This window comes from Virgibacillus tibetensis, from assembly GCF_036026595.1.
Taxonomy (GTDB): Bacteria; Bacillota; Bacilli; order Bacillales; family Amphibacillaceae; genus Virgibacillus_P; species Virgibacillus_P tibetensis.
This window is the reverse complement of the sequence record NZ_JARZFX010000014.1, coordinates 1-57,671: the sequence shown is the minus strand read 5'-3', so window position 1 is coordinate 57,671 and position 57,671 is coordinate 1. Positions and strand designations below refer to the sequence as shown.

The following is a 57,671-nucleotide window of genomic DNA, read 5'->3' as shown; positions in this document are numbered from 1 at the left end:
AATAAGAGACAGTCGTTTTACAACGATGAAAATACTACGGCCTTTCGCCTTTTTAATGGGGAAGGCGATGGAATTGGCGGACTGACAGTTGATTATTATGATGGCTACTATTTAATCAATTGGTACAGCGAAGGTATATATACATTTAAAGATCATGTCATTCGGCTGTTGGAAGAGATGGGCGAGTACAAGGCGATCTACGAGAAGAAGCGATTTGACACAAAAGGAAAATACATCGATGATGATGACTTTGTGAAAGGTGAGCGTGGCGAATTTCCGATTATTGTGAAGGAAAATGGAATGAACTATGCCGTATACCTGAATGATGGAGCGATGGTTGGGATTTTCCTCGATCAGCGAAATGTAAGAAAAGCAATTCGGGACAAGTATGCAGAAGGTAAGAATGTGCTGAATACTTTCTCTTATACGGGAGCCTTTTCAGTAGCTGCTGCACTAGGTGGTGCTGAAAAGACTACAAATGTGGATCTTGCTAAGCGTAGTAAAAGTAAGACCATTGAGCAATTCAGTGTCAATAGCATTGACTTTGAACAGCAAGATATTATGGTGATGGATGTCTTTGACTATTTTAAATATGCCAATCGAAAGAATTTGAAATTTGATTTGGTCATTCTTGATCCGCCTAGTTTTGCCCGCTCAAAAAAGCGTACATTCAGTACTTCCAAAGATTATCCGGATTTAATCAAGGATACCATTTCGATAACTGAGGATAATGGCGTAATTATTGCTTCAACAAATAATGCGACATTTGGAATGGATAAATTCAAAGGGTTCGTGGAAAAAGCGTTTAAAGAGGTAAATGGAACATATAAAATTTTAGAAGAATCTTCATTACCCGCAGATTTCCAAGTCAATAAAAACTTCCCTCGAGGTAATTATTTAAAAGTACTGGTTATACAGAAAATAAGAAAATAAATTGAAAAAATCCGCTTTGATTGAAAATAATCAAAGCGGATTTTTATTATTTGTGCTTATTCTGAAGGACGAGTAGTTTGAAAAGATAAAGTATCCCAGAAGGAAACATCCTTACTTTCAATAGAACCATCGGCAATCGCGCTTACTGTTGCATCAAGCGTATTCACTGTTTGTTTGATAAGATAACCATTACTCTTTTGCCCCAGCACATAAGACTCATAGAAATGGTCGGACATACCACGCATTTCAAATAAAAGAGTAGAAATGCCATATTCAACGGCGATTCCGTTACGACTAATTGTTTCAGCTGAACCTCCATTGTACTTGCCTAAATGTCCCCAGCCCTTTGAGTCAATTTCATCGAAAACCACAGCTCCCAATTGCTTTGATTTATAAGCAACTTCTGGATCAACATTTTCTGTAGTTGGATAAAGGATGGAGCCAGATACAAGGTCACCATCACGTTCGCTTTGTGTACCTTGGTGATGTAGGTCAATCATGTAATCAATATCATACGCACCTAACACATTATCATGTAAAGCTTTTGTTTCCGGTTGAATCCGATCAATGTGATCACGATTTAAATCAACTTCAAGAGCATTATAACGTGTCATATTACGATCGCCGCTTGCAGTATAGTCTTCCAATGAAAAGTCAACATCACCCATTGCACCATCTGCATTAAGCATAGGGACAATCAACACATTAACATTGTCAAGTACACCCTTTGTCTTACCAGTTCCGAGGTGTTTGATGAACTCAAGTGACCCTTCTGTAGTTAATGCTTCGTTTCCATGCTGCTGAGTAAGAAATAGAATTGTAGGGTTTTCTGGATTTTTCATATATTTTACCAGATGTAAATCCCGTCCTTTTACTGTTTGGCCAATTATTTCTAGTTCCATATCATTTTGTTTGGCTTCCTGCTTTTCTAAAAAATTAACCATTTCATCATGTGTGCGCAAGATGGAGGTGTTTACTGTTTCATTTCCACCGTAATTAGGACCATTTCCCGCTGCATTAATAGTAGGTGAAACTATAGATGTGCCTCCTAAGACCAGGGCCCCCGTAATTGTAAGTGTTACTAGTTTCTTCTTCATGAAATCCATCCCTCCACTTTTAATTTTGATCCTGTGTATATCTTTCTATTAAAAAATCATATCTCCTGCTTGAAATCTAAAAATGAGGAATAGTGCTTATATTTAGGGGTTAGGCGACTTTTTAAGGAGATAGTCCTATTGAGAGGTAGAGAAAAGTCGGAGTAACATTAAAAGCTGCGGGATTATCTCCGCAGCTTGTTCTATTTTATATGAACTTGTCTAACCTGACTGCCCTCTTGATCGATGGTTAATGCACTAACCTGATAATCGGTGAGAATACGCTGCATATGGTTAGCTATACCGCTTCCTTCTCCTTTAGGTGCAAAGGAGATCATCGTTGGCCCTGCACCACTAATTACGGTTCCATATGCCCCGTTATTTTTAGCTTCCAGCTTAATATCATGATAGCCTGGAATCAGTTCAGCTCTATATGGCTCGTGAAACAAATCCTTTTCCATCATTTTGCCGGCAAGTTTGTAATCTCCAGATAAGAGTGCTGCTACCACGAGATTACTTATCGCACTTGCCGCAGTAGACTGTTCTCTGGAAAGGTTTTCTGGAAGTACTTCTCTAGCCTGTTCTGTCTTAAGTTCAAAATCAGGAATATATACAATGACATCCACGTTTAGATCATCTAAATGAATCCAATTGATTTGATTATCAGCTGTTAATGCTGTAATGACAACACCACCGAGTAAGGCCGCAGCTATATTATCCGGATGGCCTTCAATGTCTGTACCGTATTGTATTTTCTCTTCTTGAGACAGGGAAAGACCGCAGACCTGATTAGCCAGTTCAATACCTGCAATAACTGCTGAAGCACTACTGCCGAGACCGCGCGCTAATGGAATGTCAGTGGTAACAACTACTTTACATGGCGGTAATTGCTTGTGATGGCGTTCAGCTGTTTGTTTGGCTATTTGATAAATAAAATGATCTTCGCATGGTGTCTTGGCAGGCAGTAAAGGAGATTTGTGTTCAATATCCCATTTATCAGCTGCGGTTACATGCAAGGTCAAATATAGGTTTAAGGCTAAACCTAATGAATCGAAACCCGGTCCCAGATTAGCGGAACTTGCTGGAATTGATATGCTGAAATCATTCATAGTTTCAGCCTGGATTCTATATAATCCTTTACAGTATCTTCGTCATTTGGTAGAGATACAGGATCTGTATTAAGTTGGTCAATCGCTGTTTGTGGATCTTTTAACCCGTTACCAGTTAGTACAGCTACTACGTTACTTCCCTTCTTAATAGTCCCGTTTTCACATTGCTGAATAAGTCCTGCAATGGATGCACAAGAACCTGGCTCAGCAAAGATTCCTTCTTTACTTGCCAATAGCTGAAAAGCATTAGTAATTTCTTCATCTGTTACAGAATTAATTGCTCCATTTGACTCATCTCTTGCAGCGACAGCAAGATCCCAACTAGCCGGATTTCCAATTCGAATTGCGGTTGCAATGGTTTCTGGCTGAGGTATTATTTTGTTTTGTACAATAGCTGCAGCACCTTCTGCCTCAAAGCCAAACATCCTTGGAAGTCCTGTTTGTTTTAATTCATGGTATTCTTTAAATCCTTTCCAATAGGCACTGATATTTCCTGCATTACCTACTGGGATCGCAAGAATATCAGGAGCAGACCCAAGCTGATCGCAAACCTCAAATGCTGCTGTTTTTTGTCCTTCCAATCGATAAGGATTCACTGAATTTACAAGCGTAACTGGTGCCTTTTTGCTTAATTCTCTGACCATCTTCAATGCTTCATCAAAGTTTCCATCAATCTCGACAATTTCTGCTCCGTACATTACTGCTTGAGCCAGCTTGCCGAGTGCTACTTTCCCTTTTGGAATGACGATGATTGCTCTAATTCCTGCTCTTGCTGCATATGCTGCAGCAGAAGCAGATGTATTTCCGGTGGAAGCACAAATAACAGCATTACTGCCTTCCTCAACAGCCTTTGCTACTGCCATTACCATTCCTCTGTCTTTAAAAGAACCAGTAGGATTGGCACCTTCCACTTTTCCGTACAGATTTATCCCTAATTGTTCCGATAAGCTAGAGAGGTGGATCAGTGGCGTATTCCCTTCGTGAAGGGAGAGCTCAGGTGTCTCTGCTGTGATGGGAAGTAAAGATTTATAATGTTTTATTAACCCCGGCCACATCATTTTCTACATCTCCTTCAACTTTATAATAACTCTTAACATCCAGTACTACATTTAGATCGCGAAGAAGTTTTAACGCCTTCGTGAAATTTTCAAAGGACGTTTTATGTGTGATAAAAATAATCTCAGCTAGCTCATATTTCTTAATCGGTGTTTGTAATATTTGTTTGAAACTAATGTTATTGTCGTGAAATAAGGAAGAAATGGTTGAAAAAGCTCCTACTTCATCCTTAACATGCAGTCTCAGGTAATATTTACCAAACTGCTGATCTGGTGTTTTTAATTCTTTCTTAAAGCGAGGTGCAAGTGACTGACGCCCATTTATACCTAATCTGATATTCTTAATTACTGTAATAACATCAGACATTACCGCAGAAGCAGTTGGCATGCTTCCCGCTCCTGGTCCATAAAACATCGTTTCACCTACAGCTTCACCATAAACATAGACAGCATTATATTCATTTTTTACATCTGCAAGCGGATGGCTTTTAGCTAGAAAAGTTGGTTGTACATTTACTTCCACTTGCTGGTCATGGCAGTTGGCAAAGCCAATTAACTTCATTGTGTAACCGAGCGTATCTCCATATTGCAGATCTTCCAGGTCTATGTTCTTAATTCCGTTGATTTCCACATCTTCTAAAGCGACATCTGTAGAAAAAGCAAGTCGGCTTAATATTACCATCTTTCTTGCTGCATCAAGGCCTTCTACATCAGCTGTTGGATCAGCCTCAGCGAAACCAAGCTCTTTAGCTTTTTGAAGAGCAGCTTCATACGTTGATCCTTCGGTATTCATTTTTGTCAGGATGTAATTCGTTGTACCATTTACAATTCCCATTACTTGTTGAATACGGTCGGAAGAGAGTCCATCGGTAATCCCCCTTAAGATGGGAATCCCACCGGCGACACTTGCTTCATAGTAAAAATCACATTTATTTCTGCTCGCTGCCTCTTGAAGTTCAGGTCCATGAAGAGCTACTAAGTCCTTATTAGCAGTTACAACATGTTTTTTTGCGGAAAAAGCTTTTAAGATATGTTGAAAGGCTTCATCGATGCCACCCATTACCTCTATTATAACATCAATTTCAGGATCATTTAAAATATCATCAGGGTTAGTGGTGAGAAACGTTTGATCCAGCTGCACATTACGCGCTTTATCTGTATCACGAATCAATACACTTTTCACATTAACGCCGCAGCCAAGTTGATGTACAAGCTCTTCTTGATGATTTTCTATTAGTTTAATCACTCCGGAACCAACTACTCCCAAACCAAGTAGTCCAATTGATACATTGTTTCCCACATTATCACCTCATAATTGTCCTTGTGGATAAGAACATAATTTTTTATATTACTGAACATTTAAACATGAATATGGAAGTATGGCAATAGCGAATCTTTAGAATTATTAATGAAATCGCTTACATTAAAGGAGATTGTTTGAACTTTCATGTTAAAGGCCTTGAATCTGAAACTATGAAAGAGAATTTTTTAACTTATAGAGTAATGAACAAAAACAGTTACATATAAATAGACTATTAGAAATAGGTTAATGACGGGGGTAGGAGCGGGTGAATTATGCAGGTGTGGGATTTGCTTTTGTGACATGTTTGTTTTTGGGGGCGGGAATCGGCATGATCTTTAATAATCTTGAGTTGGGTGGGGCCTTAGGATTAGGTGCTGGTTTTTTGATACTTGCACTATTTCGGAAAAAGGGATAGCGGCGATGGAACATTATTCTTTTTTGCTATGTATTAAATAGTACATGAAAGATAATCAGGATATAACTCAAGTAGGGTGAAAGGAATGAATTATGAAAGGGTAGGCTTGTCCATTGTTGGTTAATTTTCCATTTTAATTGTGTACATCATGTGGAAGATTAGTTTCATAAAATAATTTATAGAAATGTATGTATCTTATCTAAACATTCATCAATAATTTCAACAGGAGCCTGCCTATCCATATAGAAAAGATTCTATATGGATGGATAACATTAGCGAAATTGACTAAGTTGCTTTGATGATCCTTTCATTTTCATTATGAAATGTGACATTGAGCCAAAATGGCCTGCATAAACGTTGAAACAACTGATTGATATTGGGAAAGTATTTATAGGTACGGTTTTTGATTTTCTTTCTGAAGGAAATGAATTAGAAATAGTCCAGATAGAAACAGACTTCGGATGATGATTATCAATCAAAGCCTGTTTTTTTGTTACTTACCTATTAATAAATAAAGGGAAATTGTTATAATATATTCATAGGTATTTATAGAAATATAATTAATTGGAGGTAAGTATCGTTATCATGACTACTAAAGTAAAACTTAATGACATTGTAGAAGGAATGGAAATCCAATTAGATGAAAGTAGTACACTAGTGAACATTAAAACCGGTGAAGTGATATACGTGTCCGACGCAAATTTGAGGAATGCGGAAGATGGAGATTCCTTTGAAGGTTTACGGGACTGGCAGCAAGAAGAATTGGAAGTTGCATATGATGTAATTGAGAATGAAGAAAACTACATAGAACTACCAACAGAGTATGATATTCATGAATATAGTATGATAGAGAATTTCTGTTTAACTGTTAAAGATCCTAAGGCACAAGGTCTTTTACTCCGGGCTATACGCGGAAAAGGTGCTTTCGGGAGATTTAAAGACCAAGCGTTCGATTTAGGTTTAGAGCAGGATTGGTATACGTATCGTGATGAGCGGTACAAGCAAATTGCGATAGAATTTTGTAAAAATGTAAAAAACATAATCTGGAATATGTTGAATGAAGTGAGGGTGTAGGTTGAGTAAGAAGAAAATTGAACAAAGAGTCCGCCGTCATGCATCGGAGTTAGTACAAGAGAAGGGATATGTCAGCCCAGTTGACCTGCTGGTTAAAATGGAACGGCTAACACCAAAACAAGTAGAGGATTGGCGATTCAAAAGAATCTCCTATCTGGAAAGAGTAGCAGTTGGGAACCTTTCAAAACTAAATCACTCCCTGAAGTTCTTAAGGGATTTTGCAAAAGAGCAAAATCTTAAACCATCCAGTACCACGTATAAATCCTGGGGGAAAGGGCCGAAAAAGATCTTGCGGTTCTCGAAGTCTGGCAATCCTTATATGGAAGAAATATATTCTACTCACTATGTACGGGCGAAAAGTAAAACTTAATAAACCTAATGTATTTCCAAAAGGAGTTGTAGAGAGTGGCAAAGGTTACTAAACTAAAAATTCCAGAATTAAAAAACAACTAAGAGACTATGACCAAAAAGCACTCATCAGTTTAATTACCGATTTATATAAATTAAATGACGATGTGCATCATTACTTGTCTGTAAAATATTTGGGTGAGGAAACCATTCAAGACTTATTTGTAAATGCACAAAAAGAAATAAAAGATGAATTCTTCCCCGATAAAGGATTTGGAAAAATGCGTTTGGCAAAAGCAAAAGGAGCAATAACCAATTTTAAGAAGCTATCAAACGATCACTTTAGAACAGTCGACTTGATGCTATTCTATGTAGAAGTCGGGACAGAATTTACAAATACTTATGGGGATATAGATGGAAAGTTCTATGACAGTATGAACTCTATGTACGATAAGGTAATAGTGGAATGTGAAAAAGACGAAACATTATTTAAGGAAATCAAAGATCGATTATATGCAGTTGTTGCTGAATCAGATGGCATTGGATGGGGGTATCATGATGTCTTAGAGGAGAGTTATTATTCGATTAGTTGGTTGGAAGAATAAAGCTTTTACTATCTAATAATATGATAAAATCGAATTGAATGATGATTATGCCAAATATCAGACCAATTTCAAATTTTGGGTTCAGTAATAATTATTCGGAGCCTGTTTATATTACTAAAAATGGTAAGGGAGATCTAGCAAGTATATGAAAAGCCTATTGGGAAATTTGAACTTATCAAACTTCTTAAGAAGGGACAGAAGCAATAAGTAAAAAATCAGTTCGACGGATGGGAAGTCGATAGCTCCAACGACAAGGAAGTTAAACTGATGATCCAACCTCCCCTTACTTGATTTTGAGAGATCAGCCGAATCCATCAAAAAGGAAGTAATCAAAAAGACACAAGTTGACACGTGTCTTTTTGAAAAGGTAAGAAGGTATAAAGTTTTTGGCTGTAATTAATTCTTACACTTAAACAGCCACGTCCAGCGCAAGCTCCCATCACCTAGTACCCTTCCGGTCTCTTCTTACGATAAGTCACCATCAATTCGTTACACTCATTGTGTTTCCTTTATCTCATACGATTCCGTCCAGCGCATACGGTGATAAACGGGCGCTTGCGCTTTTGTTCTGCCTATTAAGGAATTTGTTATTGCTTCGTTTTATAAAAGTGAAATGTATCCATTGCTAGTGTCACGCCTTGAGCAAAAGCAGCGCCACCACCTAATGCTGCACTTACACCTATAGTTTCCATGAATTCTTCTTCAGATGCTCCGTGCTCAACTGCACCCTTTGTATGATATATAATACAATACTCATCCTGGGCGTAAATACTTATTCCAAGCGCTATTAATTGCTTCGCTTTTTTGTCAATTGCTCCTTTTTCAAAGCATTCATCTGTAAATTGGAAAAAACTTTTGGTTAACTTTGGATAGCGTTCTTCAAAATAACTGGTACCTTCTTTAAAATCTAGTATAGATTGATCAAAATAATTTTCCATTTCCTCTGAATTATGCTCCATGTATGTCACTCCTTTTTCCCGATAATTTCAACTACATAGTATAGCCTTTTATAATAGGGGAGAATATATGTCTGTTATAAATTGGAAAATGTAAATAGACACGAGTGAACACTCGTGTCTATTGGATAGCGCTGAAATATGATTGCGATACGCTGATACATGGTTATGAACCGCTGATATGCAACAGCACGATTATTCGACAGGATTCGACAAAAAGCGGGAAGTGACCACTTATACGACTGCTCTGCTGTGGGCTTTTGCCATGGCGAATACTGCTGTTCCCAGGGCGATGATAACAAATACTCCGCCAACGGTTGCGTTGTATTCAATGGATGCTTGTTCTATGACCATTCCGCCTATAAGTGAGCCGAATGCGATGCCGAAGTGCAATGCAGAGTTGTTTAAGCTTTGCTGTGTGTCAGCGGTCTCTGGTGATGTTTCAATCAAAAAGCTTTGCATTGCCGGAGTAATTGCCCAGCTCATCATACTCCATACAATCATAACGATTAAGAATATCGGGAATGCAAAAGTAGTGTATGGAATGGCAAAAATCGACAAACCAAATACGATAATTACAGAAATAATAGTTGGTCTTGTTCCGAATTTGTCAGATAATGTACCGCCAACACCTCCACCAATTACTGCAGCAACACCGAAGATCAAGTACACGATACTTACCCATGTTCCACCTAATCCCATTGTAGATTTTAAGAATGGTGTTAAGTAGGCATACAACGTTAAATGTCCTGCCAGAAACAGAAATGTAGTTAGTTGAGCAAATAGTATTTTGCGGTTCTTTAATGTTGCTAACTGTTTTCCAAGTGAAATTTGAGGTCTTGGAGCAATTTTGCTCATAAAGAAATAGACGCCAATCATTGATAATAATGTTAGGACAGTGATCATAAGAAAAGGAGCTCTCCAGCCAAAAGCATTTCCTAACATCAATCCGATTGGAACACCTAATACGAGTGAGCCACTAACACCCATAAAGACAATGCCAATGGCTCGCCCGCGATATTTCGGATCCACGATGTTGGATGCCATGGTTACACATAATACGATCAGCAACGATCCACTTGCCGCAGATATAATACGGGCAATAAAAAGAATTGCATAGCTAGGGCTGATAACTGCTATCAGATTACCTAGTAAGAATACGCTCAAAGCTAATAGCGTTAATCGTTTCCGTTCTATTTTTGATGTTGCAACTAACAGAATGGGAGCTGCTATTGCAAACACTAATGAAAATACAGTGATTAATAGTCCTGCTTGCCCGAGGGTTACACCTAAATCTACCGCGACTAAATCTAATATTCCACCTATAATTAATTCGACCATCCCAACAACAAATGAAACAATCGTTAATAAATATACACGTTTATCCATAATTTTAATTTCCCTTCAATAAAGTTACCACTATAATAGTAACTTTATTTATCTAAAAAAACAAGATGAACTTTCGTGTACTACAAAACGACTGTTTTATGCTATGATACTATTTATAAAGATGCCGTTTTAAGGAGCTATACTACTTATGTTGATGCAATTTGGATTCACCCAATATGAGAGCCAGGTTTACCATGCTTTAATTACTACAGATCAGCCCTTGGATGCGACTGCCATTGTAAGGCGGTCTGGAGTGCCGCGATCTAAAGTTTATGAAGTACTGCATCGCATGGGGGAAAAAGGTGTAATACTGGAATCCACTATGGAAAAGAAACGACTGTATACTGCTCTATCTTTAGACTCAATGATTGAGAAACTAGAAACCGATTTTGAAAAAAATGTGCAAAAATTAAAAGATACAAAAATTAAAGAAACACCAATGGATGACCGGGTCTGGACATTGAAAGAGGATAAATCTATTCAGGCTTTAGTAAAGCGTTTAGTGAAAAGAGCAGAAAGATCTGTTTCAATATCCGGATGGGCAGATGATATTGTCATATTACTGCCGTTATTGGAAGATAAGTACAAAGCTGGGCTGAACGTTACCATTCATGTTATTGGAGAATTAAAAACCATAATACCTACTGTATCGACCTTAATTCCAGATATACAGCACGCTAATCTGGAGAGAAGCAGAATTCTGATTGTGGATGAATCAGAAATGATATTTGCGGGAATCGAGAATTCGGAGTGGCAGGCAATTCGTACGCATTCTCGTCCACTTGTAAAATTTTTTACTGAATTTTTCTACCATGACGTCGCCTTAACTGAAATTACAAGGAAGTACAAGGATACAATTATGCAGGACAAAGATATACGGGATATCTTATTGAAATTGAGATATTAAGTATGATAAGCGTGCTGGAAATACGGTTAGTGGCAGACGCTGTCTAACACTGGTATACTTAGACTGCCTCAACTATTTTTGAAGGAGGAATCTTCATTGAGTAAAGATGCTTCAATACAAAAAGATGCGATGCGCGTGCTAAAGCTCACGAGCAGAACTTTTTACATACCTATCACGTTATTAAAGCCAAAATTAAAAAGGACAGTAGCTTCAGCGTATTTATGTATGCGGGCAATTGATGAAATTGAAGATCACGAACAAATGGATTCAGAAACGAAGCAATATTTATTGCGTTCAACTAGTACTCTCTTGAAAACCACATTCGATGATGAAAAATACCAACAATTAATAAAACCCCATAAATCTATATTGCCAGAAGTTACTTTGCGCTTAGGAGACTGGATTTCAGTTTGTCCGGATGAAATTGTTGATAAGATTAAAGAATCAACGAGTATCATGGCAGAAGGAATGGCTGATTGGGTAGAGAAAGACTGGGATGTTAAAACAGAGGAAGATCTCGATGACTATACGTATTACGTAGCAGGGTTAGTAGGATTAATGCTTTCAGATATATGGAAATGGCATGATAATACTGAAACAGACCGTGATCTTGCTATTTCATATGGAAGAGGATTACAGGCTGTAAATATACTACGTAACCAAGACGAAGATGCAGAACGTGGCGTGCGGTTTATTCCCGAGGGGTGGGACAGAGACGACATGTTTGCATACGCAACTACTAATTTGCATAAAGCGGATGAGTACATAAAAGATATCAAGACACGCAATATTCTGTTGTTTTGTAAAATACCATTAGCATTAGCACATCGCACCCTTAATGCTTTGAAAAGTGGACAAGAGAAAATGTCCCGGTACGATGTAGAAACAACAGTCGATGAAATTATTAATGAATAATTGAATCCAAATACGATTAGGAAATCTAATCGTATTTTTTTTATAAGTTTTTAACTGTTTTAGCTTATAATCAAATGAATATATTGATATAGGTGCGGTGATAATAAGTGGAAAGAAACAAGCATTCTGCTTAAGTAGTCAAAAGATGACAGGGCAGGTAGAGATCGCCATAGTAAAACCGTGAAAGCCTATCCCAGGCAAGACAATCATTCAATCCCGTGCGCTAATAGTGAAGAGTTTGGAAACTAGGTAAGAAATTTTTGATAATTTGACGTATTACAGAATTATACCTATAATAAAAAACTGTGTTATAAAGTTGAGCAAGCTGGTGGGTATTGTCAATGGTTATTAAAAATAAACTATAAAACAATCGATAATCATATTCCATCCGACGGTCTTAAATGACAAATGGAATAATATATTTGGACACTTGCTCCTAACAAAATTAGGAGGAAAAGCGTGGAATCGAAAAAAAAGATTAAGTTAGATTGGCCTGTATTTATAATAAGTGGTGGCTTTCTAATAGTATTCATCGTATTGTCGTTTATAAATAATGAGATGGTTGGGAATGGAATTTCAACACTCTTCACTTACTCTGCAGATCTCTTTGGTGCCTATTGGCAAGTACTATTATTGGCCAACTTCTTTATTGGACTTGTGCTGGCATTTTCGAAATATGGGAAGGTACGGTTAGGTAATCAGGATAAACCTAAATATAGTAACTTCCGTTGGGTTTCCATGATTTTGGTAACATTACTTGCTAGTGGAGGCGTATTTTGGGCAGCTTCTGAACCAATGTATCATTACATGGATACTCCTCCTTTAATGGGTGGTGGAGAGTTTAACAATATTCAGGGAGCATTTGCGCAATCCTTTATGCACTGGGGATTCACTGCGTGGGCTATCTTGGGGACGCTAGCTACGATTGTAATGATGTATGTACATTATAGTAAAGGACTTCCTTTGCGACCAAGAGGCCTGTTATATCCAATCTTCGGAGAAAAGATTTATCATAGAAGTGTGCTTGGTTCTTCTGCTGATATTTTCTCTATTATCGCAACAGTAGCAGGAACTTTAGGACCGCTTGGATTCCTGGGATTGCAAATAGCTTATGGTCTTAATCACTTATTTGATGTTCCCAATACGATAACAACAAGTATTTTTATTGTAGCAGTACTTTCCTTGCTCGCTGCAATATCAGCTGCGACAGGTGTAGACAGGGGGATTCTTACATTAAGCAGGTATAATGTTGGCTTTACGATTTTTCTAGCACTTATTGTACTTTTCGTTGGACCGACATTGTTTATCATCGATGCATTTGTTGGTGGAACTGGCTATCATTTACAGAACTTCCTTTCCATGAGTTTATATCGAGGAGATGGAGATTGGCTGGGTTGGTGGACTATTTTCTTCTGGGGATGGTTTATCGGATATGCTCCCATGCTAATCGTTTTCATCAGCAGAATTTCCCGAGGAAGAACAATCCGGGAATTAATTATTGCTGTATCAATCGTTGCACCATTAGTTAATAACTTCTGGTTTTCCGTTGTTGGAGGAACAGGCGTGTTTTTTGAAAAAGAAAACCCTGGTTCGATTTCCAACGCTTTAAATGAGGGTGGAATGCCCGCTGCAGTAATGGCAATAACGGACCAATTACCAATGGGCGTTATCCTGGGATTAGGGTTCCTGCTTGCTTCCGTCATTTTTGTGGCAACGACCGTGGATACCATGTCTTATACCGTAGCAGCTACATTAACTGGTAACGATCACCCTAAGCGCTGGTTACGCGTTTTCTGGGCACTAATATTTGGTCTAACTACAATCATGATACTCACAATAGGGGAGGACAGTATTACATCTATTCAGAATTCGATCGTAATAACTGCAGTTCCTGTATCACTCCTATTGCTGCCGCCATTATGGAATGCTCCGAGAATAGCTAGAAAGATGGCATTAGAGCAAGGACTTATATGGGAGAGAGAGATTAGAAAAAAAGTAAACAAATAAGGGAATAAAGAAGGAGTCTCGGTCCACTGTATGGATTGAGACTCCTTATTTTTAGTTTTCATTATCCATATAGGTTAAGGATACTTTTAGATTAGCATTCTTTTCCCGGATCCGGTCAAGTAATTCCTTTTCTTTTGTTGCGTTCTTACTTCGTATGGCGAAGGTATATAAAATCATAGTCCCCAGATTTGTAGTTTCAACCTGACGAAGCTTATGACTTACAGTATACTGAGTAAATATGTCATCCAGTAAATTTTCGTGATTTAGATTTTCAGGAACCGTAACTTTTAGAACCTGCGTGTCTTTTCCTTTTCCATATTCAAATTTATAAAGCAAATAAAATAATAAGCTTGAGAAAAGGGTGAGAACAATAGCTAAATCAAATTGATAGAGACCGCTAGTCATACCAACACATAAACCAAAAAAGATATATGCAATATCTTTTGCATTCGTTACTGCACTTCTGAATCGTATCAAAGAAAAGACGGCAAATAAGCCAAAAGCTACTCCGGCATTTCCACTTACTACATTCATTACAACAGATATGATTACACTCATCATAACAATCGTATGAACAAACGCCTGCGAGTACCGCTCACCTGTAAATGTAATCTGGTAGAGCTTTGTAATAATCAGGCTAAGTACAGCTGCAACTGCCATAGCTAATAAACTCATCATAATAGTTGATTCTGAATCTCCACTTGTACTGAATAATTGAGTAAGAATATCCATGTTATATTCCTCCTGCTACTACATTTTCTTTATAAACTCCATTTGGAAGACTTTCACTTTTAAGCGTCTCCATGCTCGTACAAAATTTAGAAGCGCTTCTTTGTTCACAGTTTAGATTTTGTAGGATGCGCGTTAACCATAATGGCACACTATCGTTTACTTTTACTTCCAACACAACTAGATCATTATCAATAAAATGTATGCCATTGGATCCGTTTTCGAGATGAAGATCGTCGTTCCTGCAACGTAAGTTTAAGTCAAATGTGATCCGTAAATCAGGGTCACTGATACAGTGAAGGGCATGGCGGTCATAACTGACAACCATTTCAGGATATAAATTATAAAATTGACGGAAATAATCAATTTCACGCAGGACCTGTGTATTGGATGTTTCAAAATCTTCAAGTGAGGTATCAGATTTATCAGCTAAATACCGATACGCCTCAGATAAAGGGAGAAGCATTCTGCGCTTGTTTACTAATTTTTTGTGCTTTTGCTTTACTTCGAAAAAGGCAGTACCATTTAAACCAGTATTGTTGTATACCCGTAAACGAAGCTTTTGCCGATATTTCAGCTTATTTTTTGTCTCAAAGTAGATTTTGTGATCTCTGCTTTCAAAATATAAGCTAGTGACCGTATACCTGCCATCATCTCCAAATCGATCGGGCCGCATTTCAGGATTGATTCGGTTAACTAATTCAACATACTGCTCCCGGGTAATCAAATACTTTTGCTCTCTTCGTCTAAAACTTTCTATTGCCATTATTCATCCTCCTTACTAACTGCTATCATAAAGGAGGATGTTTAGAACTTGATGTGAATAAGATTAGAGATGTATTAGAATGGAAGGAGAAGGAATTAATGCTTTAAAAAGAGACCAAATATATGGTCTCTTTTTAAAGCATTAGCTGAAGTTTTTCAAGAGTGCTCTAACTGCTAGATACAGCAGAGCTAAGCCGAATACAATTACTGCGATTGCTCCTACAGCTATAAATAATGTGGCAAGTGCTGCAGAGGTGATGAAAGTAGCTGCGAGACCTGGAACAATAATTAAAGCAAAGCCTGCTAAGATGGCTGCTAGATATAACATAGCTAATTGATTCATCGTATATCCCTCCTTCGATATAGTTTATGAAAGAAGGAAAGCTAGTGTTTGTATGTTAACTACAAAGGAATTGTAATCAGTGTATAAGCTTGTTTTCTCCATCGTGTAAAAACGTACCTCTGTAAAGCATGCGATTAGCTATCACGTTACTATGCATTCTTGACTCCTTGCACTTTCGTTCTATTAATAGCACTGGAATGATTGGATTCTTTCCAGATCTACTCCGTAATAAACCCATCTATTTCCTAGCCATCTAAAACCTGCAATGGAATTTCTACCGACAAAGATCGGGTAAAACCAAAAAGAATCTCGTCTTAGCCAAATATAAGTGAAGCGGTACAAACATCGTTGAATTGCCCCTGGATCTACAGCTAAGATTTGTTGTTGTGGCTGTGTTGGTTGAAATGAAGGCGGCGGGCTTGATGGTGGTCCGGCTGATTGTCCGCCACCAGGAAACTGCCCAGGGAATCCAGGAAATTGCCCACCAGTACCCGGACCGCCAGGGAATCCAGGAAATTGCCCGCCTGTACCGGGTCCACCAGGCTGCCCAGGAAATTGTCCGCCAGTACCCGGACCACCAGGGAATCCAGGAAACTGTCCGCCTGTTCCAGGCCCCCATTGACTTGGTGGATATCCTCCATATCCAAAATATTGACCTAATAAATATCCTGGAAAATTAAATTGTCTTTCATCATCATGTTGTGATGTTTGGTAGTGATTCATAAGTTATTTCCTCCCTTAGAAAAATCGTTCCCTTTAATATATGGGGTATTGGTCTAGAAAGGGATGGAATTACAAAGAATGGGCTGTAATAGTTAAAAAATATTATATGTATGTAAGATTTATCTATTATTTTTGAACGGATGTTTTCTTAAAATGTAATTTTTAAGGTTCCGACTCATTACGACTTTGCTAAGCTAATTTAATAGCACTCAAAGTTTTTGATTGTATGCGGAGTATTCGGAATTGGTTTGTCTGTCTGCTGTTGTGATGGCGTATATTGTTTTATAGTGCAGTACCGAAAGACATGGAAGAACTACTACAGGAAGAATAGTAAGAATACAAATAATGAGAGCAAAATACGCCATCCTACTTGGGTAGCGTTTTGTATGAAATATTAATTAAAACATGTCCGAGGATGAAAAAAAGGATTTGAAACAGAGTTTAATTCGATTTATAAACAATTAGCTGGTATTCGTCATGAATCACCTAATCAGATACAGCTTAGGAAGGCATTAAGAATGGTTCGACTTCATAAACAAAATGGGGAATTATTCACTTGAAGCATTTATAGGACTTGGTCAAATGTATGTTAAAAATTATATAGAACGAGTAAGAGACTCTTACTATCAGGCATTAATTGAAAGTCGTGGAGTTCTTTAACGTCGTAAATGGCTACACATATGTTTGTGTAGCCATTTTTTTAAACGATTAAGTTCTCATTAATACTGTTAAAACAAAGGATTGTATAGTCCAGTTCTTACAACATTTTAAAGGACTTTATATAAATCATATAGAATATAGTATCTAGATGGAGGAGTTAATTGATATGAAAAAGGTTATTACAGTTGTACTTATCACAATTCTTATATTAATGGGTTGTAATGATCACGGTTATGGAGGACTGCTAAATAGAAGCCAAGTGGAAAAATTATATGATGATGCGGATCTTATAGAGTTAGAAGATGGCACAGTTTATATAAATGGTCCCGAATGGATAGAAGAACAGAAGTTAACTAAAGGTGATAAAATCGGAATAGTAGAAGAAGGAATGGCTACTAAGTTACCAGAAGGAGCCATCATTTACGAGTCGAAAGAATCCCAACCTATTTTAATTGTGGAATACCAAGGCGAAACTAAAAGATATTTATTAGCCTCCGGCGAATAAAAATTTGCACTATTTTATAAATGTGGTAATAATTAACAGTGCAGGAAATTAATTAATGAATAAAAGGAGGTTTTCATGAAGTTGAAGAAGTTGAAATGGTTTACTTTAGCAAGTGGGATTATTTTTTTTCCCTATTCTAAATCTTGTATTCTCTAATTGCATATCAATAATCTCTATGGCCCAAAGAACAAGTTCATCATGATCTGAATCCTCTTCCTCAGTCCATATGCAGGCGGGTAATAGTCTGTCTTCAACTTTAATCATCACCTCATCAGGTAAATACATGCGAAAAAATTACTTAGCTATACGGTTTTCAACTTCTATTGGAATCATTTAGATCTCCCGAAGCCAAGACGTTCTCTCATAGAGACTTCTCCACCCACTAGAATCTTATAAGAATTGTGGACAATTCGGTCTTGAGTCGCATCAGCTACTTGTCTTGTGCCTTCCCTAACAGAGCATGCTATCCTTGGGTGAAAAGAACTCCCCACTTACTTAAAGGTTCACTTTATTATCCTTTCTAGATAGAAATGTATGAACAGAAGTACAGCGTTGTTCTTACATGTAAACCGACTAACTTTGGCATAGATCAATAAATGGAAAAATGCCATAGGGAATCCTATCTGGATTCCCTATCGTTCTGTGATTAAATTATAGATTGTTTACTGCCTTTTTTATATCATTTGCCTTTGCAACCGCAGAAATAAAAGATACACCATCAGCTCCAGCATTAAGTACAGAGGCCGCATTTTTGGTGGAAATCCCTCCAATCGCTACTATGGGAAGGTTGGGAAATTGTTCTCTTAAAGAAATAATCCATTCTAAACCAACAACAGCTTTGGAATCTTCCTTTGTCTTTGTAGCAAAAACAGGTCCTGCCCCAACATAATCTACCCAAGAGATGGGGCTGTTAGTCACTTCAAAATTATTTGATACAGAAAGCCCAATTATTTTATTTGGAAATAGCTTGCGTAACTCTTCCACGGATTGATCTTCCTGCCCGACATGCAGTCCATCAGCATCCAGTGCATCTACTAGTTCTATATCATCATTTACAATAAAAGGTATTTTATAATGGCGACAGATGCTCCGCAGCTGTTTTCCCAGTTCGAGTTTCTCGTCTCCTGTCAGTGAACCTACTCCCTTTTCACGAAATTGAAAGGCAGTGATTCCCGCTGAGGCTGCAGACTCCAGTATTTGTACAGGATCGCCGTCACAGTTTTGACTACCCATAATAAAATATTTCCTGAGACTTTGTTTTATTGCTAATGACATGATTTATCTCCTCTCAAGTACATCGGCATCTAATGAAAGTGCATCAATAAACTGAGGTAAGAAAGTGCCAGGTCCAGTTACACCTTTTTGAGATGCAGCGAATTCTGCAGCCATCCCATAAAACTTAACTGCTGATAACGTTTGTTCCTCTATGGGATGATTTGTAGTTAAACAAGCCGTTACAATGGATCCTAGTAAACAGCCAGCCCCCGTGACTTTAGTTAAAAGAATATGGCCGGTTTTATTATGAATAATTGATTTTTCTGTTGAAATTATATCCGTTTCTCCAGTGACAATAGCAGTAGTTTGATAGATCTCTGCTGTTTTGGAAGCTATCTCTTCCACATCTCCTTCACCAATGGATTCGACTCCTTTAGTTTTCCATGGAATTTCAACCAGGTGGGCAAGCTCACCTGCATTTCCTTTGATTACTGTGGGATGTACTTCTTTTAAAATCTGCTTTACAGCATCCGAACGAAAAGGGGTAGCCGCTACCCCTACAGGATCAAGCACGACGGGAATACCTTTTCTATTGGCTGCCTTTCCGGCTTGTATCATGGCCTTGAGTTCCTGTGAGGTCAGAGTGCCAATGTTAATAAGTACCCCATTCGCAATGCTTGCTACTTCATTAGCTTCTTCTTCTGCCTTGGCCATAATTGGAGCGCCACCAAAAGACAATAGACCATTAGCTGTGAAGTTCATAACAACTTGATTTGTTAAATGATGAATCAATGGGGTGTTTTCCCGGACTTCTTTAATAATATCAAAATTCATTGTTTAACTTTCTCCTCCCTAGTTGCCCAATGGTTGGTAGGACCATTTCCAGAGCCAAGTTTATAAGAATGCTGGATTGCGGCAGTAACAAATTGTTTTGCCTGCTTGACTGCTTGTTGTAAGGGTGCCCCGTGACTTAAATAGGCAGTAATAGCAGCAGAATACGTACAGCCCGTTCCATGCGTATTTGTAGTATCTATTCGTTTAGCAGAGAAGGTATGCAGTTCAGACCCATCATATAGAAAATCTACAGCATCACCCTCCATATGTCCTCCTTTGACAAGTGCCGCTCCTGCATTAAACTGTTCTACAATTTGTACAGCTGCCTGCTTCATATCATCAACTGTCTCTATCTTTTCTCCCGTAATAAATTCTGCCTCGGGGATATTCGGGGTGACTAAAGCTGTTAGTGGTAAAAGATTATCCCTCAAAAAATCACGTGCATTTTCTGAAATTAACGGGTCTCCACTCGTTGCCACCATTACTGGATCCATCACATAGGGTACATCCAGGCTCGAAATTTTTTTACTGATTACTTTCATCATATCTGTATTAGCAATCATACCTGTCTTGAATGCATGGACTGGCATATCTGAAAGGACAGATTCCAGCTGCTGTTCGATCATTTCAACGGGTAGATGATGCACCCCTTGAACCCCAGTTGTATTCTGGGCAACAACGGATGTTAGTACTGACATGCCGTAGCTTTTTAATTCTTGAAACGTTTTTAAGTCTGCTTGAATTCCAGCACCACCACTAGGGTCAGTACCAGCTATTGTAAGTGAACATGCAATGCTTTTTCCTGATTGATTTGTAAATGTCATAGAAATAGCCTCCTTATATAGTTTCGGAACTAACAGGAGTGAAAGTAGATTAAATAGAGGGTTTGTTGATGTTTCCTCCGACTACTTTCCTGTGCTGGAATTATCCAGATCAGCTTCCAAGGGACTAAGGATTAACACCTTATCTCAGCAGGGATAGTTCCCCCAGTAGTTTCCTGGTTATATGTTTTGTAATACATTCTTTTGTTTAACGCGGGATACAATGAACCAACCGATAAATGCACCGGTAATACTACTTACAAGAAAAGATGGCATGAAGAATAATGCACCTGCAGAAGTACCCATCAGAATTTTTGCAAAAGGTACTGCAAAGAGAGCCCCAATGATTCCTGATCCAATTGCTTCTCCAGCGACAGCCCATATCTTCTTTTTAAAATGACGATAAAGATATCCAGCTAAGAGAGCACCAACCATACCACCTGGAAATGCCAATAGGGTACCAAGACCAAGCATGTTACGAAGTAAACCAATCATAAATGCAATAATTACAGCAGGCCCTGGACCAAGCATCACGGCCGCCATGACGTTGACTGCATGTTGTACAGGATAAGCCTTGGCAATCCCAGCTGGAAACCAAAGTAGTTGTGCCCCCAGTGTTCCAATTGCTACAAATACGGACATGGTCGTTATTAACTGTGTTCGATTCATCCAATTCCTCCTCTAAAAAAGTGCACCAAAAAAGCCAGATCTCATCACAAGAAGACCTGGCTTAAAATAAGCTGAAATAGATTAGACTTATCGTCTGCTACTTCCCTCCGCTGGTATTATCCAGATCAGGTCCATAAGAGTCGGAAGCTTAAACGCGCTTTCCTCTCAGCCCACGATTTATTGGGCACCCCTAGTAGTAATTTTACTATGAAATTTTGGTACTTAAATCATATCAAAGATAAATATGTTTGTCACGAGTCACGAGCAATAAGTATCCTTGGAGATCAAGAATCATTGTAGTCGGTGGAGGTAGACTCTGAAGATTTTCAATCAAGTCTTCAGTCTGATTGCTTCTTTAATAAGTGCCTGATATTTGGCAGGCTGAATTTCCTCAAGTGAAGTAACTCTGATGTGGCGCATCTTCTTACCCGTTCCCTCAAGTAATTCATCTTTATCCTCTAGGCTTGCACCGAAGTAAAACCCCAGATTAACATGACCTTTGGCAGTTTGGAGGTAACAAACTAATCCATTTTCTATGTAGCAGGGTTTGTTCCATTTCATTTCTTCCACTATATTTTCTGATGTATCAAAGATGAGGTTGCGCAATGTTACTGTGATTTCTCTAATATGCTCAGGTAAGCCATTCAAAAATTCTTCAACTTCTATACTTTTATTTGCGGGCATGCCGCCAACTCCTTTCCTTACTTGAGGTTTAATTCTTCCTTCGCTTATCTTTAGAATTAGCTCATTTCTCAATCCAATTCTGTAATTCAATCGTTAGTCAACAAAGCATAACACAAGTGGAGGAAATACACGGAGACTCCAACGGGGGAGAAGCGTCAAAACCGTCCAATCTCATACGTGCGCGTTACGACCTTTTTGGCATAAATGCTGCCCTGCATTCATTCAGCGATCGCTCCACTTTATCCCGCGTTCACCCCGGTTTGTCCAGCGATCACCCCTTTGGGCGATGTGTATTTCCGTAAGCGGAGTTACGTCAATAACAAGCTACACCGTACTTAATAGATTTTGTGTAAAACAGACAAAATAAAAAGGATAGTAGGCATTGATGTTGTGTCTTACTATCCTTAAATGTATCAATGGAGCATAGCGGGCTCGAACTGCTGACCTCTTGGCTGCCGGCAAACGATAATATTGTTTCATGTTTTATAACATATTCAAGGTGTTTTAATGAATTTAATCAACGGTTTTCAATATGTTTTTTAAATTTAAAAAAGATGACCCAGTAATGAATCATCTTCGTACGATAATTAGTTGGTAAAAATATCGCCTTTAATTCGTCAAGACCGTCGGCGGTTTGCCCCCGAATACGGTAGATTGGATTTTAAAGAAAGTGGATGCCGATGTTAAAATGATTGAGATTAATAAACTGAAAGGTAGCACATCGTCCACATTGCATCACAATTCCATTCAAATAGGGGGGCAAATAAAAGATGTCGTTATTCGTCAATTTGATAACAAGGAATGGCTAATGTAGGAACTAGATCTTGCTCTACATGAAGCGGAAATTCTGCGTTTGGCTTCTCGGGTGGAAGTAGCTACAGCTGAAATAATCGCGTTTGATGAGAGTGGTCGACGTTGCGGGATGCTGGCGGTTTTAATGACGATGCTTGAAGGGTAAGTGGAATTAATCCCTCAACATATGGGGAAATGGCTGAATGGTTTAGCAGAAGCTCTTGAGAAGATACACGAAGTTGATGCAAAGCAAAGGAGTTTTCTTGGACGTATTTTACATATAATGATATTTCGACAGTGGAAGTGCCAACTTGGTCAAGCGTTCCAGGTGCATGGAGAAAAGCAATCGATATTGTAAAAGGCCCGTGCCCTGTCATTCAGAATGTTTTATCCACCGCGATTACCACCCTGCAAATGTTTTATGGAAAAATGATACCGTTAGCGGCATAGTGACTGGATTAATGCGTGCAGAGGAACAGCCGGAATTGATGTCGGGCATTGCCGAATCAATTTGGCGATATTGTACAATGTAGAAACAGCCGACGCCTTTTTAACCGCGTATGAAGATTATGCCGGGAAATCCTCTGTTTATGACTGTTATTGGGATTTCCTCTCATTAATTGATGTACTTTTTGGGTCGCCGGAAGTATATCCCGGATGGGTTGTATTTGGTGTCAGGGGATTAACGGATATAATGATGGGGGAGAGGCTGGATTTGATGTTGAAAGTTTGGTTGAGCTTGTAAAAAGGTACTGAATATCCTCTATTAGATAAAGTGATATTTTGTGATTATTAAATTTGCATTTTTTATTTCGTCATTTTACGTCTACAAAAAAAGCATTATCTATGATTAGTGAGGCTATTCTAATATTTGTTTAATATTTTGAGATTCTAGCGTTGCATAATTAATATGAACTATATAAAAAACTAAGAATGTGTTATTAATAAAACTCTTCATAATTATTTTTAGATCCATTTAGGAATTAATCAGAATCTTAAAAATCCCCTCGTATTTCTTTTAGTGAAAGAAGAAAATTGCACATTATTTCAGTTTACATAGAAAATTATTTACACTGGAATAATGTGCATGTTTGTATTGATGTTTTTATAAGTAATCTGGATGTTCTTCATTTGGTGTGTCGTTATCCCCCTGTGAAAAATATGTTGATTGCGAAGTAAGACCTAACACTAGAACTACTAGAAAAGATAGGAATAATTTTTTCATATATTCAGTTCACCTCCATAAACTCCAACATTATTTTATAGAAATTATTGGATCTCTTATACCTATGCTTTGAGTTGTAATATTCAATCAATAGATTACCAACGGATAGAATAAGCTCCTTGGTTTTTATTGAAATTAAATATGGAAATACTACGTTTTCTGCAAATTCAATGTACTTATCAAAATCTTCGTACTTATATTTGTAAAGCTTGACCATATAAGAATATTTGTACTCCTTCAAGTGTTCATTTTTTTCTATATAATGTAGTGCTTTATTTAACCAAAATATTACCTCTTTATTCCTGTCATCTTCCATTAATGCATTACACAGATAGTAAATACTTAAAATATAGTCTTCATTTTTGGGACTTTTATATTCCAAAGCTTCAACAAAGTAATTTACAGATTGATTGTAATCTTTTACTTTATAATATAAGAAACCCAAATTGTGCAGGGTAATAGCTTTTGTTTTTGGAAGAGTAAATATTTTGGCTTGTTCTAGGATATCAAAGTATATTTTTTCTGCGCTTCTAAAATTTTGGTTTCTTACGAACTTTAGACTAATAATCAATTGACAATCAATACATTTAAGATAGTTCATGTCACTTTCAAAAAGCTTTAAAGCATTCTGTGCATAATGTATGGCCAACGTATCGTTATGAATCTGGCTATATGTCAACCCAAGATGATAAAAGATATTTGCCACGTTTAAATTGTTTTCAAGAGCTATTCTTTCAGCGTCTTTAAAAAACTTTAACCCTTCAACAAAATTACCTTTTATACTAAAGTATACGCCACAAAGATCAATAAAAAGAGCTTCTTGTCTTACGGATTTCCTTTTAAAAAACTCATTAATATAATCAATGGTAGTCCTAGCAGATTCTAAATTACGTTTTGCAAGAAAATACTTTAATTTTGTAATGTGGTAATTACATATACTATTGGGATCTTTAATCTCATTTACTAGATTGTTCAACTCACTGTAGCAATTTTCCGTATCTGTGTAGTTTTTCATATCAATAAACTTAGATAAATTTGATACGTTGTCATTAAAATTCTTGTGTTTTGTATAAAGCTTGTTCTCATCTACATTTAACTTTTGAAATAATAAACTAAGGATTTCGTCACTATACTTAATCTGGTTGTGTTCTAATTTACTTAAATATGATATAGAACAAATTCCTTCAGAAAGTTCTTCCTGTGTCAATCCCCTTTCATTTCTGAGGTTAAAGATAATTTTGCCTACATCCATGGTATCAATATTAATCAGCATATTGAAGAGCCTCCCTTTGAGAAAATCATTATATTTTTTTAGTTTGATTTAGTTTTAATTGGTGCAAAATTCACTAAACTTAATAATATTATAGTTTTAGTGGGTGTTTTTAGCAAATTGTTCCTAGAACTATTTAATCAGTTGCACCTTTTTTGCAAAATTTATCAAGAAGGTTTAATTAAAAATATGATAGGCTTTAAATGAGTTGAAATAAAGGAGGTGCCTTGAAATGACAAAAGAAAAAGTACAAGAAAAAGTACAAGAGAAAGTACAATAATTGTAAAGAAGAAAATGCTCCAAAAGTACTATATATTAGAGGAATCTAATCTACCTGTGCTGAGCGGTATGGCCCTTTGAGGAGGGCCATACAATTTCTTCTACCAGAAGGGTATGACAAAATACGGAATGGTAGATACGAAAGCAAATAAATTGACGTTTTCACCTGGTATTAATATTTATGAAGGTAGGGTTGGTTAATCTTACAAATTAAAGAAGAAAAAAGGTGGATTCATGATTGGAATAGAATCTATTAAAACTTACTATCCTTCTAATGAGATAGAAATTTCAGAACTCAAGGAAAAATTAAATCTTAGTCATTTTCAAATGAAGTTATTTACTAAAATTCATGGTTTAGAGAAAATACGTTTTAATGAAAAAGAAAGTCTAGAGGAATTGTTAAAAATACCTATTCAAGAAATTTTAGGCAGTGTAGATCCTTCGAGTATAAAATATATTATGTATGCTCACACAGTTCAAACAGTTACACCGTATCCAATCAACATTATAGAAGAAATAAAAAGAAAATATGGTTTGCAGCACGCAATATCATTTTCAATAACGCAGCATAATTGCTCCTCTGCTCTTACAGCATTGGATTTATGTCAGTATTTACTAAAAAATGATTTGGATAAAGCGTTAATCATTACTGGTGAAAAGGTTTTTACACCGATAGCCCAAGTAATTCATAATACCACAATTATGGGGGAAGCTTCATCGGGTATCCTTGTTTCAAAAACGAGTAAAGAAAATCAGTTGTTATCCGTTGAGAGAACCATTTTGGGTGAATATTACAGTGGGATAAATATGGATGTTCAACAATCAAGAAAATTTGATAAGGCATATGTGGACACGCTCATTTCTACAATTTATAAAGCTGTAGAAAAGACGGGGCTAACTTTAGACGAGATTAAGCTTATATTACCACATAATGTGAATAGGTCTTCGTGGATTAAGCTGGCTAACACTATGAATTTAAGTAAAGAAAAAATTTATCTAAAAAATATTGCCAAATTGGGACATTGCTTTTGTTCAGATCCTTTTATTAATTACATGGATGCATGTAACGAGGGGTTAATTAAGGAAGGGGATTATTACCTAATGATCAGTGTTGGATTAGGAGCCACTTTTCAGGTAGCCGTTCTTAAACGATAGGGGAATGTATATGTTAGAAAAAATTAATTTTAGTAAAAGGTTAAAAAGATTTTTAGTTGATAATGAAAACGCCCAATTTATATATTTAAATAACTTTGAGGTTGAAGAAAAATGGAATTCTGATAAGGATGTTTTGCAGTTTCCCACGATTACATTAGGCAATTCTAATGTAATCGTTAATAGAATGGAAGAATTAGGTTTACTATTAGTTACATCTAGTGATTTTATCGTTTTAAAGGAAAAACCCGATTCGGACTATTTAATTTACTTAAGGGAAATAGGCTTTAAACTTCCACAAATTATTTCTGTAGAGGATAATCATCCAGAGTTGAATATTACAGAAAATATTCTCCAGTGTGAAGGTACTATAAATAAATTAAAGGAATTAAGAGCACCTAATGTATATTTTATGACTTTTGGGACCTCTGAATTTGAGGAAACTTTGTCTCAGCTTACAGGAATTCCTTTGGCTACGCCAACATCTACAGTTTTTAAAAAAGTTAATAATAAGATGTTTAGTCGAATGCTAAATGAACAAAATGAAATTAAACAAATCCCGGGTTATAACTGTACTACAATAAATGATTTAGTAGAAGGCTTCCGCATGTTAAAGCCACATATAGATCTAGGTGGTAAATTAATTATAAAGGATGCTTTGGGAGTATCTGGAAAGGGATTAGTAATAATTGATTCCGAAAAAAAGTTTAATCAGTATGTAAAGTTAATTACAAGATCTTACAATAAAAATCGAGCTATTAAAACAATAAATATCGTGTTGGAAAAATGGATCAATAAACAATGTGATTTAAATTATCAATTTATGATTTCCCAAAATGGAAATGTTGAATTTAATTTTGTTAAAGAATCCATTGTGCAAAATGGTGTGCATCAGGGTCACATCATCCCTTCGCGACTTAATGTACAACAGCTAGATGAATTGAAATTGGTTGCTGACATTTTAGGGAAAGAACTATATAAAAATGGTTATTTTGGGATTGTAGGTGTAGATGCAATTCTGTCAAAAGAAGGGATGCTATATCTAAACCTGGAAATAAATGCGAGATTTAATATGTCTACATATCAAACGATTATCCAGGAGATGTATATAGATGATAAAAAAGTAGCAATAGCAAAAAAAGCGGACATATCCTTATCTAACTTATTACCGTTTCCGGAATTTAGGGAATTAAACAACGATTTGTTTTTTACCCCTAGTAAAGGGACGGGGTTATTAGTTACTAACTATGCAACTGTAAACGCTGCATCTGTTAAAGGACAAAGGCCTTTTGAGGGTCGGTTATACTATATGATTATAGAAAATACTTTAGAGGATGTATTGGCCCTAGAATCAATCGTTTCAAAAAGGTTGTTGGATATAACAGGAGGAAAAATAAATGAAGCTAAATACAATAGATTTTCAAAAATTAAAAGCTAAATATCCAACTCCGCTTTACTTATATAGCGGGGAAGAACTTGAAGATAATTATATTAATCTTAGAAAAAAAATGGAGGATAATTTGGAGATTTTCTTTTCATTAAAATCAAATCCAAATATATCTATCTATTCCTTTCTTCATAACCTTGGAGCGAAGGCGGAAGTTTCTTCACTTAGTGAGCTCCATACTGTACTTAAGTGTGGCACGAACCCTAAAGATATTATTTTTTTAGGACCTGGAAAGAGTATAAAGGAAATTAACGCTTGTATTTCTAATAATATTTACGCTCTAGTATGTGAATCTATTCAAGAATTGGATATCATTAATAATATCGCTTTTATGTATAATAAGGTGGTTGATGTCGCCATTAGGATAAACCCTTCCGTAAACGTTAAGGGGGCAAAGCTAGTAATGGGGGGGAAACCAAGACAATTTGGTATTGATGAAGAAGAGCTGTTGGAATTAGATGATAGCTTTTTTGAAAAGTTTAGCAATGTAAATATGATAGGTTTCCATACATATATGGGGACTAGAATTTTAGATGAACATGTGATTGTTGAAAATACGAAAATTATATTAAAAAATGCGGAAGTTTTATCTAATAAATTTAATCTAGACTTAAAAATGGTTGATATTGGTGGTGGGTTAGGTGTCCCTTATTTTAATAATGAGGTTGATTTAAATACTGATTCATTATGTAGTAAGTTAAACCCAATGATTAAAGAATTTAAGCATAAATTTCCTAACGCAAGAATGATTATGGAACTCGGAAGGTATTTAACAGCAAAGGCTGGAGTTTTTGTTACGAAGGCATTATATGTTAAAGAATCTAGGGGAGAAAAGTTTGTTATTGTTGACGGAGGGACTAATCATCATATGGCAGCAGTAGGAATTGGATCGGTTATAAAAAGGAACTTTCCTATTGTTTGTTTATCTAACTTAAATAGTAGCCCCGAGTATCGATATAATATTTGCGGACCATTATGTACACCAAATGATACATTAGGGAAAAATGTTGATTTACCACACATTAATAGGGGAGATTTAATCGGAATTCAACATTCAGGTGCGTACGGACCATCTGCTTCACCTACCTTATTTCTAAGTCATGGGTACCCAACAGAAGTGCTGTATTATAAAAATAAAGATTATCTAATTCGTGAAAATGATACGAATGATGATATTTTGGCAAAACAACGATTGCACAATATAAATAATATAATATTAAATAATTGAAGGGAGAAATATATAATGAGTAAGGAAAAATTATTAGAGTTAATTATTATTGCAATAAAGGAAGTGTTAGATATTGATAAGGAAATCAATCAAAACACAAGATTGTTTGAAGAATTGGATATTGATTCTACATCTATAATAGAACTTCTTATGGCATTGGAAGATAATATACCTAGTTTATACATTGATCCAGAGGAATTAAATGCGGATGACTTTGAGAGTATCGGATCTTTGGTGGATTATACACATAATAACATTAAAATAGAGAAGATAGCAATTGATTAAATGAGTAGAAAAGTATATATTAATAAAATTTTTTACAAAAAGTTCTTTGAAAATGGTGAATATATAAAAAACGAATCGTTAATAGAATTTTATCAAGATTTATTAAAACAGTATAGAATGACTGTGAAAGAAGAGATGTTAGAAAAAGGATACCAAAATCCCTTTATTCATATATGTCATTCCATGTTAGAAAATATCAATAGAAGCTATTTGGATGATGTTGATTTAGTTTTATTGGCACACGATACACCAGATATAGACCCATCGTACTCTACTACAAGTTATTTATCGCATAAATTCAACCTTGGATCTAGGTGTATTGCTATTACCAATTTAGGAAAAAATGTAGGGCTAGGTGCAGTGAATTTAGCTAAAGAGTTAATAAAAAAAGGTGACTTTACAAGGATTTTAATACTATTAACTGAACAAAACACATTACCATATACAAATGAAAAAAAGAAATTTATAGATATCGGACTATCCATTTTACTTACTTCGGATTCTCAAGATAAGGAAATTTTTACAATCGATGAATATGATTTTGTTTATTTTGATGATAGGGAAAGACCCAATCTAGAAAAAATACTTTGTAAAATTAATTTTGATCCTGAAAGTGATCTAATCTTTTCCAATATGAAGGTTGAAGACACAGACCAAAGTCATAATAAAAACTACTTCTCCACTAAAGAATCAAGTAGAACGTTGCAATCGCTTATGACCTTTTCCGAATTTGTATCTCAAATAGATATTAAAATATTCTCAAAAATTTTACTTATAGAGCTAGATGAATATAATAAAAAAATTGATTGTTTAAAAGTCAATATCGAGAGATAGGGGATTCTTATGCAAATAGGTATTAGAAAAATAGCTACGCATATACCAGAGGGAAGACAGTCTATTGAGGAATTATTTGAGGAAAATCAACTTTCAGGTACTGAATTAAAATTAATGAAGCGATTTCATGGGCTATCTCATGTTCCAATTGTTGAGTTCGGGAAGAAAATTGAAGATTTACTGGTAGTTCCCTTATCCAAAATATTCCAAGGGAACCCCAGCCATAATATCAAGCTTATTATATACGCACATACTGGTCTTCATGTTCCATATAATTATGATTTGTTATATAAAGTTTTGAGAAAGTTTGATTTACAAGATATTCATTGTTTAGGGTTCTCTCATTTAAATTGTGCTTCATTCTTTACGGCCCTAAAAACAAGCTATTCATTTTTAAAAGAATCTCCTCACGGTACAGAAGTGCTAATATTATGTGGCGACCAAACTAATTTTGTGCCAGAGGGCAGGTATTTACCAAAGTCATCGATTATGGGGGACTCGGCTACCGCCCTAATGTTAAACAATAAAATGGCCTCAAAAAGTATTATGTCCATTGTTACATTTCATGATGTGGAATATTATCAAGGTGTTTATGCAAGCGATAAGGAAATGAAGTTGTTTTACAAGGCCTATGATGAAAATTTAGACCGTTTGATTAATCAAACATTAGAAGAAGCAAATCTTCAGCTTGAACAAATCGATTGGATTTTACCGCATAATGTAAACATTACAACTTGGAAGTCTTTTTCAAGAAGAAATTCCTTTGCTCTTGACAAGATTATGCTAGATCTTATTCCAGATATTGCCCACACATTTAATACGGATGCTCAAATTAATTTCGATTATGGAATAAGGAAGGGGAAAATAAAAAAGGATGATATATGTTTATTAATCGGGATAGGCCTTGGTAGTTTCCTAGGATCTTGCATTATTAAAGTTTAGGAGGCAATTTAATGTGTTTTACAATCATAAAAAATAGGAAAAAGGAAATCATTGATTTTACTAGAAATAATGAAATAGAAGGTTCGATTACTTTTCTTTATAAAAATAATAAAAAAACGGTAAATTGTTTTGTTAACGGATATTGTTTAACTACTAAAAGTGCAATGTCCCATCATAATTTACCTGAGCACAAGGAAGTATATATTCCTATTTTACCATTAAGAAACCTTATTTTGCTAGAAAAAAAGTTGTATATTAACCCTAATCAAGTCGACTTGGCCTTTTCAAAGGATTGGCTTTTTATGCGAATGGGACTCTCCTTAAAGATGTTAGATAGTTGTTTAAACTATTTGGAAAACCGATATTCCGGACGCCAAAAGTTAAATGCATTACAGTTAACAAGGAATGACGTAGCTCTTTTTCTCACTGAATACACAACGATAGATATAGAGTCTAATATGGAGGATATAGATCTAACTACATTACAGAAGTTACATCAAAAATTAAGTGATGCTAAACAATATTTACTTGGCTTGTGTGGAGCAAGTGGTTTTATAAATGATGGAATAATTGAAATGAATTATATATCAAGGTTAATTCAAGATATATATGGAGGCGTAACCGATGGATGATAAGACCATACATTATTTAGAACTTGAAACAAAAGTAATAGCAGCTTCCTTTCGGGAAATTGGATTAGAGATAGATGAAAATCCAAAAAAAATATATGATTATACACACCTAGATGGAGTGAATCTATTATCTAAAGCGCTTGTGCCTGAACGTTTTAACGACAATCCATTAAAGATTAATGGTGAAAAAGTATTTGGTGAAAAGGTTTTAGAAAGAGTTATTGTTTTAGAGCAATTAGCCTATGGCGATGTTGGGGTAACATTAGGCGCCCCAGGTCCTTCACTTTCTGGTCAAGTTATGTTTGATTTAGCTAGCGAAAGGCAGCAGGAGAGATATTATAATCAAATAATTAATGAACACACTTGGACATTTTTTGCCTTAAGTGAACCGCAAAAAGGTTCAGATGGAGCAAACATTGAGACCAAAATAAGTCAACGAGAAGATGTATACTACTTGAATGGAGAAAAAAAATACATTGGAAATGGTGGTAGAGCACAAATAGGAATTGTATTCGTTAAAGTTTCAGAAGGCCCTCTTGGAATCGGATGTCTATTAATAGACCCTAGAAATAAAGGATTCTTTTCAAAAAAAATAGATACGCTTGGAGTAAGAGGTGCAGGGTTAGCTCATTTGTATTTTGATGATTTCGTTATTAATTATCAAGAGGACATTTTAGGAATGCATCTCAGTCCAACAAGACGAGGGCTTTGGGGGGCTATAGGGACATTTAATAAAATGAGACCAAGTGTGGCTGCATTGGCGTTAGGTGTTGCTCAAGCAACGATGGATTATATAAAGAAAAATAAAAGGAATTATACAACACACGAAAAATATATGATTTCAAAATATGAAGAAGAGATCGTTACAGTAAGAAGGCTTATTCGAAATTCTGCACTCCAATTAGATCAAGATGCAACTTTAGGTTATATATCATCCATGGCAAAAGTTAAGGCTGTAAAACTTGTAAATGCAATTTCGGAGTTCGCAATCGATCTATTTCGTCCTTATGGATTAATTGAGCATCCTTTTTTAAATAAATGGTATCGGGATGCAAAAGCTTTTGAATTCATGGAAGGAACAAGTAATATCCAAAAAATGAATATCTATAATCAGTTAGTTAAGAGGGGTAAAACGTATGTATAGCCTTGTCGAGCCTAACTCATTATTTATTAGCAATATAAATGGCGTAATATACCAAACTTCCAATCAAAACAAAGGTGATTTGAATTATTATGTTATGCCGATTTATAAACTAATAAAGTATTATCAACCTGATATATCTAGCGAATATTTTAAAAAACATTTATTAAATGAAGATACTTCCAGTGTGGAACTATCAGTAGAGGCTTTAAAAGAGGTTAAAAAGGAAGAATATGATTTGTTGGTTTATTGCCAAAATCAGGCAGATAATAGGCCGCTCAATTCTCCTTTAGCTTCCATTATTTTCAACTCTTGTGTAAACGCGGAGAATTATATCGGGTTATCCCATCTTGAAAATATTGCTAGTGTGGAAGGTATTAAATTAATGAACTACATTTTAAAAAAGAAGGGATTATTATTAATGACCGAAAAAATGAGTTATAACGCTACCCCTCGTCATTTTGAAATGAATCTAGGTAATTCATCGGTCTGTTTGGAAGTAAGTAAAGAATCTGGACATAAAATTGATTTTATATCAACAAAAGTAACAGAGTCAGATGGTTATATTCATAAGGATCTTTTTCTAGAAGAATTTAAGGGGTACTATACCCAGTTATCAAAACTATTTAATGAGTCTGATACTGTTACAGTAATTCAAAATCGTCTTACATTGAAGGAATTAGAATTTATTCCTAACTTATATAAAAGAACGGAAAATGCATCTGTAGATTACCAATCAGGAGATGTATGGGTCACCGTCAAAGAAATATTAAAATCAAATAATGTATTAAAGAAACAACAGATACTTGTAATGACAACGAATTTCAGGCATAAGATTTCTTGTTGTGCTATTCACATTAACTAGTGGGAGTTGAATGAATGCAAAAATCAATGAATTTTTTAGCAGGGAAGATACCTCATCTAATTATTAAAGTGACTTTACCAATGATTTTAGCATCCCTTGTTACACAGATTGTACAATTAACGAATATTGCATTTATGGGCAATGTTGGTGATGATGAGGCGTATCTACGTTCATTATATATCCCTTTTGCATTTCTTATCATTGCTCTCACGGAAGGGATCCAGATAAGTAATCAAGTTTCAATTGCCAGACTAAAAGGTGAAGGAAAAGACGAAGATATCCGCTTAAATATAAACAGTTTTATAATTCTTGGGATTGGAATATCACTTATAGTTTTATTGCTGGTAGTTCTTTTTGCCCCAATGATCATATCTTATTTTCAAATCCCTAATCATTTAGAAAAACGTTTTATGCATTTTATTTATCTAATGTTTTTATCAAGTATTTTCAGTGTGTTTTTTATGGTCTTAACTTCTAGTTTAAGAGGAATAGGAAAAGTTAACCTATCAACGTTATTAGTTATTTTTTACGCTCTAGTAAATGTTGGGGCGGTTTATTATTGCTCTTTCGTAGTTAAACTTGGGCTATTGTCTATTTTTTATGGAAATATGTTAAGCACATTGATTTTAATTGTTGTTACATTAATGTTCTTAATACGAAATAAATTACTTGTATTTAACAGGAAGTATTTTAAATTCTATCGAAAATCAATTCATTATTTAAAAGAGGTTGGTATACCAATTTCATTGTCTTATATAGTGATTTTTGTAAGTAGTTTCTTCTTTAATTTAATAATAAAACCCTTTGGCCCGGAGGCCATCGCAGGATTTGGAGTAGCCTATTATATCCAAACTTTTTCACTAGTTCCTTCTATAGCAATTGGCACAGCACTTGGTATCATTATGAACCACAATATTGGTGCAGGTAAACAGTATTATCCAAGGGTATACAATACCTTTAAAACTGGTTCAATCTATACATTTCTCTTCTACCTGGTAATATCAACAATTTTAGTTTTTTTTAGGGAAGAAATTGTATCCTTAATGATAAAAAATGAATCATCTATTAGGGAGGCGGTATTGTATTTATTCATAGTGGCACCTTCCCATTTATTTATGGGACTTTCTTTAATGACTATTACCATTTTAGAACAAATAAATAAAGGAGTCATAGCTGTATTATTTAACGCTCTATATTTTATTACGATTATTGGTGTTGGTTGGTTCTTAACATTACATTATGGAGAATCAAATTATTTATACTGGACGATGACATTAACAAATGGGCTTGGAATCATTTTTGTTGTAGCCATGGGCTATATCATAAGAAAAGAATTTATATCCGAGGTAAAGATAAAAAGAGCTGCCAACCTTTCCTAATATAAATGAAGGAGGAAGAGTGAATGAATTATATTGATAGGAAAATTAAAGATAGTAGATTAACTTTGGATGAGTTTATTGAAAAGGATCTTAATGCTATATGTGATTTATTTAATGAGAAAGATTTTTACTTTAAAACTTTTATCCCCAATTATTTAAGCGAGAAAGAAATTTTTAACTTAGTAAAAGATGCAATGGTTATTAAAATGGATGATGAGATTATTGGGGTGACGGAGTTCTGTGAAAATATGAAAGCAGCAAGACATTATTCCTTTTTTGTTAGGATTAGTAACAAGATATCATTGGAAAACAAAATAAATATTATTAAAAAAGCAATTTCGTCCTACTCAAAAATGATACAAATTATTAAAATTGCCACATTTTATGCAGAATTTGATTGGGAATATGAACGTGTTTTTGAGGATCTAGACTTCAAGAAAGAGGGATCACTGGAAAAAATAATTGAACTCAATGGTAGTTCTTATAGCCAAGTATATATATATAAATTATTGGGAGAAGTTTCAAAGGAAAATAGAAGAATAGGTAAAAGCTTAAATCGATTTAGCCAGGAAAAGGTGAATTAATATGCTCACGGGATATAGAAGTAAATATAAGTCATTATTGGAATGGAATTGGGTTCCTGAGGAATTATTGTTTGTTCAAAGGACGGACTCCAAATTGTATATTCCTAACATACTTCACGAAATTAAACCAGACGATAGGATATTAGTAGTTCCTAATCAAGCATTTGTTTTGTTTAAAGATACCGATTTTATTCATAGTCATTCCAAAATGCAACTATCGATTATTGACGAGCAGATGAATATAGTAGATTTACTTAAAGAATCATTAGATTTTGCATTTAATAAACTAAACTTAAATCGTATTTATGGATATTTAATAGAAGATAAGCACGAGGAACAGGAGATACTACAATCGATAGGGTTTCTAAATGAAGGTTCCATTCCTACCCATTTATATTGGAATCATACCTTTCACAATAGAATGATATTAGGATTAACTAAACGAGATTGGAGTAATAATAATGAATGATTTTCGAAGAGTGGATATAAATACGGAAACTGATTTCTTATTAAAAATGTCTGCATTACAAACTACATACCTATCCGTAAATCCGTATTTAGATAATCGAGAGTTAATTTTAAAAAAGTTAAATAGAAATGAAATAGATATATTTTCATTTACTTCAAACAGAAGCTTAGAAGGGGTATTTTTAATTAAAAAGATCCCTTATAACAATGAAACTGCATATATTGATTATTTGGCTTTTTCCAGTGACGGAGATCAGGAGGTCGTCTACTTATTAGATTTCCTAAATACCATCTATGATATCTTCAATATTAGTAAATTTATTAAATGTGAAGAGATAAATGATCTGAGAGTAACTAGTTTTAGAAAAGTAGGCTTTAATGAGGCTGCAAAACTGAGGGAGCATCAGTTCTATAATGGAAATTACTTTACTCAAAAGTTATATTTTTTAGATGTGGAGGATGCATTATTTGAATAAAAATATTATGATTACTCATTTAGAAGAAGAGGATATTGATGGGAGAATATCCCTTTTATATGAATTTCATGTACAACAGAACTTAAATCATTTGTCAATGACGGTTGACAAAAGTAAATTAAAGGATTTTTATTCCGATGCTGTGATAGAACAACAAGATAATAAGAGGTACTATGTAATCAAAACGAAGAGCCAAAAAATTATAGGATATTGTTGGATTTCTGATATTGATTGGATTAATCAATCATGTGAATTGTCCATTAGTATTTTGCCTAAATATAGAATTGGATTTGGATTTTTAGCTATGGTGGAAATGTATAACTATCTGTATAATCAACTTAATATGAAATCTGTAATAAACCAAATCCTAGAGGGAAATAATTTACTTTTAAAAAGTGCCCCCAAAAATGCACTAAAAAGAAGGATGGACTCATTCACTTTTGGAGAATATAGGGCATCATATTTATGGAACCAAACTAAAGAGCAATATTTGGAATTAAAGAGAACAAAAAAAGAAAAACTGATAAACTTAAAATCCAAGTTTCAATCAGTATAGTGGTGATGTATTGTGAAGATCGGCATAGATATAGCTAATCAAAGTGAATTGATCAATATCATTAATTCCGAAAAATATAGAGACTTCCTATTTACAAAGAATGAAATTCAGTATACGGATGGTTTCTCATTTAATAGGAAGTTAGAATTTCTAACGGGGCGTTTCTGTACGAAAGAAGCTGTTGTAAAGGCGTTAGGTATTGGGTTTTTAACGAGAAAAAAAGTTACCTGGAAGGATATTGAGATATTAAAAATTAATAACGCTCCGACTGTAGTTCTGCATAATAATGTAAAGTACTTTTTTACGGAAAAAGGTTATCGAAATATCGAAGTTAGTATTACACATAAAAAAGAAACGGTAATATCGGTAGTTTTGATTCATTAGGATATCTGGCACCACTAGGATTTTATCGAATTTAGAGCAGACTCTAGGGAGTGTTTCATGTAATATCCATCCTTAAAAAAATATTAAATTCCTACTCTAATCACGTCTATGCGCCCTATGGGTCATATTCCTTTTTGTGGTTTGCTTATTGGATAGTTTATTACATAAGTTCCCTCGTTTATGAGCGAGTCTTCCACCATCGACATAGTATAAACGCCTATATATATTGACGTGTAAGCGTTTATCGTGATGGAGCATAGCGGGCTCGAACCGCTGACCTCTTGGCTGCCAGCCAAGCGCTCTCCCAGCTGAGCTAATGCCCCGTGCACACAAGATAGATTATATACTGTGTACACTTTAATTTCAAGTAAACTAGAATATAAAATGAGTTAATTGAAATGGAACAGGTTATTAGACTAGTACTCATGACGCAAGCTGGATTTTATTATAGGTCCTTCTAACTGTTTTTCTGAAAGGGCTCTTTTATTAGTCTGAATTTACTAGAAATTTACAAAAACTTAATTGTTTCAGCCCTCGTAATGTGCCATGCTAGTAGTGTGTCATATTCCTAGTTTGTATAAAAAGTGAATACGATACAAATCTAGTAAAACGGAGGGTATTAATGAAAAATACGACTGTGAGGAAGGCTGTCAACTTACTTTTTATTTTCACCTTGGTTTTTACGAACTATTCTACGGTTTTTGCAACAACAGCAGCAGCGGAAAGTAATGAAATAGTAGCTGAAGATTTATTTATTTCAGAGTACATCGAGGGAAGCTCATTTAATAAAGCAATCGAGATTTACAATGGAACAGGAAGTACAGTAGACCTATCTGACTATCAAGTAGAGTTATACTTTAATGGAGCAACTGACCCTGGTCAATCGCTTGTTTTATCAGGTACATTGGAACATGGTGATGTCTATGTCATCTCACATAATAGCGCAGATCCTGAGATTTTAGAAAAAGCTGATTTAACAAATTCTGCGGTTATTAACTTTAATGGTAATGATGCATTTGTTTTAAAAAATAGTGATGAAGAAAGAATTGATGTATTAGGTGTAATTGGGGACGATAGTGACTATGCGAAGGATGTAACGTTGGTAAGGCATTCCTCCGTAACAGGACCTAGTTCAGCATATGAAGAGACGCAGTGGACTGAGTATGCAACTAATACGTTCGCATACCTTGGCACTCATACAATGGATGGAGTTGATCCGATAGATCCTCCTGAAGAACCGGGAGAACCTGGGGAAGAGTACACCATTGGGGAAGCAAGGAATTTAAGTGATGGTACGGAAGTTACAGTAGAAGGAATTGTTACAGTTGACCATGCTGCAATTAGTAATGGTGCCCAGTTCACGACATACATACAAGACGCTACAGGCGGCATTAATCTTTTTGCGTATGAACAAGGCCACTTACCAGATCTTGAAAAAGGCGATGAGGTAAAAGTTTCAGGTGTGTTAGATTCATATAATGGATTAAAGGAAATTATTCCTGCTGCAATTGAGGTTACTCAAACAGGTCAAGCGTTACCTGAAGTGCAGTCCATTACATTAGAAGACCTTCAAGACCCTGAAATAGCAGAATCATATGAAGGGGAGCTTGTTCGGGTCAACGCTTTTATTAATAATATTCCAGATAGTCCTGCAGGCGGTGGTTATAATGTATCGTTAGTAGATGCTGATTATAATGGTACGACACTTCGTGTGATGGAGAATGCACTTGACCTGACTTTGGTTGAATCTGATATGTGGTACAACATCACAGCCATAGTGAGTCAATATAATGATTATCAACTGATACCAACAGAACAGGCTGACATCCAGGTTGCAGATGAACAACCAGAACCACCATCATCTGCTGGCGTCTATGAATCTACTGTAGAAAGGATAACAGATGGAGATACCATTCACATCCAGACACCAGTGCTTGGTGGAACGAATGTGCGTTTCCTGAATATGGATACAGCTGAGACATATACAGCACATAATAAAGATCCAGAAAGAGAAGAAATAAATCAGAATCAAAAATATTATGGAGACTTAGCCACAGAATATATAAGCCAACTCCTTGAGCCTGGTGATGAAATACTGGTGAAAGTTGGAGAAGAAGCCACGGATGATTATGGTAGATTACTAGCTGAAATAATTCGAAAAGAAGATGGGTTAAACATAAACCTGGAAATGGTGCGCCAAGGTTACGCATCGACTTATTTTATCGCACCTTTTGACGAAGAAGTCTATCCAGAATATCAGGATGCGGTTAAGGAAGCGAAGGATCAGGAATTAAATATATGGAATTCACAAAATCCATTAATGGAATTGCCATTTGTATTCCGTGCAAATGATGACCGAAAAGGTTTTTCAAGATATGTTGGAAATTCCAATACGATGGAATATGTTACACCAGATAATTGGGCCGACGTACCGGTAGAAAAGAGAATATTCTTTTCAACTGCTGAAGAAGCTGAATCCTATGGGTACCAGCCGGTTGACGGTGAAGGAAATCCAGATGATAACTTACTTGAAATTCAGTTATTAAGTATGAATGATCTTCATGGAAAAATTGATCAGGAATACAGTCTTGACCCTGATAATGACGGTGTTAATGATATGTATGGTCGTATGGATTATACTACTGCAGCCTTAAAAGAGCGAAAACAGGAGAATCCGAATACGCTGCTCGTCCATTCTGGTGATATGATTGGGGGAAGTTCTCCTGTATCAGGTTTGCTGCAGGATGAACCAACTGTAGAAATTATGAATGAAATTGGTTTTGATGTAGGTACGGTTGGAAATCATGAATTTGATGAAGGGCTTGACGAGTTATTACGCATGATAGATGGGGGAGACCACCCGGAAGGCTTAGGGACAGATGGATATGAGGGTATGGACTTCCCGGTACTTTGTGCAAATTGTGTCTATGAAAACACAGATGAAACATTCCTGCCGCCATATCATATAGAAGAAGTAGATGGTGTGGAAATTGGTTTTATTGGAGTTAATACCCAAGAAACAGTGAATATGGTAATGCCATCTTCTCTTGAGGGGATTGCGTTTACGGATGAAGCAGAAGCAGTGAATGAATCTGTAAATGAACTCACTTCTCAGGGGATTGAAGCGATTATCGTGTTAGCACATATACCTGCCGATCAGTCTGGTGATGGAGCGACAGGTGGAGCGGCTGACCTTGCAAGAGAAACAGATGACGCTGTAGATGTTATTATTGCTGCTCACAATCATCAAGTTGTTGATGGTGTTGTGGACAATAAATTAATCGTTCAATCCTCGGAATACGGTAAGGCCTTTGCGGATATTGATTTAGTCATTGACCGTACGACTGGTGACATTGTACAGAAGGAAGCCGAAGTTGTTTTTGTAAAACAGAGCAACTACAGCCCAGATGAAAATGTTTCTGCTATTTTGGATAATTACGCCAATCGTATTGCACCTATCATCAATGAGGTGATTGGATATAATGCATACGATCTTACAGGAAGTTACACAGGTGATGGTGATCACGGTTTAGGAAATCTAATTGCAGATGGTATGAACTGGAAAATGGGCAGTGATTTTGCCATGATGAACGGTGGTGGGATTAGAGACCATTTACTTGCAGGAGAAGTTACCTGGGGTGACTTGTACAATATCCAGCCATTTGGTAACACAATAATGACAGTGGAAGTTACTGGCGCAGACCTCTATTCAATTATCAACGAACAAATATCACCAATGTATGGTCCAGACTATAGTGTCAGCGGATTACATTATACATGGAATTCCGAGTTGAGTGAGGTTGTTGATATTACATTACCTGATGGAACACCAATTGATATGCACAAAGTGTATACATTGACCGTAAACAATTATATGGGAACATCAGAAGGCCCAATTAAAGACTTAGGTAAAAACCCGATAATGGGACCGGCAGATATTGATGCGACGGTTGATTTCGTCGAAAGTCTGAATAGTTCTGAAGACAACCCATTAGAGTATGGACCTGAAGGTAGAATAACAGAAACGGACGAAGAACCTGGTGGACCAGGGGAAGAAGAACCAGTAGTGGAAATTGAACCTAAGGGGAATAATGGAAGAGCTACTGTCCATACGAAAGATCTTGAAGCACTTGAGCAAGGAGTGCATGTACAAATCAATATATACAATGAAAAGAAATCAAGAAGTCTATTGCTTAATAAAAAACAGGTGGATATTTTGAAAGAGAAAGATGTTACTTTAGAAGTAACCAATGGTACAACATCGAAGACATTCGAAATGCAGCATAGTAATGATAAGGTCTTAAAAGTAAGTTTAGAAGATTAGTAAACTGTCCAAAAGGGATCAGCTAAAAACAGCTGATCCCTTTTACTATGGAATAGGTAAAATTTTCAAACATTTACAACCTGGCTCACCATACGTTATATTAATAAAAGATAAATGTGTATATTTTAAAATAAAAGAGGTGTGGGAAATGAAAAGTGGTGATCTGTCAAAGGATGAGTATCTGTTTAAAGTTGCAAACCGGGAAGCGCTGATCGGGGTCGGTTTAGTAATCTTTAACTTTATTTGGTGGTATGCATTTGCTTACGGTTTAGGTAGCAAAGATCCAGCGGAATATACATATGTGTTCGGGTTCCCTGCCTGGTTCTTCTATAGTTGCATACTCGGATTCATTGTAATGGCTGTATTAGTTACTATAATTGTAAAGAAGTTCTTTGTGGCTATTCCCTTTGATGAAGGGAATGAAAGCGAATGAACTGGCAGGCAATTATTCCGTTACTTGGTTTTTTAGTAATTATATTTGCTGTTGGAATGTATGCAGGCAGGCATCTTAAATCTTCTAACTCATTTTTGCAGGACTATTTTCTGGGTGGGCGAAGTCTGGGCGGCTTTGTGTTAGCGATGACAATGACAGCAACCTATGGAAGTGCAAGTAGTTTCATAGGTGGTCCAGGCGTTGCTTATAATGAAGGTCTGGGTTGGGTGCTGTTAGCAATGACACAAGTAGCCACAGGATATTTTGTATTAATGGTTTTAGGTAAGAAATTTGCGATTGTTACGAAAAGGTATAATGCAGTTACAATGGTAGATTTTTTGAAGGAACGCTACCAATCAAAGTGGGTTGTTCTATTTTCTGCTTTCAGCATTATTATCTTTCTGTTTTCCGCTATGGCAGCTCAGTGGATCGGTGGTGCTAGATTAATTGAATCGTTAACGGGGCTTACATACACAAGTGCTTTATTTATTTTTGCGGTATCTGTACTGGTTTATGTAACTATTGGTGGTTTTCGTGCTGTGGCACTGACAGATGCTATCCAAGGAAGTGTGATGTTTGTTGGTACCCTCGTTTTATTAATAGCTACCATCATAGCTGGTGGGGGAATTCCTGCAATTATGGCAGATCTTACTGCTGAGAACCCTAATTTAATAACTCCCTTCGGTGCCGAAGGAAACCTTACACCGACATATGTATCGTCTTTCTGGATACTTGTGGGTGTAGGCGTAGTCGCGCTGCCTCAAGTGGCTGTCCGAGCTATGTCCTATAAGAATTCAAGATCTATGCACCGGGCACTGATTATTGGAACAATTGTAGTTGGTTTTATCATGTTGAACATGCATTTGATTGGGGTTTTTGCTCGACCTATTTTACCGGGAATCGAAGTTGGTGATACGGTAATGCCACTTATTGCACTAGAGGTAATGCCGGCTTGGCTTGCTGGTATTGTGCTGGCAGCACCGATGGCTGCAATTATGTCGACAGTAGACTCTCTATTGCTATTAGTGAGCTCCTCCATCGTTAAAGATGTTTACTTAAACTATATAGAACCAAAAGCGTCTTACACTAAGGTAAAGCGCTTAAGTATCGGAATCACAGCTGTATTAGGAATAATTGTTTTCCTGTTAGCCCTAAACCCTCCCGACTTAATCATTTGGCTGAACCTCTTTGCTTTTGGTGGGCTGGAAGCAGCATTTATTTGGCCGATTGTACTGGGGTTGTATTGGAGTAAAGGAAACAAGTATGGAGCCTTGGCTTCCATGATAGCAGGGGTAGGGCTGTATATTTTGTCTGACTCATTTTTTCCGCAGCCTTTAGGCCTGCACTCTGTAGTGCTGCCAATTGTTGTCTCATTTGTGGCCTATGTAGTAGTTAGCTTGGCTACACATAGAAGATTAGTTTAGAAAAAATATGTACGTATAGTAATAAGCCTCCTTCTACCATAGAGGGGGGCTATTTCTTATAAAAAGTAACTTCTATTACCAGCTATGATTTTGAAAACGCTATCACTTTTTAAACACTTTAACTTTTCAAACAAATGTTTGATTTCTGTTACTTTAATGAGATATAATGATTTGCAATTCCTTTTAAAGGTCGATAATTATATTGCTATTGTTTAAAGGTGTTTCTAGATGGATTCTCCAAAGGGTACCGATAGTAACACGCTTTTTCAATTAGATTTTTACAAAAATACTTATCAGTACATATAAAGGATCTTCAAAAAACCCCGTACAAATTACAACTCGAATTTCACACGAATGCTTGTTTTTTAAAAAAGCGGATGGTACCTGCGTCTGCTAGAATATTCAAGGAAGTAAGATTCCTTGGTGCAAGGCAGCTAAGATATAAATTCTTAGAAGTTGCCACTCTCATGTATTAAGGAATACATGAGAAATTTTCTGTACCTTATGGATAGGGAGGTGAAAGCATGGAAGAACTATTAAAGCAGTTAACATCACTAAGTGGACCATGTGGTTATGAACAGAATGTAACCTATTTTATAGAAGACTATGTAAAAGAGAAAGCAGACCATGTACATGTGGATACAATGGGAAATGTGATCGTAATGAAAAAAGGTAATAAATCAGGTCCTGTGACGTTATTAACAGCACATATGGACGAAGTTGGTTTTATTGTTAAAAAGATAGAAGAAAATGGTTTGCTCCGTTTCGAGAAACTTGGTGGCCATGATGATCGTATTCTTCTGGCACAGGAAGTTAAAGTGATGGGCAAAGATAAAGAGTTTGATGGTGTTATAGGAACATTATCTACACACTTCCTTAAGTTTGATGATCCTGTAAAAGTTCGCAGACATGCGGAAATGTATATTGATATCGGTGCAACTTCTAAACAGGAAGTGCAGGATCTGGGTGTTGATGTTGGTACGCCAATTACGTGGGCAACGAAAGCGAAGCTCATTGGTAGTGAAGGAAACAAAATGATGATAGGAAAATCACTGGATGACCGCTCAGGATGTGCTGTTTTGCTAACTGTACTAAATGAATTGCAGAATAAGGACTTCGCCGGGGAAATTGTTTTATTGTTTACAGTACAAGAGGAAGTTGGATTAAGAGGCGCTCAAACCGGTATTCGTCAAGTAGATGCGGACATTGCAATTGCTGTTGATACAACGGCTGTTAGTGATACACCGGAAGACATTATGGACAACAGCCTGCAAATAGGCGCTGGCACAGGAATTAAAGTGATGGACTTTAGCTTGATTGTCCAGAAAACAATGAAAGATTTACTGGTTAAATTTGCTGAAGAATTTTCAATTAATTACCAGCTGGAAGTGTTTCCTGGGATAGGAACCGATGGGGGGGCTGTTGCTCTATCCGATAAAGGAATACCAACTGGTGTCCTGTCTATTCCTTCGAGGTATACACACTCACCTGTTGAACTAATAAGTATGAAGGATCTTGAAGCAACAAAAGATTTACTTAAAGCATTCGTTTTTAACATCGATGACAAAACAGACTTTACATTCTAACTAAAACAATACAGAAATAGGAGATATGAATTCATGAAAACATCATCCAGAAAATCAATTATGTTGTTAGTACTTACATTACTACTAAGCATTGCACTTGCAGCGTGTACAAGTGAACCTGATGATAGCGACGGAGCTACAGCCAGTAATGAAGATTCAGGTGAGGGAGAAGGACAAGGTGGAGACTTAGTTATTGCAACTTTATCGGATGCTGTAACCTTAGACCCTGCAGCTTCCAACGATACACCTTCAAGTGACATTCAAATAAATATATTTGAAACACTTGTAACACAGGATGAAAATATGGAAGTTCAGCCTGGTCTTGCCAAAAGCTGGAAGATAGTAGATGACTTGACGTGGGAATTCGAGCTTCGTGAAGGTGTTACTTTTCATGATGGAACAGAATTTAATGCTGAAGTGGTAAAAGCAAATATAGAGCGTACACTTGACCCTGAGATTGCTGCACCAACATCATTTATGTATGACATGATAACAGATATTAAAGTAATAGATGAACATACAGTTCAATTTACAACAGAATTCCCTTTCGCGCCACTACCAGCGCACCTTGCTCATCCGGGTGGCCTAATGATTTCTTCTGAGCAAATTGAAGAAGATTATGAAGCGATGAAAGATGGGGAAGAGCCTGGAAGTATAATTAATGAGCACCCTCAGGGTACTGGTGCTTTTAAATTTGAAGAATGGGAATCAGGGCAATATGTAAAATTGGTAAAAAATGAAGACTATTGGGATGAAAGTGCATTATTGGATTCTGTAACTTTTAAGGTTGTTCCAGAAGATTTAACGCGATTTGCTGAGCTTGAAACTGGAGATTCTCATATTAGCAATCCACTTAGTCCTTCTGATGTAGCACAAGTAGAAGCACGTGATGGCATGACCGTACAGAGACAGGAAAGTTCTTCCTTATCTTATGTCGGTTTCAATATGAGCAAGGAGCCATTTGATGATGAACGTGTACGTCAGGCGATTTCGATGGCCATTAATAAGGACCAAATTATTGATGGTATCTATGATGGTATTGGAAACCCGGCTAACGGTCCTTTAGCTCCAGGTATATTTGGATATGATGAAAATATATCTGGTCTCGAGTATGATCAAGAAGAAGCAAAATCGTTATTGGCTGACGCGGGTTACGAAGATGGTTTCTCTGCCACTCTTTGGACAAATGATAATCGTGAGCGTATTGATACAGCAACAAACGTACAAGCACAACTTGCTGAAATAGGGATAGACTTAGAAATAGAAATTCTTGAGTGGGGCGCTATGCTTGAACAAACAGCAAATGGTGCACACGAGATGTTCGTCTTTGGATGGACAACCGTGACTGGGGATGCCGATAATGGAATGTATCCACTGTTTCACTCTGACAACTTAGGGTCAGCGGGAAACCGCACCTTTACAGAAAATGAGCAGCTTGATGAACTTTTAAGTGGTGCGCGTCAAACATCTGACGCTGATGAACGATTAGAGTTATATAGTCAAGCACAAGAAATGCTTGTAGAAATTGCGCCTATGGTTTATATCCATAACCAGGAATATATACTGGGAGTAAGTGAGAAAGTGAATGGGCTGTCACAGCTTCCAACCCAATTACTGCAATTAAAAGAGGTTTATTTAGAAGAGTAGTTAAATAAAAAGGAAATAGACTAATTACTGATTATCCGCCTTCAGAATGATTTAAATCAATCGAAGGCGGATTTTTTGCTGTTTTCATACCAAATGAGCTTGAAAATTACTACTAGTTTGTGTTCTTAAATTCGGTAGTATACTAAATCTTTTCTTTTGCAAATTCAACAAAAAAGTCTAACGCGTCCTCACTACTTAATGACCCCTTATTGACGACTTTTTCCACTGGTCTGCCCATTAGAATTTTCTTTACAGGGATCTCTAATTTTTTTCCGTTTAATGTTTTAGGTAAGTCAGGTACTTCATAAAATCCAGTTGGCACATGGCGCGGGGAACATTGTGTACGTATCTGTTTCTTAATTGCTTGCTGAATGTCTGCCGTTAATTCATAGCCTTCTTTCATTTGAACAAACAATGGGGTGAAGGAATCGCCATCATCCTTTGGAATGTCCACTATTAAACTATCAGCAACTTCTTTTACTTGATCAACAGCGCGGTAAATTTCGCTTGTGCCAATTCGTATACCACCACGGTTTATAGTTGCATCAGAACGTCCATAAATCACACAGGTGTGCCGATCTGTGATCTTTAGATAATCGCCGTGACACCAAATGCCGGGATAGACATCGTAGTAGCTTTCATGTAATCGAGTGCCATCCTCATCATTCCAGAAATAAATCGGCATGGAAGGAAAGGGTTCTGTAAGTACTAATTCCCCAACCTCATCTATTTGTGAGTGGCCGTCCTCATTAAAGCTTTCAATTTTTGCTCCAAGTCCACGGCATTGGAGTTCACCAGCATAGACGGGTAAGATGGGAGCCCCTAAAATAAACGCGGTACAGACATCTGTTCCTCCGCTTGCAGAAGCAATCCACAGATCTTTCTTTACATTTTCATAACACCATTGAAAACCTTCTGGTGGTAAGGGTGATCCTGTTGAACTTATATTCTTCAAATGACTAAGATCAAATTCTTCCCCAGGGTTAAGCTCATCCTTCATGCATGCAGTAATATAGCTTGCACTTGTTCCGAAGACAGTCATTTTTGTTTCTTCAGCAAATTTCCAAAGCATTTTCTTATCTGGGTAAGCTGGGTTTCCATCATATAGAATAATAGTGCTTCCTGTAAGAAGACCACCGACCAGAAAGTTCCACATCATCCATCCTGTTGTGGTAAACCAGAAAAAGCGGTCATCTTCTCCTAAGTCAGCGTGGAGGGTTAATGCCTTTAAATGCTCCAGTAAAATCCCACCCTGGCTTTGGACAATTGGTTTTGGTATCCCGGTTGTCCCCGAAGAGAATAAAACCCATAGTGGGTCATTAAATGGAACATGTTCAAAAGTAAGGGTTTCTTCTCCATTTTCCTCTAAGGCTTTATCCCATGGAATCACATTTACTAATTTACTGAAATCGGCAGACTCATTTAAGTAAGGAATAGCAATGGTTGCCTCTAGTGTAGGAAGCTCAGATTGAATATTCCTCACTGTTTCTGTACGGTCAAACTGCTTTCCGCCATAGCTGTACCCATCAACTGTGATCATTACCTTAGGCTCGATTTGTTTAAAGCGGTCGATGACACTTTGTGTACCAAAGTCGGGGGAAGCACTCGACCAAATAGCCCCAAGACTAGCTGTTGCCAGGAAGGCAACAACAGATTCATAGATGTTTGATACATAAGCGACAACCCGGTCACCTTTTTGTACATTGAGTTTAACTAATGTCCGCTGAAGTGCAGCTGTTTCTTTGTAGAGCTGTTTCCAAGTAACTTCTGATTTACTTCGTGTTTCTGAAGCATGAATAATAGCCGGTTTATTAGCTTCTCTATTTCTGAAAATATGTTCCGTATAGTTAATTGTTGACTCGGGAAACCATTTTGCACCTGGCATTTGATGTGATGATAATACGGTTTTGTATGGTTTTTCTGATTTAATAGTAAAGTATTCCCATTGCGATTCCCAGAATGCCTCTATTTCATTAACAGACCATTCCCAAAGCGATTGGTAATCATCAATATGTATATTTTTATTTGTTTTTAACCATTTTAAATAATCGTAAATAATTGATTGCTGTTTTCTCTGTTCATCAGGTTCCCACAATAATGTACCTTCTTTTATTTGACTCATCCTACCCCTCCTGAATTTCATGTAACTACTACTATTATATGAAACCGCTTTCCAAGTGTAAAGGAATGGCTCAGAGATTCCCAATGTTCCGCTCTTTTATCAGGTTGATAGAAGAACAAAAAAATCCCTCACTTAAAATAAGCGAGGGACCTGATCTTTACTGTTCAGCCAGTTTATCTGCAAATGCTTTTACGTATGGTGGTAAATCAGGGGGACGGCGGCTTGATACAATATGACCATCGACAACAACTGCTTCATCAACCCAAGTGGCACCTGCATTTGTCATATCATCTTTAATTCCAGGTGTACTTGTTACTTTTTTGCCATGTAAAATATCTGCGGAAATAAGTACCCATCCTGCGTGACAGATTTGTCCGATTGGCTTTTTGGCTTTATCCATTACTTTTATAAATTCCAGTACCTCTGAATAACGTCTTAATTTGTCCGGTGCCCAACCACCAGGCACAAGGATGGCGTCATAATCATCCGCTTGAACATCCGTAAAGGCATATGCTGATTCAGCAGGAACTCCATATTTACCAATGTACTTCTTATTGGCTTCCATTCCAACCAGATCAACCTGTGCGCCTTCTTCTTGAAGGCGTAATACAGGGTACCATAGTTCTAAATCTTCGAAGTCATGATCGACAAGCGCCATAACTTTTTTGTTTTTTAATCGCATGTAATCCCTCCATACTTTAGTATACCTTAGTGTATCAAAGGATGATGATTAATTCGAACCTTGGTGATATTCGGCAAACTTAACAAAATTTTTTTCATCTTCAATAAGACCACATGCTCCGCATTGAATTTTATGCTTTGGGCCTTGGTACGCGATATGGAAAACTTCTGTGGCTGCGTTTGCGTAGTCATTAATAACCTCACCCGTATGTGGATCTAGCTTTATAGGCTTTGCTACTTGTTCAATAATATTAAACCTTGTACTGTTCGTTTTGCAATTAGGACATCGATATGGTTTAGTGATATCAAACACCTCCACCTCTTATTATCTCTATATCGCAGTATTTTATGAAGAAATAAATCGGCCAACATGCCTGGGGGCAAATGACCGATTTAGTATTAAAAAAACTTCTTTAATTTAGAGAAAAATGATTCATTACTCTTGTTAGTTTCTTCCTTTTCCTCACTAGTATTTTCTTTTTCAATAAAAATATTCTCTTTATCAATAGCGTGATCATAGGTTAAGACTGCACCAATATCCGTATCGGTTTCTTCATTGGTAATAGTGGTATAAGGGATATTGTACTTATCTGCCAGCGCTTTTTCCTCTTTAAGGAAGCGATAGGAAACATGGCCATTCATTATTAATTTGGCATCCTTATGTTCCTTCATTGCTTCTTCTAACTTTGCAAGACCTTTATCTGACATAACTTGTCCTTTAGTTAAAGCTAGGACTATCCGCTCTCTGAGAGTACCCAGAAATTGTTGTCTTTCTGCCTCTTTTGGTCTGCGTTTACCGTATATTCCTTCTGTGAGATAATCATCTACGTTTTTGTTACTCATCACTATGCCTCACTTTAAAGTAGCCCATTTTAATCTTATTGTACAAACAAGATAGTCGTGACGCAATGAAACAGGCTTCTTACTGATACTCCCACCTCTAAAGGGTAACCGTTCCTCTTACGAGTAACGGTGGGGTTCTAAAGTACACAATGACTTACGACACCGTATCTATAACGAACATTCGTTTCCTTTTCAAGGGGGTGCTGAAAATTATGATTACATGCGGAGAACGTTTACGAGAATTACGGAAAGAAAGAGGGTTATCTGCGAAAGAATTAGGAGAGATCATCGGGGTTAATGAACGAGTCTTAACCTATTATGAAACAAACGAACGGCAACCACGGTTTGATATGTTGATTAAATTAGCGGATTTCTTTGATGTTTCAATGGATTATTTATTCGGAAGAACAGATTGTCGGACAGTTAAGCGGAATTAATTCCGCCCCTGTCCGAAGTCGTTTTCCTCGCCACCACTAAAGGAGTGGGCTTCCAACGACTTAAAGTTCTGTGAAAGAGCGATTCACTTTAAGGTGAATCGCTCCCGATTTTTATCTTTCTTTAACTCTTCTGTCTGCAGCCCTGCTTCTTGACAGGGCTTCTTTATCTTCATGATCAGCAAATTCCTCAGCAAACTCTATATCTTTACCGTCGGTTTTCAGGTTCTTTGGAGTCTGTGCAAGGTAATTATTTTTGCGGTTTTTATGATCATCTCTACCCATACTGTCACCTCATTTAAATGGATTCCTCCATAGTATGTGTAAACATATAAATAATAAAAGCATTTTTTCACATACTAATCAATATATGTAGGTATAAAAGGAGGAAATTTTCATGCCATTAAATGTAACGCAAAAATTAATAAAAGATCACCTTACTTCAGGTGAGATGGTTCCAGGTAATGAGATTGGTCTTAAAATTGACCAAACACTTACACAGGATGCCACAGGAACTTTAGTAATGCTGGAACTGGAGGCTATGGAGCTGGATGCAGCAAAAACAGAAGCTTCCGCCCAATATGTGGATCATAATTTAATTCAGGAAGATAGTAAAAATCCAGATGACCATTTGTTTTTACATAGTGCTACTAGGCGGTTTGGTCTGTACCACAGTCGTCCTGGAAATGGAGTTAGTCATCCAGTACATATGCAACGGCTGGCTAAACCAGGAAAAACCTTGCTCGGTTCAGACAGCCATACGTGTGCCAATGGCTGTATGGGAATGCTGGCAATGGGAGCTGGAGGAATCGATGTAGCTCTGGCGATTGCAGGCGAACCTTTTTACGTGAAAATGCCCAAAGTGTGGGGCATTAAGTTACTAGGTGAATTGCCTGATTGGGTCAGCGCAAAAGATATGATTTTAGAACTTCTCCGTCGCCACGATGTAAAAGGTGGGGTCGGTAAAGTGATTGAATATTATGGTCCAGGGATTAAAACACTGAGTGCTATGGATCGTCATGTTATAGCCAACATGGGAGCGGAGCTTGGGGCAACGGGTACTGTATTTCCATCTGACAAAGAAATTAAACGGTTTCTGGCAGAACAGGACCGAGAGGACGACTGGATAGAGCTTGTGGCTGACAGGGGTGCAACTTACGACATTGATGAAGAACTGGACCTTTCAAAAATCGAACCCCTTATAGCGAAGCCATCCAGTCCGGGAAATGTAGTATCTGTTACAGAGGTGGCAGGTACACCAATATACCAATCCTATCTTGGTTCATCGGCAAACCCAGGTTTTCGTGACTTTGCTATAGCTGCAGAAATTGTAAATGGTAAACGGGTTGCTGATGGTGTCTCGTTTGACATCAATCCAACCTCTAAGCAAATGTTAACGGATCTCGTAAAAGAAAGTCATATCGCAAGTCTACTGCAATCAGGGGGACGTTTACATCAAGCAGGTTGTAATGGATGTATCGGTATGGGGCAGGCGCCCGCATCAGGAAGAAACAGCTTACGAACAACCCCAAGAAATTTCCCTGGCAGATCTGGAACTCGTGAGGATAGTGTTTATCTATGCAGTCCAGAAACAGCTGCTGCATCTGCATTAACAGGGAAAATAACAGATCCAAGAACATTAAAGATGAAGTATCCCAACGTGCAGGACCCGAAAAAACCTACTGTTGATATCAATCTGCTGGATGTACCATTGCCATATGAAGAAGCAAAAAATGTGAAGTTGCATAAAGGACCTAATATCGCTTCGATTCCTAAAATGGACGAAATGCCGGATGAGTTGGAAATACCTATTTTATTAAAAATGGGTGACAATATTTCCACAGATGAAATTCTTGCTGGAGGAGCGCGTGTGCTGCCGTATCGCAGTAACCTTCCAGAGATAAGTAAGTTTACGTTTGAAATTGTTGATGAAACCTATTACCAGCGTGGTAAGGAAACAGTGGAAAAGGGAGGGCATGCTGTAGTTGGAGGATTTAACTATGGGCAAGGATCTAGTCGGGAACATGCTGCACTTGCACCAAGGTATCTTGGATTACGTGTAGCTTTAGTAAAAGATTTTGCACGAATTCACTGGCAGAACTTAGTCAACTTTGGTGTTCTTCCATTAACATTTGTAAATGAAGAGGATTATGACATGTTAAAGCAAGGTGATATTATACAGGTCACTGGTTTGAAAGAAAAAGTGAGAAAAGGCGATGATTTTACAATAGGAATAAAAGGGAAAAATCAACAAATTAAAGTTAGGCAAGCATTATCAGAACGTCAAAAAGAAATTATGCTAAAAGGCGGTATTATTAACTGGGTAAAAGAAAGAGCAATTTAGAGCAAGTTAAAAGGAGGAAATGAAATGGTAAATAGAGAAAATACGTGTAAGGCTTGTGAAGGTTCAGGAATGCTTGCAGATGATGAAGGTTGGCAATACAGATGCAGTGTATGCAATGGGGATGGTATCCATGCCAAATCAGATGCTGCGAGTTCTGCACGTATTATGTCTGTAGACGAGAATAATCGCCTGCTGGATTAAGATTTTAAAGAAAAAATCATTAAAAAGTCCGAATAACGATCTATAACAGATAGAGGGTGTCCTGAAATTTCAGGACACCCTCTATCTATTATTTTATTATTTAATGTGACGTTGTTCCTTGTATTGGTGCAAAGCTGTTCATATACTGCTGCATGTCCTGCTGCTTCAACTGTGGAACTTGATAATACTGATTTTTGTTTTGGTATAAGAATACTTCATATGCCATTTCTACCAGGTTTGGAACACTATCTGCAAATACTCTTCTTAATACGGGATTTGTTGTCTCTAATGATGTCATAGTAAAAGCAGATGCTGAGGATTTCAGCATTCCCATCATATAGCTGGAAACACACTGGTCGTTAATCTCATTTACCGTTTGTGCAGGAGTCTTTGGCTGTGTAGGTTGCATTCCATAAATAACATTATTACTTTGAGTCATGTTATATATTTGTGTTCCTACAGTTGGCTCCTGGCCGGTTTTTAATGTCTCAACAATTGTATTGTAAAGTTGGGACAAATAAGTTCTGTGTTGTTGTAACATAGTTTTTAATTCTGGATCCTGAATGTGTTGTTCGTATAACAAATATTGTTCCATTCCGCCAATTAATCCAGATATTGCTTCATGTGCATCAAACATTTCGTGCCCGCCATGACTTTGCTGATCCGGCATGGATGAAGAGTCTTGGAGATTCTGATTTTGCTGTTGATTCTGCATTTAATTTCCTCCTTAAGTATTATCAAGGTTATTTTGGACAAAAAGAGATAAATTATTCATTAAGAGACCCTTTAAATACTTTAACATTTGACTTCATTAAAGCTATATTAAGTTGTATAATGGAAAACTATAATAGGCTTAAACCAAAGGGGTATACGAATGTCTAATAAAAACAGGGTAGATAAACAAGCTGAAAAAGGTGAGAATATTGAAGTTTGGGAGGACCTCGTAAACATAAAAGACTTGGTCTTGTGTCTCTTTATTTCTAGTGTAACAACACTCGGGGCATATCTAATTGCGCCAAGTGAGCCACCAAAACCATTAGTTTATGGGCTAATCGGTGCAGTTATAGGCTTCGTGTTAAGTAGCATCTTAGTAAGACCAAAAAGAACGTTTCGCTATGTGAATGGGGAGGAATAGCGATGGATATCGTATTGATTTTTGAATTAATTGCTGCCTCTGTTATCGGTGCGGTATTATACACGTTAATTGGAATTGCACCAGGCACAGATGAAACAGCCGTTCTTGCTCCCGTAACTTTAGTACTGGTTCTTTCAGGCTTTGAACCGATTGTTATATTAGCATTTTTCATTTCGGCAATTGTAGCTAAAAAATTAACAGACTCTATACCAGTTGCGATAGCAGGTATTCCGGGTGGTGTAATGTCTGCCCCGATGGTTGAACACGCCATGGTATTAAAAAAACATGGATTACCTGAAGTCAGTATTCGAAAAATGGCTTCAGGATCTGTAATCGGAACAATCATAGCCGTGCCAATGAGCTTGTTGTTAGCAAGTTTCATTGTTCCATGGGCTGATGTAATTACAGAATTCTCCAGCCAAATATTTCTTGGAGGGGCGATCTTTTTAGCTCTTATGACTAAAAATAGGTGGGTAGCACTTCTCTCTATTATTCCATTTGCCTTTTTAATCCAAGGATTACGTATTTTTTATTGGGAAATCGGTGTTGTACCAGAGGGGACGACAGTTTTCACTTCGTTCTTCCTAGGGATTACAATAGGACCTGTTATCCTAAAACTAGTTGAGTTACTTAATAGAAAGGTAAGGGAAAAACTACCCCGCTATGGTTTGAAGGACATTAAGCTAACCAAAACGGAAAAAATAAAAGGATTTCCTAACCCATTTAAAATATTGGATAAAAAGGAAGCTAGCACAAGTGCATTCGCTTCTGTGATTGGTGTGTTTACATTTTTTATGAGTCCGGTTGGAATGACGATTTTCTTAGGAGAAACGTTAACGAGTAGGATAAAAGAGCCCATAAAAAAAGCGTCTCGGGCAATTTCAAGTATGGACGGGTTAACGAATGCTGCCTATATCTCTGGAATATTAATACCGCTTATTGCAATTGGATTACCCCTTTCCCCAACGGCGATCGGTCCAGGTGGTGCTTTATTTAATGCGCCACCAGTTTTTACACCGGAGAATAATATCCACCATATGTTATCGATGGGTGAGTTTATAGTTGCTACTGTAATTGCATCTGCAGTTGCGATTGGCTTTACATTTTACGTGACGATTAAATATGCGCAACAAATATGTGCATTTGTATTTAAATTTATCCCACATGAAGCAATGATTGGCCTGTTTTTTGGACTAGTAGTAATGCTTGCCTTTATGGATGCTGGAATCATCAATATTGGTGGTGTTTTCCTGGTTGCGTTAGTGGCAGGATTTCTACATCGTAAGGGAGTTAATTATGGCGTGCAATTTATGACGCTATACGCAGCACCATGGTTGGTTTCCCTTTTGTTCTAAACTATTAAACAGGCGATTTGCCTTAGTTCAAGTTTTGAGTATTAAATCGATGTGAAAGAAAAAAAGATGTTGAAGCTAAAGAAAAATGATACCTGGATTCGTGATATTATGGAGTTAACTAATCATCTGTAAAATGGAGGTAGTTTCATGGAGGGAAAAGAACCAATCCAATTAGATACTCGAGTTCATTTAATTGACGGATTTGACCTGGGTGTACCGGAACGGACGGGTACATATGTCATTGCTGAGGAAGAATTAACAATAGTGGAAACAGGACCTAGCCCATCTGTTAAACATGTGAAAAGCGGATTGAAGAAATTGGGGTTTTCACTTGATCAGGTGAAATATATTATTGTAACTCACATCCACTTAGATCATGCAGGGGGAGCTGGACTGTTAGTAAGGGACTGCCCAAACGCCACTGTTATTGTGCATCCCAGAGGCGAAAGACATCTGATAAACCCTAAAAAACTTGCTGCTGGAGCAAGAGCAGTATACGGTGAAAGCTTCTCTGAATTATTTGATCCAATTATTCCTGTACCTGAAGATCGTTTATTAATAAAAGGAGATGGGGAAACATTACAAATTGGCTCTAATTGTACGCTGGAATTTTTGAATACACCTGGCCATGCAAAACATCACTTTAGCATTTATGATCCTGTTAGTAACGGAATGTTTACAGGAGATACAGTAGGGGTTCGTTATCAACAACTCCTTCGTGATGGAGTTTCGCTGTTTCTGCCTTCAACTTCACCGAATCAATTTAATCCAAATGACATGCAAGCAGCAATTAATCGCATGCTCGACATGAATCTTGATCGAATATACTATGGTCACTATGGTATGACGAAGAACCCGAATAAAGCTCTTAAACAAGTTTCCGAATGGCTTGAAGTATTTATGGAAGAAGCAGAACTGATTATTGCAGAAGGTAAGGGGTATGATGAACTGTCCGCACGGCTGATGCATAGAGTGAAGGATCACTTACGCAAGCTTGATGTTGAAGATGATCATGAAGTATATATCCTCATTAATTTAGATATGCAGGTAAGTGCGCTTGGAATAATAGATTATTTTAAGACGTTGAAGCATTGACACTCCCACAGCTGAAGCAATGGGATTCTAAAGTACCAAACCGTTCGCAG

Annotated in this window: 58 protein-coding genes, 1 tRNA gene and 1 riboswitch (1 of these 60 running past the window's edge); of the genes, 36 read left to right on the top strand and 23 right to left on the bottom strand. The window is 36.7% G+C overall.

Annotated features, from left to right (window positions below):
• On the top strand, nt 1-933 hold the 3' portion of the coding sequence (locus QGM71_RS18245; RefSeq protein ID WP_327609003.1) for a class I SAM-dependent rRNA methyltransferase. It extends 264 nt beyond the left edge of the window; 933 of the gene's 1,197 nt are visible here — the last part of the coding sequence; its start codon lies off the left edge, out of view; its stop codon occupies nt 931-933.
• A gap of 56 nt (nt 934-989) precedes the next feature.
• Here QGM71_RS18245 and QGM71_RS18240 read toward each other — a convergent pair whose 3' ends face one another.
• The 4 genes from QGM71_RS18240 to QGM71_RS18225 form a co-directional block, all read right to left on the bottom strand.
• Nucleotides 990-2,030 carry a M14 family zinc carboxypeptidase gene (locus QGM71_RS18240; protein WP_327609002.1) on the bottom strand — a complete coding sequence of 347 codons (1,041 nt, stop codon included), beginning with the start codon at nt 2,028-2,030 and terminating at the stop codon, nt 990-992.
• A gap of 200 nt (nt 2,031-2,230) precedes the next feature.
• The gene (gene thrB / locus QGM71_RS18235; protein WP_327609001.1) at nt 2,231-3,136 is read right to left on the bottom strand and encodes a homoserine kinase; all 906 of its coding nucleotides are present in this window, start codon (nt 3,134-3,136) and stop codon (nt 2,231-2,233) included.
• Nucleotides 3,133-4,194, bottom strand: a complete 1,062-nt coding sequence (gene thrC / locus QGM71_RS18230) for a threonine synthase (protein WP_327609000.1) — start codon at nt 4,192-4,194, stop codon at nt 3,133-3,135. The genes thrB and thrC overlap by 4 nt, the downstream gene beginning before the upstream one ends.
• Nucleotides 4,163-5,491: a homoserine dehydrogenase gene (locus QGM71_RS18225; protein WP_327608999.1), complete on the bottom strand. Its 1,329-nt coding sequence runs from the start codon at nt 5,489-5,491 to the stop codon at nt 4,163-4,165. Before QGM71_RS18225 ends, thrC begins: the two co-directional genes overlap by 32 nt.
• A gap of 268 nt (nt 5,492-5,759) precedes the next feature.
• Between QGM71_RS18225 and QGM71_RS18220 the strand changes: the two genes are divergently transcribed.
• The 4 genes from QGM71_RS18220 (at nt 5,760) to QGM71_RS18205 (ending at nt 7,936) form a co-directional block, all read left to right on the top strand.
• Nucleotides 5,760-5,909, top strand: coding sequence for a hypothetical protein (locus QGM71_RS18220; RefSeq protein ID WP_327608998.1), 150 nt, complete (start codon nt 5,760-5,762; stop codon nt 5,907-5,909).
• A 585-nt stretch (nt 5,910-6,494) separates the two neighbouring features.
• Nucleotides 6,495-6,983: a UPF0158 family protein gene (locus QGM71_RS18215; RefSeq protein ID WP_327608997.1), complete on the top strand. Its 489-nt coding sequence runs from the start codon at nt 6,495-6,497 to the stop codon at nt 6,981-6,983.
• Nucleotide 6,984: 1 nt separating this feature from the next.
• Nucleotides 6,985-7,353, top strand: a complete 369-nt coding sequence (locus QGM71_RS18210) for a hypothetical protein (RefSeq protein ID WP_327608996.1) — start codon at nt 6,985-6,987, stop codon at nt 7,351-7,353.
• Nucleotides 7,354-7,420: 67 nt separating this feature from the next.
• Nucleotides 7,421-7,936, top strand: a complete 516-nt coding sequence (locus QGM71_RS18205) for a DUF6155 family protein (protein WP_327609018.1) — start codon at nt 7,421-7,423, stop codon at nt 7,934-7,936.
• Between the two features lie 587 nt (nt 7,937-8,523).
• Here QGM71_RS18205 and QGM71_RS18200 read toward each other — a convergent pair.
• Entirely contained in the window at nt 8,524-8,895 is a 372-nt protein-coding gene (locus tag QGM71_RS18200; RefSeq protein ID WP_327608995.1) for a carboxymuconolactone decarboxylase family protein, read from the bottom strand.
• 231 nt (nt 8,896-9,126) lie between these two features.
• A complete protein-coding gene (locus QGM71_RS18195) occupies nt 9,127-10,281 on the bottom strand; it encodes an MFS transporter (RefSeq protein WP_327608994.1) in 1,155 nt (384 codons plus the stop codon).
• Between the two features lie 148 nt (nt 10,282-10,429).
• Between QGM71_RS18195 and QGM71_RS18190 the strand changes: the two genes are divergently transcribed.
• The 3 genes from QGM71_RS18190 (at nt 10,430) to QGM71_RS18180 (ending at nt 14,110) form a co-directional block, all read left to right on the top strand.
• Nucleotides 10,430-11,188: a TrmB family transcriptional regulator gene (locus tag QGM71_RS18190; RefSeq protein ID WP_327608993.1), complete on the top strand. Its 759-nt coding sequence runs from the start codon at nt 10,430-10,432 to the stop codon at nt 11,186-11,188.
• 96 nt (nt 11,189-11,284) lie between these two features.
• The gene (locus QGM71_RS18185; RefSeq protein WP_327608992.1) at nt 11,285-12,103 is read left to right on the top strand and encodes a phytoene/squalene synthase family protein; all 819 of its coding nucleotides are present in this window, start codon (nt 11,285-11,287) and stop codon (nt 12,101-12,103) included.
• A gap of 459 nt (nt 12,104-12,562) precedes the next feature.
• Nucleotides 12,563-14,110: a BCCT family transporter gene (locus tag QGM71_RS18180; RefSeq protein ID WP_327608991.1), complete on the top strand. Its 1,548-nt coding sequence runs from the start codon at nt 12,563-12,565 to the stop codon at nt 14,108-14,110.
• Nucleotides 14,111-14,161: 51 nt separating this feature from the next.
• On the opposite strand, the gene QGM71_RS18175 is transcribed toward QGM71_RS18180, so the two are convergent.
• From QGM71_RS18175 to QGM71_RS18160, 4 genes are all read right to left on the bottom strand, one after another.
• Nucleotides 14,162-14,842 carry a DUF4956 domain-containing protein gene (locus QGM71_RS18175; RefSeq protein WP_327608990.1) on the bottom strand — a complete coding sequence of 227 codons (681 nt, stop codon included), beginning with the start codon at nt 14,840-14,842 and terminating at the stop codon, nt 14,162-14,164.
• Between the two features lies 1 nt (nt 14,843).
• On the bottom strand, nt 14,844-15,605 hold the full coding sequence (locus QGM71_RS18170; protein WP_327608989.1) for a polyphosphate polymerase domain-containing protein: 762 nt from the start codon (nt 15,603-15,605) through the stop codon (nt 14,844-14,846).
• Between the two features lie 141 nt (nt 15,606-15,746).
• Nucleotides 15,747-15,947 (bottom strand): hypothetical protein, encoded by a 201-nt coding sequence (locus QGM71_RS18165; RefSeq protein WP_327608988.1) that lies wholly within the window; start codon nt 15,945-15,947, stop codon nt 15,747-15,749.
• A 183-nt stretch (nt 15,948-16,130) separates the two neighbouring features.
• Nucleotides 16,131-16,670: a hypothetical protein gene (locus tag QGM71_RS18160; RefSeq protein ID WP_327608987.1), complete on the bottom strand. Its 540-nt coding sequence runs from the start codon at nt 16,668-16,670 to the stop codon at nt 16,131-16,133.
• Nucleotides 16,671-17,496: 826 nt separating this feature from the next.
• Between QGM71_RS18160 and QGM71_RS18155 the strand changes: the two genes are divergently transcribed.
• Complete coding sequence (locus QGM71_RS18155) at nt 17,497-17,835, top strand: hypothetical protein (protein ID WP_327608986.1); 339 nt, start codon at nt 17,497-17,499, stop codon at nt 17,833-17,835.
• A 651-nt stretch (nt 17,836-18,486) separates the two neighbouring features.
• On the opposite strand, the gene thiE is transcribed toward QGM71_RS18155, so the two are convergent.
• The 5 genes from thiE to QGM71_RS18130 form a co-directional block, all read right to left on the bottom strand.
• The gene (gene thiE / locus QGM71_RS18150; RefSeq protein ID WP_327608985.1) at nt 18,487-19,110 is read right to left on the bottom strand and encodes a thiamine phosphate synthase; all 624 of its coding nucleotides are present in this window, start codon (nt 19,108-19,110) and stop codon (nt 18,487-18,489) included.
• A gap of 3 nt (nt 19,111-19,113) precedes the next feature.
• Nucleotides 19,114-19,884, bottom strand: a complete 771-nt coding sequence (thiM, locus tag QGM71_RS18145) for a hydroxyethylthiazole kinase (RefSeq protein ID WP_327608984.1) — start codon at nt 19,882-19,884, stop codon at nt 19,114-19,116.
• Nucleotides 19,881-20,708 carry a bifunctional hydroxymethylpyrimidine kinase/phosphomethylpyrimidine kinase gene (gene thiD / locus QGM71_RS18140; protein WP_327608983.1) on the bottom strand — a complete coding sequence of 276 codons (828 nt, stop codon included), beginning with the start codon at nt 20,706-20,708 and terminating at the stop codon, nt 19,881-19,883. Before thiD ends, thiM begins: the two co-directional genes overlap by 4 nt.
• Nucleotides 20,709-20,885: 177 nt before the next feature.
• Complete coding sequence (gene thiW / locus QGM71_RS18135; protein ID WP_327608982.1) at nt 20,886-21,374, bottom strand: energy coupling factor transporter S component ThiW; 489 nt, start codon at nt 21,372-21,374, stop codon at nt 20,886-20,888.
• 85 nt (nt 21,375-21,459) lie between these two features.
• Nucleotides 21,460-21,576, bottom strand: a riboswitch (TPP riboswitch).
• 128 nt (nt 21,577-21,704) lie between these two features.
• On the bottom strand, nt 21,705-22,058 hold the full coding sequence (locus tag QGM71_RS18130) for a DUF1801 domain-containing protein (RefSeq protein ID WP_327608981.1): 354 nt from the start codon (nt 22,056-22,058) through the stop codon (nt 21,705-21,707).
• Nucleotides 22,059-23,182: 1,124 nt separating this feature from the next.
• Between QGM71_RS18130 and QGM71_RS21895 the strand changes: the two genes are divergently transcribed.
• A complete protein-coding gene (locus tag QGM71_RS21895) occupies nt 23,183-23,383 on the top strand; it encodes a phosphotransferase (protein ID WP_407703051.1) in 201 nt (66 codons plus the stop codon).
• A 696-nt stretch (nt 23,384-24,079) separates the two neighbouring features.
• On the opposite strand, the gene QGM71_RS18125 is transcribed toward QGM71_RS21895, so the two are convergent.
• Nucleotides 24,080-25,348 carry a helix-turn-helix domain-containing protein gene (locus QGM71_RS18125; protein WP_327608980.1) on the bottom strand — a complete coding sequence of 423 codons (1,269 nt, stop codon included), beginning with the start codon at nt 25,346-25,348 and terminating at the stop codon, nt 24,080-24,082.
• Nucleotides 25,349-25,858: 510 nt separating this feature from the next.
• Between QGM71_RS18125 and QGM71_RS18120 the strand changes: the two genes are divergently transcribed.
• From QGM71_RS18120 to QGM71_RS18050, 15 genes are read left to right on the top strand one after another with little or no spacing between them, the layout of a single operon-like run.
• Nucleotides 25,859-26,779, top strand: coding sequence for a 3-oxoacyl-[acyl-carrier-protein] synthase III C-terminal domain-containing protein (locus tag QGM71_RS18120; protein ID WP_327608979.1), 921 nt, complete (start codon nt 25,859-25,861; stop codon nt 26,777-26,779).
• 10 nt (nt 26,780-26,789) lie between these two features.
• Nucleotides 26,790-28,214: an ATP-grasp domain-containing protein gene (locus tag QGM71_RS18115; RefSeq protein ID WP_327608978.1), complete on the top strand. Its 1,425-nt coding sequence runs from the start codon at nt 26,790-26,792 to the stop codon at nt 28,212-28,214.
• Nucleotides 28,174-29,451, top strand: a complete 1,278-nt coding sequence (locus QGM71_RS18110) for a type III PLP-dependent enzyme domain-containing protein (RefSeq protein WP_327608977.1) — start codon at nt 28,174-28,176, stop codon at nt 29,449-29,451. The genes QGM71_RS18115 and QGM71_RS18110 overlap by 41 nt, the downstream gene beginning before the upstream one ends.
• A gap of 15 nt (nt 29,452-29,466) precedes the next feature.
• The gene (locus QGM71_RS18105; protein ID WP_327608976.1) at nt 29,467-29,736 is read left to right on the top strand and encodes an acyl carrier protein; all 270 of its coding nucleotides are present in this window, start codon (nt 29,467-29,469) and stop codon (nt 29,734-29,736) included.
• A complete protein-coding gene (locus QGM71_RS18100) occupies nt 29,737-30,570 on the top strand; it encodes a hypothetical protein (protein WP_327608975.1) in 834 nt (277 codons plus the stop codon).
• A gap of 9 nt (nt 30,571-30,579) precedes the next feature.
• Nucleotides 30,580-31,512: a 3-oxoacyl-[acyl-carrier-protein] synthase III C-terminal domain-containing protein gene (locus tag QGM71_RS18095; RefSeq protein WP_327608974.1), complete on the top strand. Its 933-nt coding sequence runs from the start codon at nt 30,580-30,582 to the stop codon at nt 31,510-31,512.
• Between the two features lie 11 nt (nt 31,513-31,523).
• Nucleotides 31,524-32,144 (top strand): hypothetical protein, encoded by a 621-nt coding sequence (locus tag QGM71_RS18090; RefSeq protein WP_327608973.1) that lies wholly within the window; start codon nt 31,524-31,526, stop codon nt 32,142-32,144.
• Nucleotides 32,137-33,288: an acyl-CoA dehydrogenase family protein gene (locus QGM71_RS18085; RefSeq protein WP_327608972.1), complete on the top strand. Its 1,152-nt coding sequence runs from the start codon at nt 32,137-32,139 to the stop codon at nt 33,286-33,288. The genes QGM71_RS18090 and QGM71_RS18085 overlap by 8 nt, the downstream gene beginning before the upstream one ends.
• A complete protein-coding gene (locus tag QGM71_RS18080) occupies nt 33,281-34,150 on the top strand; it encodes a hypothetical protein (RefSeq protein WP_327608971.1) in 870 nt (289 codons plus the stop codon). The genes QGM71_RS18085 and QGM71_RS18080 overlap by 8 nt, the downstream gene beginning before the upstream one ends.
• A 14-nt stretch (nt 34,151-34,164) precedes the next feature.
• Nucleotides 34,165-35,529 (top strand): MATE family efflux transporter, encoded by a 1,365-nt coding sequence (locus tag QGM71_RS18075; RefSeq protein ID WP_327608970.1) that lies wholly within the window; start codon nt 34,165-34,167, stop codon nt 35,527-35,529.
• Nucleotides 35,530-35,552: 23 nt separating this feature from the next.
• Nucleotides 35,553-36,113 (top strand): hypothetical protein, encoded by a 561-nt coding sequence (locus QGM71_RS18070; protein WP_327608969.1) that lies wholly within the window; start codon nt 35,553-35,555, stop codon nt 36,111-36,113.
• A 1-nt stretch (nt 36,114) separates the two neighbouring features.
• On the top strand, nt 36,115-36,582 hold the full coding sequence (locus QGM71_RS18065) for a GNAT family protein (RefSeq protein WP_327608968.1): 468 nt from the start codon (nt 36,115-36,117) through the stop codon (nt 36,580-36,582).
• On the top strand, nt 36,575-37,057 hold the full coding sequence (locus QGM71_RS18060; RefSeq protein WP_327608967.1) for a hypothetical protein: 483 nt from the start codon (nt 36,575-36,577) through the stop codon (nt 37,055-37,057). The genes QGM71_RS18065 and QGM71_RS18060 overlap by 8 nt, the downstream gene beginning before the upstream one ends.
• Nucleotides 37,050-37,613 (top strand): GNAT family N-acetyltransferase, encoded by a 564-nt coding sequence (locus tag QGM71_RS18055; RefSeq protein WP_327608966.1) that lies wholly within the window; start codon nt 37,050-37,052, stop codon nt 37,611-37,613. Before QGM71_RS18060 ends, QGM71_RS18055 begins: the two co-directional genes overlap by 8 nt.
• A 12-nt stretch (nt 37,614-37,625) precedes the next feature.
• Nucleotides 37,626-37,997 carry a holo-ACP synthase gene (locus tag QGM71_RS18050; RefSeq protein ID WP_327608965.1) on the top strand — a complete coding sequence of 124 codons (372 nt, stop codon included), beginning with the start codon at nt 37,626-37,628 and terminating at the stop codon, nt 37,995-37,997.
• Between the two features lie 250 nt (nt 37,998-38,247).
• On the opposite strand, the gene QGM71_RS18045 is transcribed toward QGM71_RS18050, so the two are convergent.
• Nucleotides 38,248-38,320, bottom strand: a tRNA-Ala gene (locus tag QGM71_RS18045).
• Nucleotides 38,321-38,619: 299 nt separating this feature from the next.
• Here QGM71_RS18045 and QGM71_RS18040 point away from each other — a divergent pair.
• The 5 genes from QGM71_RS18040 to QGM71_RS18020 all read left to right on the top strand — a co-directional run bounded on the left by QGM71_RS18040 (nt 38,620) and on the right by QGM71_RS18020 (nt 47,411).
• The gene (locus tag QGM71_RS18040; protein WP_327608964.1) at nt 38,620-42,321 is read left to right on the top strand and encodes a 5'-nucleotidase C-terminal domain-containing protein; all 3,702 of its coding nucleotides are present in this window, start codon (nt 38,620-38,622) and stop codon (nt 42,319-42,321) included.
• Between the two features lie 148 nt (nt 42,322-42,469).
• Entirely contained in the window at nt 42,470-42,754 is a 285-nt protein-coding gene (locus tag QGM71_RS18035; protein WP_327608963.1) for a YhdT family protein, read from the top strand.
• Complete coding sequence (panF, locus tag QGM71_RS18030) at nt 42,751-44,178, top strand: sodium/pantothenate symporter (protein WP_327608962.1); 1,428 nt, start codon at nt 42,751-42,753, stop codon at nt 44,176-44,178. Before QGM71_RS18035 ends, panF begins: the two co-directional genes overlap by 4 nt.
• A gap of 524 nt (nt 44,179-44,702) precedes the next feature.
• Complete coding sequence (locus QGM71_RS18025; RefSeq protein ID WP_327608961.1) at nt 44,703-45,764, top strand: M42 family metallopeptidase; 1,062 nt, start codon at nt 44,703-44,705, stop codon at nt 45,762-45,764.
• A 33-nt stretch (nt 45,765-45,797) separates the two neighbouring features.
• Nucleotides 45,798-47,411, top strand: a complete 1,614-nt coding sequence (locus QGM71_RS18020; protein ID WP_327608960.1) for a glutathione ABC transporter substrate-binding protein — start codon at nt 45,798-45,800, stop codon at nt 47,409-47,411.
• 142 nt (nt 47,412-47,553) lie between these two features.
• On the opposite strand, the gene QGM71_RS18015 is transcribed toward QGM71_RS18020, so the two are convergent.
• From QGM71_RS18015 to QGM71_RS18000, 4 genes are all read right to left on the bottom strand, one after another.
• A complete protein-coding gene (locus QGM71_RS18015; RefSeq protein ID WP_327608959.1) occupies nt 47,554-49,533 on the bottom strand; it encodes an acetoacetate--CoA ligase in 1,980 nt (659 codons plus the stop codon).
• Between the two features lie 157 nt (nt 49,534-49,690).
• Nucleotides 49,691-50,215, bottom strand: coding sequence for a type 1 glutamine amidotransferase domain-containing protein (locus QGM71_RS18010; protein ID WP_327608958.1), 525 nt, complete (start codon nt 50,213-50,215; stop codon nt 49,691-49,693).
• 48 nt (nt 50,216-50,263) lie between these two features.
• Nucleotides 50,264-50,518 (bottom strand): DNA alkylation repair protein, encoded by a 255-nt coding sequence (locus QGM71_RS18005; protein ID WP_327609017.1) that lies wholly within the window; start codon nt 50,516-50,518, stop codon nt 50,264-50,266.
• 95 nt (nt 50,519-50,613) lie between these two features.
• Nucleotides 50,614-51,057: a YueI family protein gene (locus QGM71_RS18000; protein WP_327608957.1), complete on the bottom strand. Its 444-nt coding sequence runs from the start codon at nt 51,055-51,057 to the stop codon at nt 50,614-50,616.
• Between the two features lie 212 nt (nt 51,058-51,269).
• On the opposite strand from QGM71_RS18000, the gene QGM71_RS17995 reads away from it, so the two are divergent.
• Nucleotides 51,270-51,494, top strand: coding sequence for a helix-turn-helix domain-containing protein (locus tag QGM71_RS17995; protein WP_327608956.1), 225 nt, complete (start codon nt 51,270-51,272; stop codon nt 51,492-51,494).
• A gap of 111 nt (nt 51,495-51,605) precedes the next feature.
• On the opposite strand, the gene QGM71_RS17990 is transcribed toward QGM71_RS17995, so the two are convergent.
• Nucleotides 51,606-51,776 carry a YfhD family protein gene (locus tag QGM71_RS17990; RefSeq protein WP_327608955.1) on the bottom strand — a complete coding sequence of 57 codons (171 nt, stop codon included), beginning with the start codon at nt 51,774-51,776 and terminating at the stop codon, nt 51,606-51,608.
• Between the two features lie 112 nt (nt 51,777-51,888).
• Between QGM71_RS17990 and QGM71_RS17985 the strand changes: the two genes are divergently transcribed.
• Nucleotides 51,889-53,835 (top strand): aconitate hydratase, encoded by a 1,947-nt coding sequence (locus tag QGM71_RS17985; RefSeq protein WP_327608954.1) that lies wholly within the window; start codon nt 51,889-51,891, stop codon nt 53,833-53,835.
• 24 nt (nt 53,836-53,859) lie between these two features.
• The gene (locus QGM71_RS17980) at nt 53,860-54,036 is read left to right on the top strand and encodes a hypothetical protein (protein ID WP_327608953.1); all 177 of its coding nucleotides are present in this window, start codon (nt 53,860-53,862) and stop codon (nt 54,034-54,036) included.
• A gap of 100 nt (nt 54,037-54,136) precedes the next feature.
• On the opposite strand, the gene QGM71_RS17975 is transcribed toward QGM71_RS17980, so the two are convergent.
• Nucleotides 54,137-54,751 (bottom strand): spore coat protein, encoded by a 615-nt coding sequence (locus QGM71_RS17975; protein ID WP_327608952.1) that lies wholly within the window; start codon nt 54,749-54,751, stop codon nt 54,137-54,139.
• Between the two features lie 159 nt (nt 54,752-54,910).
• Between QGM71_RS17975 and QGM71_RS17970 the strand changes: the two genes are divergently transcribed.
• The 3 genes from QGM71_RS17970 (at nt 54,911) to QGM71_RS17960 (ending at nt 57,621) form a co-directional block, all read left to right on the top strand.
• A complete protein-coding gene (locus QGM71_RS17970; protein WP_327608951.1) occupies nt 54,911-55,171 on the top strand; it encodes a hypothetical protein in 261 nt (86 codons plus the stop codon).
• 2 nt (nt 55,172-55,173) lie between these two features.
• Nucleotides 55,174-56,526: a tripartite tricarboxylate transporter permease gene (locus QGM71_RS17965; protein WP_327608950.1), complete on the top strand. Its 1,353-nt coding sequence runs from the start codon at nt 55,174-55,176 to the stop codon at nt 56,524-56,526.
• Between the two features lie 147 nt (nt 56,527-56,673).
• Nucleotides 56,674-57,621: an MBL fold metallo-hydrolase gene (locus tag QGM71_RS17960; RefSeq protein WP_327608949.1), complete on the top strand. Its 948-nt coding sequence runs from the start codon at nt 56,674-56,676 to the stop codon at nt 57,619-57,621.
• Nucleotides 57,622-57,671: the final 50 nt, after the last annotated feature.

Excerpts from the sequence above, each read along its gene's own strand:
- thrB (WP_327609001.1), bottom strand. The coding sequence starts at position 3,136 with ATGAATGATTTCAGCATATCAATTCCAGCAAGTTCCGCTAATCTGGGA.
- QGM71_RS18085 (WP_327608972.1), top strand. The coding sequence starts at position 32,137 with ATGGATGATAAGACCATACATTATTTAGAACTTGAAACAAAAGTAATA.
- QGM71_RS18010 (WP_327608958.1), bottom strand. The coding sequence starts at position 50,215 with ATGCGATTAAAAAACAAAAAAGTTATGGCGCTTGTCGATCATGACTTC.
- QGM71_RS18240 (WP_327609002.1), bottom strand. The coding sequence starts at position 2,030 with ATGAAGAAGAAACTAGTAACACTTACAATTACGGGGGCCCTGGTCTTA.
- QGM71_RS18025 (WP_327608961.1), top strand. The coding sequence starts at position 44,703 with ATGGAAGAACTATTAAAGCAGTTAACATCACTAAGTGGACCATGTGGT.
- QGM71_RS18165 (WP_327608988.1), bottom strand. The coding sequence starts at position 15,947 with ATGAATCAATTAGCTATGTTATATCTAGCAGCCATCTTAGCAGGCTTT.
- QGM71_RS18090 (WP_327608973.1), top strand. The coding sequence starts at position 31,524 with ATGTGTTTTACAATCATAAAAAATAGGAAAAAGGAAATCATTGATTTT.
- QGM71_RS18065 (WP_327608968.1), top strand. The coding sequence starts at position 36,115 with ATGCTCACGGGATATAGAAGTAAATATAAGTCATTATTGGAATGGAAT.
- QGM71_RS18190 (WP_327608993.1), top strand. The coding sequence starts at position 10,430 with ATGTTGATGCAATTTGGATTCACCCAATATGAGAGCCAGGTTTACCAT.
- QGM71_RS21895 (WP_407703051.1), top strand. The coding sequence starts at position 23,183 with ATGGAGAAAAGCAATCGATATTGTAAAAGGCCCGTGCCCTGTCATTCA.
- QGM71_RS18015 (WP_327608959.1), bottom strand. The coding sequence starts at position 49,533 with ATGAGTCAAATAAAAGAAGGTACATTATTGTGGGAACCTGATGAACAG.
- QGM71_RS18155 (WP_327608986.1), top strand. The coding sequence starts at position 17,497 with ATGAAAAAGGTTATTACAGTTGTACTTATCACAATTCTTATATTAATG.
- thiM (WP_327608984.1), bottom strand. The coding sequence starts at position 19,884 with ATGAATTTTGATATTATTAAAGAAGTCCGGGAAAACACCCCATTGATT.
- QGM71_RS18175 (WP_327608990.1), bottom strand. The coding sequence starts at position 14,842 with ATGGATATTCTTACTCAATTATTCAGTACAAGTGGAGATTCAGAATCA.
- QGM71_RS18130 (WP_327608981.1), bottom strand. The coding sequence starts at position 22,058 with ATGCCCGCAAATAAAAGTATAGAAGTTGAAGAATTTTTGAATGGCTTA.
- QGM71_RS17985 (WP_327608954.1), top strand. The coding sequence starts at position 51,889 with ATGCCATTAAATGTAACGCAAAAATTAATAAAAGATCACCTTACTTCA.
- thrC (WP_327609000.1), bottom strand. The coding sequence starts at position 4,194 with ATGATGTGGCCGGGGTTAATAAAACATTATAAATCTTTACTTCCCATC.
- thiE (WP_327608985.1), bottom strand. The coding sequence starts at position 19,110 with ATGTCATTAGCAATAAAACAAAGTCTCAGGAAATATTTTATTATGGGT.
- QGM71_RS18115 (WP_327608978.1), top strand. The coding sequence starts at position 26,790 with ATGTTAGAAAAAATTAATTTTAGTAAAAGGTTAAAAAGATTTTTAGTT.
- QGM71_RS18075 (WP_327608970.1), top strand. The coding sequence starts at position 34,165 with ATGCAAAAATCAATGAATTTTTTAGCAGGGAAGATACCTCATCTAATT.
- QGM71_RS18100 (WP_327608975.1), top strand. The coding sequence starts at position 29,737 with ATGAGTAGAAAAGTATATATTAATAAAATTTTTTACAAAAAGTTCTTT.
- QGM71_RS18070 (WP_327608969.1), top strand. The coding sequence starts at position 35,553 with ATGAATTATATTGATAGGAAAATTAAAGATAGTAGATTAACTTTGGAT.
- QGM71_RS17995 (WP_327608956.1), top strand. The coding sequence starts at position 51,270 with ATGATTACATGCGGAGAACGTTTACGAGAATTACGGAAAGAAAGAGGG.
- panF (WP_327608962.1), top strand. The coding sequence starts at position 42,751 with ATGAACTGGCAGGCAATTATTCCGTTACTTGGTTTTTTAGTAATTATA.
- QGM71_RS18195 (WP_327608994.1), bottom strand. The coding sequence starts at position 10,281 with ATGGATAAACGTGTATATTTATTAACGATTGTTTCATTTGTTGTTGGG.
- QGM71_RS17960 (WP_327608949.1), top strand. The coding sequence starts at position 56,674 with ATGGAGGGAAAAGAACCAATCCAATTAGATACTCGAGTTCATTTAATT.
- QGM71_RS18200 (WP_327608995.1), bottom strand. The coding sequence starts at position 8,895 with ATGGAGCATAATTCAGAGGAAATGGAAAATTATTTTGATCAATCTATA.
- QGM71_RS18105 (WP_327608976.1), top strand. The coding sequence starts at position 29,467 with ATGAGTAAGGAAAAATTATTAGAGTTAATTATTATTGCAATAAAGGAA.
- QGM71_RS17990 (WP_327608955.1), bottom strand. The coding sequence starts at position 51,776 with ATGGGTAGAGATGATCATAAAAACCGCAAAAATAATTACCTTGCACAG.
- QGM71_RS18080 (WP_327608971.1), top strand. The coding sequence starts at position 33,281 with ATGTATAGCCTTGTCGAGCCTAACTCATTATTTATTAGCAATATAAAT.
- QGM71_RS18020 (WP_327608960.1), top strand. The coding sequence starts at position 45,798 with ATGAAAACATCATCCAGAAAATCAATTATGTTGTTAGTACTTACATTA.
- QGM71_RS17975 (WP_327608952.1), bottom strand. The coding sequence starts at position 54,751 with ATGCAGAATCAACAGCAAAATCAGAATCTCCAAGACTCTTCATCCATG.
- QGM71_RS18120 (WP_327608979.1), top strand. The coding sequence starts at position 25,859 with ATGATTGGAATAGAATCTATTAAAACTTACTATCCTTCTAATGAGATA.
- QGM71_RS18095 (WP_327608974.1), top strand. The coding sequence starts at position 30,580 with ATGCAAATAGGTATTAGAAAAATAGCTACGCATATACCAGAGGGAAGA.
- QGM71_RS18160 (WP_327608987.1), bottom strand. The coding sequence starts at position 16,670 with ATGAATCACTACCAAACATCACAACATGATGATGAAAGACAATTTAAT.
- QGM71_RS18000 (WP_327608957.1), bottom strand. The coding sequence starts at position 51,057 with ATGAGTAACAAAAACGTAGATGATTATCTCACAGAAGGAATATACGGT.
- QGM71_RS18110 (WP_327608977.1), top strand. The coding sequence starts at position 28,174 with ATGAAGCTAAATACAATAGATTTTCAAAAATTAAAAGCTAAATATCCA.
- QGM71_RS18215 (WP_327608997.1), top strand. The coding sequence starts at position 6,495 with ATGACTACTAAAGTAAAACTTAATGACATTGTAGAAGGAATGGAAATC.
- thiW (WP_327608982.1), bottom strand. The coding sequence starts at position 21,374 with ATGAATCGAACACAGTTAATAACGACCATGTCCGTATTTGTAGCAATT.
- QGM71_RS18035 (WP_327608963.1), top strand. The coding sequence starts at position 42,470 with ATGAAAAGTGGTGATCTGTCAAAGGATGAGTATCTGTTTAAAGTTGCA.
- QGM71_RS17970 (WP_327608951.1), top strand. The coding sequence starts at position 54,911 with ATGTCTAATAAAAACAGGGTAGATAAACAAGCTGAAAAAGGTGAGAAT.
- QGM71_RS18040 (WP_327608964.1), top strand. The coding sequence starts at position 38,620 with ATGAAAAATACGACTGTGAGGAAGGCTGTCAACTTACTTTTTATTTTC.
- thiD (WP_327608983.1), bottom strand. The coding sequence starts at position 20,708 with ATGACATTTACAAATCAATCAGGAAAAAGCATTGCATGTTCACTTACA.
- QGM71_RS17980 (WP_327608953.1), top strand. The coding sequence starts at position 53,860 with ATGGTAAATAGAGAAAATACGTGTAAGGCTTGTGAAGGTTCAGGAATG.
- QGM71_RS18170 (WP_327608989.1), bottom strand. The coding sequence starts at position 15,605 with ATGGCAATAGAAAGTTTTAGACGAAGAGAGCAAAAGTATTTGATTACC.
- QGM71_RS18060 (WP_327608967.1), top strand. The coding sequence starts at position 36,575 with ATGAATGATTTTCGAAGAGTGGATATAAATACGGAAACTGATTTCTTA.
- QGM71_RS18125 (WP_327608980.1), bottom strand. The coding sequence starts at position 25,348 with ATGCTGATTAATATTGATACCATGGATGTAGGCAAAATTATCTTTAAC.
- QGM71_RS17965 (WP_327608950.1), top strand. The coding sequence starts at position 55,174 with ATGGATATCGTATTGATTTTTGAATTAATTGCTGCCTCTGTTATCGGT.